This window comes from Actinosynnema sp. NPDC053489, from assembly GCF_044544865.1.
Taxonomy (GTDB): domain Bacteria; phylum Actinomycetota; class Actinomycetes; order Mycobacteriales; family Pseudonocardiaceae; genus Actinosynnema.
The window spans coordinates 1-57,671 of the sequence record NZ_JBITXT010000018.1 but is presented as its reverse complement, the minus strand read 5'-3'; the positions used below and the strand labels follow the sequence as shown (position 1 = coordinate 57,671).

The 57,671-nt window shown below is 70.9% G+C and carries 48 protein-coding genes and 1 pseudogene (1 of these 49 running past the window's edge); 32 read left to right on the top strand and 17 right to left on the bottom strand.

The annotated features are described in order from the left end of the window. The 3 genes in view from ACIGNX_RS30920 to ACIGNX_RS30910 are tightly spaced (each overlapping or abutting the next) and all read left to right on the top strand, a layout consistent with a single transcriptional unit that may run on beyond the window. A protein-coding gene (locus tag ACIGNX_RS30920; RefSeq protein WP_396544400.1) for a type I restriction-modification enzyme R subunit C-terminal domain-containing protein crosses the window boundary here: on the top strand, window positions 1-749 show its 3' end. 1,381 nt of this gene lie to the left of the window's left edge; only the last 749 of its 2,130 coding nucleotides appear in the window; its start codon lies off the left edge, out of view; its stop codon occupies window positions 747-749. Next, entirely contained in the window at window positions 746-2,086 is a 1,341-nt protein-coding gene (locus tag ACIGNX_RS30915; RefSeq protein ID WP_396544398.1) for a restriction endonuclease subunit S, read from the top strand. Before ACIGNX_RS30920 ends, ACIGNX_RS30915 begins: the two co-directional genes overlap by 4 nt. Continuing rightward, the gene (locus ACIGNX_RS30910) at window positions 2,083-3,618 is read left to right on the top strand and encodes an N-6 DNA methylase (protein ID WP_396544396.1); all 1,536 of its coding nucleotides are present in this window, start codon (window positions 2,083-2,085) and stop codon (window positions 3,616-3,618) included. The genes ACIGNX_RS30915 and ACIGNX_RS30910 overlap by 4 nt, the downstream gene beginning before the upstream one ends. A 163-nt stretch (window positions 3,619-3,781) precedes the next feature. Here the strand turns inward: ACIGNX_RS30910 and ACIGNX_RS30905 are convergent, their stop codons facing one another. The 5 genes from ACIGNX_RS30905 to ACIGNX_RS30885 form a co-directional block, all read right to left on the bottom strand. Then, entirely contained in the window at window positions 3,782-4,216 is a 435-nt protein-coding gene (locus ACIGNX_RS30905) for a hypothetical protein (protein WP_396544395.1), read from the bottom strand. After that, window positions 4,144-5,508, bottom strand: a complete 1,365-nt coding sequence (locus ACIGNX_RS30900) for a hypothetical protein (protein WP_396544394.1) — start codon at window positions 5,506-5,508, stop codon at window positions 4,144-4,146. The genes ACIGNX_RS30905 and ACIGNX_RS30900 overlap by 73 nt, the downstream gene beginning before the upstream one ends. A gap of 399 nt (window positions 5,509-5,907) precedes the next feature. Then, entirely contained in the window at window positions 5,908-6,801 is an 894-nt protein-coding gene (locus ACIGNX_RS30895) for a hypothetical protein (protein ID WP_396544392.1), read from the bottom strand. Between the two features lie 256 nt (window positions 6,802-7,057). Beyond that, window positions 7,058-7,672 carry a helix-turn-helix domain-containing protein gene (locus ACIGNX_RS30890; RefSeq protein WP_396544390.1) on the bottom strand — a complete coding sequence of 205 codons (615 nt, stop codon included), beginning with the start codon at window positions 7,670-7,672 and terminating at the stop codon, window positions 7,058-7,060. 145 nt (window positions 7,673-7,817) lie between these two features. Further along, complete coding sequence (locus tag ACIGNX_RS30885) at window positions 7,818-8,495, bottom strand: MBL fold metallo-hydrolase (protein WP_396544389.1); 678 nt, start codon at window positions 8,493-8,495, stop codon at window positions 7,818-7,820. A gap of 117 nt (window positions 8,496-8,612) precedes the next feature. Between ACIGNX_RS30885 and ACIGNX_RS30880 the strand changes: the two are divergent. Beyond that, window positions 8,613-9,554: pseudogene (locus tag ACIGNX_RS30880) on the top strand (acyltransferase family protein); the annotation flags it as partial. A gap of 101 nt (window positions 9,555-9,655) precedes the next feature. On the opposite strand, the gene ACIGNX_RS30875 reads toward ACIGNX_RS30880, so the two are convergent. Next, a complete protein-coding gene (locus tag ACIGNX_RS30875; protein ID WP_396544387.1) occupies window positions 9,656-10,447 on the bottom strand; it encodes a maleylpyruvate isomerase family mycothiol-dependent enzyme in 792 nt (263 codons plus the stop codon). Window positions 10,448-10,678: 231 nt separating this feature from the next. Between ACIGNX_RS30875 and uvrA the strand changes: the two genes are divergently transcribed. The 3 genes from uvrA to ACIGNX_RS30860 are packed head-to-tail and all read left to right on the top strand — an operon-like array spanning window position 10,679 to window position 14,264. Beyond that, window positions 10,679-13,552, top strand: coding sequence for an excinuclease ABC subunit UvrA (gene uvrA / locus ACIGNX_RS30870; RefSeq protein WP_396544385.1), 2,874 nt, complete (start codon window positions 10,679-10,681; stop codon window positions 13,550-13,552). Next, a complete protein-coding gene (locus ACIGNX_RS30865; protein ID WP_396544551.1) occupies window positions 13,549-13,821 on the top strand; it encodes a pentapeptide repeat-containing protein in 273 nt (90 codons plus the stop codon). Before uvrA ends, ACIGNX_RS30865 begins: the two co-directional genes overlap by 4 nt. Further along, window positions 13,812-14,264: an SRPBCC family protein gene (locus ACIGNX_RS30860; RefSeq protein WP_396544383.1), complete on the top strand. Its 453-nt coding sequence runs from the start codon at window positions 13,812-13,814 to the stop codon at window positions 14,262-14,264. The genes ACIGNX_RS30865 and ACIGNX_RS30860 overlap by 10 nt, the downstream gene beginning before the upstream one ends. Window positions 14,265-14,301: 37 nt before the next feature. On the opposite strand, the gene ACIGNX_RS30855 is transcribed toward ACIGNX_RS30860, so the two are convergent. Genes ACIGNX_RS30855 through ACIGNX_RS30845 form a run of 3 tightly spaced genes read right to left on the bottom strand, consistent with a single transcriptional unit; the run spans window position 14,302 to window position 18,563 of the window. After that, window positions 14,302-15,696: a GntP family permease gene (locus tag ACIGNX_RS30855; RefSeq protein WP_396544381.1), complete on the bottom strand. Its 1,395-nt coding sequence runs from the start codon at window positions 15,694-15,696 to the stop codon at window positions 14,302-14,304. Beyond that, window positions 15,693-17,282 carry an amidohydrolase family protein gene (locus ACIGNX_RS30850; RefSeq protein ID WP_396544380.1) on the bottom strand — a complete coding sequence of 530 codons (1,590 nt, stop codon included), beginning with the start codon at window positions 17,280-17,282 and terminating at the stop codon, window positions 15,693-15,695. Before ACIGNX_RS30850 ends, ACIGNX_RS30855 begins: the two co-directional genes overlap by 4 nt. 27 nt (window positions 17,283-17,309) lie before the next feature. Next, window positions 17,310-18,563, bottom strand: coding sequence for an amino acid deaminase (locus ACIGNX_RS30845; protein WP_396544378.1), 1,254 nt, complete (start codon window positions 18,561-18,563; stop codon window positions 17,310-17,312). A gap of 118 nt (window positions 18,564-18,681) precedes the next feature. On the opposite strand from ACIGNX_RS30845, the gene ACIGNX_RS30840 reads away from it, so the two are divergent. The 3 genes from ACIGNX_RS30840 (at window position 18,682) to ACIGNX_RS30830 (ending at window position 20,871) form a co-directional block, all read left to right on the top strand. Next, window positions 18,682-19,650 carry a sugar kinase gene (locus ACIGNX_RS30840; protein WP_396544376.1) on the top strand — a complete coding sequence of 323 codons (969 nt, stop codon included), beginning with the start codon at window positions 18,682-18,684 and terminating at the stop codon, window positions 19,648-19,650. Next, window positions 19,647-20,396: an IclR family transcriptional regulator gene (locus ACIGNX_RS30835; protein ID WP_396544374.1), complete on the top strand. Its 750-nt coding sequence runs from the start codon at window positions 19,647-19,649 to the stop codon at window positions 20,394-20,396. Before ACIGNX_RS30840 ends, ACIGNX_RS30835 begins: the two co-directional genes overlap by 4 nt. A gap of 91 nt (window positions 20,397-20,487) precedes the next feature. Further along, complete coding sequence (locus tag ACIGNX_RS30830) at window positions 20,488-20,871, top strand: RidA family protein (RefSeq protein ID WP_396544372.1); 384 nt, start codon at window positions 20,488-20,490, stop codon at window positions 20,869-20,871. 150 nt (window positions 20,872-21,021) lie between these two features. Here ACIGNX_RS30830 and ACIGNX_RS30825 read toward each other — a convergent pair whose 3' ends face one another. After that, the gene (locus tag ACIGNX_RS30825) at window positions 21,022-23,313 is read right to left on the bottom strand and encodes an ATP-binding protein (protein ID WP_396544550.1); all 2,292 of its coding nucleotides are present in this window, start codon (window positions 23,311-23,313) and stop codon (window positions 21,022-21,024) included. A gap of 97 nt (window positions 23,314-23,410) precedes the next feature. Between ACIGNX_RS30825 and ACIGNX_RS30820 the strand changes: the two genes are divergently transcribed. Continuing rightward, a complete protein-coding gene (locus ACIGNX_RS30820) occupies window positions 23,411-24,007 on the top strand; it encodes a hypothetical protein (RefSeq protein ID WP_396544370.1) in 597 nt (198 codons plus the stop codon). A 57-nt stretch (window positions 24,008-24,064) separates the two neighbouring features. Here ACIGNX_RS30820 and ACIGNX_RS30815 read toward each other — a convergent pair whose 3' ends face one another. After that, the gene (locus ACIGNX_RS30815) at window positions 24,065-25,597 is read right to left on the bottom strand and encodes a S8 family serine peptidase (RefSeq protein WP_396544368.1); all 1,533 of its coding nucleotides are present in this window, start codon (window positions 25,595-25,597) and stop codon (window positions 24,065-24,067) included. A 218-nt stretch (window positions 25,598-25,815) separates the two neighbouring features. Continuing rightward, window positions 25,816-26,166: a DUF1844 domain-containing protein gene (locus tag ACIGNX_RS30810; protein WP_073892008.1), complete on the bottom strand. Its 351-nt coding sequence runs from the start codon at window positions 26,164-26,166 to the stop codon at window positions 25,816-25,818. 267 nt (window positions 26,167-26,433) lie between these two features. Between ACIGNX_RS30810 and infC the strand changes: the two genes are divergently transcribed. From infC to ACIGNX_RS30780, 6 genes are all read left to right on the top strand, one after another. Continuing rightward, window positions 26,434-27,039 carry a translation initiation factor IF-3 gene (infC, locus tag ACIGNX_RS30805; protein ID WP_396544366.1) on the top strand — a complete coding sequence of 202 codons (606 nt, stop codon included), beginning with the start codon at window positions 26,434-26,436 and terminating at the stop codon, window positions 27,037-27,039. 73 nt (window positions 27,040-27,112) lie between these two features. Next, window positions 27,113-27,307: a 50S ribosomal protein L35 gene (rpmI, locus tag ACIGNX_RS30800; protein WP_396544365.1), complete on the top strand. Its 195-nt coding sequence runs from the start codon at window positions 27,113-27,115 to the stop codon at window positions 27,305-27,307. An 89-nt stretch (window positions 27,308-27,396) separates the two neighbouring features. After that, complete coding sequence (gene rplT / locus ACIGNX_RS30795; protein WP_106620312.1) at window positions 27,397-27,786, top strand: 50S ribosomal protein L20; 390 nt, start codon at window positions 27,397-27,399, stop codon at window positions 27,784-27,786. Then, window positions 27,783-28,631: a TrmH family RNA methyltransferase gene (locus ACIGNX_RS30790; RefSeq protein WP_396544548.1), complete on the top strand. Its 849-nt coding sequence runs from the start codon at window positions 27,783-27,785 to the stop codon at window positions 28,629-28,631. The genes rplT and ACIGNX_RS30790 overlap by 4 nt, the downstream gene beginning before the upstream one ends. A 163-nt stretch (window positions 28,632-28,794) precedes the next feature. Further along, window positions 28,795-32,247: a hypothetical protein gene (locus tag ACIGNX_RS30785; RefSeq protein ID WP_396544362.1), complete on the top strand. Its 3,453-nt coding sequence runs from the start codon at window positions 28,795-28,797 to the stop codon at window positions 32,245-32,247. Window positions 32,248-32,250: 3 nt separating this feature from the next. Further along, complete coding sequence (locus ACIGNX_RS30780; protein ID WP_396544360.1) at window positions 32,251-33,246, top strand: hypothetical protein; 996 nt, start codon at window positions 32,251-32,253, stop codon at window positions 33,244-33,246. Here ACIGNX_RS30780 and ACIGNX_RS30775 read toward each other — a convergent pair. Continuing rightward, window positions 33,211-36,033, bottom strand: a complete 2,823-nt coding sequence (locus ACIGNX_RS30775; protein WP_396544359.1) for a hypothetical protein — start codon at window positions 36,031-36,033, stop codon at window positions 33,211-33,213. The two genes, ACIGNX_RS30780 and ACIGNX_RS30775, sit on opposite strands and share 36 nt — an antisense overlap. After that, window positions 36,030-37,802 (bottom strand): HSP90 family protein, encoded by a 1,773-nt coding sequence (locus tag ACIGNX_RS30770; RefSeq protein WP_396544357.1) that lies wholly within the window; start codon window positions 37,800-37,802, stop codon window positions 36,030-36,032. Before ACIGNX_RS30770 ends, ACIGNX_RS30775 begins: the two co-directional genes overlap by 4 nt. 373 nt (window positions 37,803-38,175) lie before the next feature. On the opposite strand from ACIGNX_RS30770, the gene pheS reads away from it, so the two are divergent. From pheS to sthA, 4 genes are all read left to right on the top strand, one after another. Continuing rightward, on the top strand, window positions 38,176-39,243 hold the full coding sequence (gene pheS / locus ACIGNX_RS30765; RefSeq protein WP_396544355.1) for a phenylalanine--tRNA ligase subunit alpha: 1,068 nt from the start codon (window positions 38,176-38,178) through the stop codon (window positions 39,241-39,243). 3 nt (window positions 39,244-39,246) lie between these two features. Further along, entirely contained in the window at window positions 39,247-41,724 is a 2,478-nt protein-coding gene (gene pheT, locus ACIGNX_RS30760) for a phenylalanine--tRNA ligase subunit beta (RefSeq protein ID WP_396544353.1), read from the top strand. A 306-nt stretch (window positions 41,725-42,030) separates the two neighbouring features. Beyond that, complete coding sequence (locus ACIGNX_RS30755) at window positions 42,031-42,522, top strand: hypothetical protein (protein WP_396544351.1); 492 nt, start codon at window positions 42,031-42,033, stop codon at window positions 42,520-42,522. Between the two features lie 89 nt (window positions 42,523-42,611). Beyond that, window positions 42,612-44,039 (top strand): Si-specific NAD(P)(+) transhydrogenase, encoded by a 1,428-nt coding sequence (sthA, locus tag ACIGNX_RS30750; RefSeq protein ID WP_396544349.1) that lies wholly within the window; start codon window positions 42,612-42,614, stop codon window positions 44,037-44,039. Here sthA and ACIGNX_RS30745 read toward each other — a convergent pair whose 3' ends face one another. Next, window positions 44,040-44,663 (bottom strand): HAD family hydrolase, encoded by a 624-nt coding sequence (locus tag ACIGNX_RS30745; RefSeq protein WP_396544347.1) that lies wholly within the window; start codon window positions 44,661-44,663, stop codon window positions 44,040-44,042. It abuts the gene before it with no gap. A 112-nt stretch (window positions 44,664-44,775) separates the two neighbouring features. Between ACIGNX_RS30745 and ACIGNX_RS30740 the strand changes: the two genes are divergently transcribed. The 10 genes from ACIGNX_RS30740 (at window position 44,776) to ACIGNX_RS30695 (ending at window position 54,711) form a co-directional block, all read left to right on the top strand. Continuing rightward, a complete protein-coding gene (locus tag ACIGNX_RS30740) occupies window positions 44,776-45,969 on the top strand; it encodes a cytochrome P450 (protein WP_396544345.1) in 1,194 nt (397 codons plus the stop codon). Between the two features lie 84 nt (window positions 45,970-46,053). Then, window positions 46,054-47,070 carry an N-acetyl-gamma-glutamyl-phosphate reductase gene (gene argC / locus ACIGNX_RS30735; RefSeq protein ID WP_396544343.1) on the top strand — a complete coding sequence of 339 codons (1,017 nt, stop codon included), beginning with the start codon at window positions 46,054-46,056 and terminating at the stop codon, window positions 47,068-47,070. Then, window positions 47,067-48,239 carry a bifunctional glutamate N-acetyltransferase/amino-acid acetyltransferase ArgJ gene (gene argJ / locus ACIGNX_RS30730; protein ID WP_396544341.1) on the top strand — a complete coding sequence of 391 codons (1,173 nt, stop codon included), beginning with the start codon at window positions 47,067-47,069 and terminating at the stop codon, window positions 48,237-48,239. The genes argC and argJ overlap by 4 nt, the downstream gene beginning before the upstream one ends. Next, the gene (gene argB / locus ACIGNX_RS30725; protein WP_396544340.1) at window positions 48,236-49,138 is read left to right on the top strand and encodes an acetylglutamate kinase; all 903 of its coding nucleotides are present in this window, start codon (window positions 48,236-48,238) and stop codon (window positions 49,136-49,138) included. Before argJ ends, argB begins: the two co-directional genes overlap by 4 nt. Further along, window positions 49,135-50,319 (top strand): acetylornithine transaminase, encoded by a 1,185-nt coding sequence (locus ACIGNX_RS30720; protein WP_396544338.1) that lies wholly within the window; start codon window positions 49,135-49,137, stop codon window positions 50,317-50,319. The genes argB and ACIGNX_RS30720 overlap by 4 nt, the downstream gene beginning before the upstream one ends. Further along, window positions 50,319-51,245 (top strand): ornithine carbamoyltransferase, encoded by a 927-nt coding sequence (gene argF / locus ACIGNX_RS30715; RefSeq protein WP_396544336.1) that lies wholly within the window; start codon window positions 50,319-50,321, stop codon window positions 51,243-51,245. Before ACIGNX_RS30720 ends, argF begins: the two co-directional genes overlap by 1 nt. Next, the gene (locus ACIGNX_RS30710; protein WP_396544334.1) at window positions 51,242-51,751 is read left to right on the top strand and encodes an arginine repressor; all 510 of its coding nucleotides are present in this window, start codon (window positions 51,242-51,244) and stop codon (window positions 51,749-51,751) included. Before argF ends, ACIGNX_RS30710 begins: the two co-directional genes overlap by 4 nt. Then, window positions 51,744-52,694: an argininosuccinate synthase domain-containing protein gene (locus tag ACIGNX_RS30705; protein WP_396544333.1), complete on the top strand. Its 951-nt coding sequence runs from the start codon at window positions 51,744-51,746 to the stop codon at window positions 52,692-52,694. Before ACIGNX_RS30710 ends, ACIGNX_RS30705 begins: the two co-directional genes overlap by 8 nt. A 60-nt stretch (window positions 52,695-52,754) precedes the next feature. Continuing rightward, on the top strand, window positions 52,755-54,098 hold the full coding sequence (argH, locus tag ACIGNX_RS30700; protein ID WP_396544546.1) for an argininosuccinate lyase: 1,344 nt from the start codon (window positions 52,755-52,757) through the stop codon (window positions 54,096-54,098). Next, window positions 54,082-54,711 (top strand): DNA-3-methyladenine glycosylase, encoded by a 630-nt coding sequence (locus ACIGNX_RS30695; RefSeq protein WP_396544331.1) that lies wholly within the window; start codon window positions 54,082-54,084, stop codon window positions 54,709-54,711. Before argH ends, ACIGNX_RS30695 begins: the two co-directional genes overlap by 17 nt. Here ACIGNX_RS30695 and ACIGNX_RS30690 read toward each other — a convergent pair. Then, window positions 54,708-55,232 carry an EF-hand domain-containing protein gene (locus ACIGNX_RS30690; RefSeq protein ID WP_396544329.1) on the bottom strand — a complete coding sequence of 175 codons (525 nt, stop codon included), beginning with the start codon at window positions 55,230-55,232 and terminating at the stop codon, window positions 54,708-54,710. The two genes, ACIGNX_RS30695 and ACIGNX_RS30690, sit on opposite strands and share 4 nt — an antisense overlap. A 100-nt stretch (window positions 55,233-55,332) precedes the next feature. Beyond that, a complete protein-coding gene (locus tag ACIGNX_RS30685) occupies window positions 55,333-55,773 on the bottom strand; it encodes a hypothetical protein (RefSeq protein WP_396544328.1) in 441 nt (146 codons plus the stop codon). Between the two features lie 93 nt (window positions 55,774-55,866). On the opposite strand from ACIGNX_RS30685, the gene tyrS reads away from it, so the two are divergent. Beyond that, window positions 55,867-57,141, top strand: coding sequence for a tyrosine--tRNA ligase (tyrS, locus tag ACIGNX_RS30680; RefSeq protein ID WP_396544327.1), 1,275 nt, complete (start codon window positions 55,867-55,869; stop codon window positions 57,139-57,141). Window positions 57,142-57,671: the final 530 nt, after the last annotated feature.

The window sequence follows — 57,671 nt, the reverse complement described above, 5'->3', positions numbered from 1 at the left end:
AGGCCCAGGAGATCGCGCTGCAATTGGGCGGCCCGGAAGCCCAGCAACAACTTGTGCTCGACGCCGTGCGCACCCTTGCCGAGCGACCCGAGCTGCGGGCACGCATCCTCACCATCCGCCGCAAGTACGACCTGCCCTACGACGAACACACCCTCGACCGAGTGGTGTCCGTCGAAGCCCGGCTCATGGGTGAAAACGGGCCGCAGCAGGTGGTCGAGGACTGGCGGCAGTACCTGCAAGACAACGCCGACGAGATCACAGCGCTGCGGGTAGCCTTCAGCGAGCCTCGACGCGACCCCGCCGACGTCTACAGGTCTCTCAAGCGACTGGCCGCGAAGATCGAGTCGCCGCCCTACCGCTGGACGCCGGAAGTTCTCTGGAGGGCCTACCAGAACCTCGGTATCGCCAAGGGCAACGGTGGTCGCAAGGGCGTTCCCGAGCTGATGACCATCCTGCGCTACGAACTCGGTCTTGACTCCGAGCTGCGCACCTACCGTAGTCGGGTCGAAGACACGCTCGCGAACTGGCTTGCCCGCCAAGAGCAGAGCGGCGTGCGCTTCACCGTTGACCAGCGGTGGTGGATCGAGAAGATCGCAGTCACCCTGGCCAACCGCCTCCTCGTGACTCCTGACGATCTCGATGGCGTACCGTTCACTGAACGCGGCGGCGTCGACGGCTTCATCCGCGACTTCGGAGACGACCGCGCGGAACAACTGCTGGACGAGCTGAATAGGACCCTCCCCGCATGAGTGACCTACCCCCAGGCTGGGAATGGGTAGAACTGGGTGAAGTAGCGGAAACAAGTCTGGGTAAAATGCTCGACAAGGGTCGCGCCACCAATCAGCACTTAGTACCGTATCTGCGCAACGTGAACGTGCAATGGGGCAAATTCGATCTATCCGATGTCGCCACGATGGACGTTCCATCCGACATGCGTGCGGCCTATGAACTGAAGGCTGGCGACCTTCTTGTGTGCGAGGGCGGCGAGATCGGCCGGTGCGCAATTTGGCCGGGCTCGACCTCCTACATGGCGTATCAGAAAGCTCTTCATCGCGTACGTCCCGCACGTGGAGTCGAAGTCCGCTATCTGCGATACCTGTTGGAGTACCTCAGCCTGAGTAACAAACTGCTGCCATACTCAAGCGGAAGTACGATTAAACATCTTCCACAGCGGCAGCTTCGGCGGTTGCCGCTTCCGCTTCCGCCTACCGCCGAGCAAAGGCGGATTGTTGCGACCCTGGAAGACCACCTCTCTCGGCTGGATGCTGGTAGGGATCAGGTCAAAGCGGCAAGCTCGCGGCTTCGGGCGCTGACGAAGCGGGTGATCGTGGAAGCCCTTCCGGTGCCCGGTCCGGCTCATTGGCGCTGTGTGACCGTCGGTCAAGCCGGACATGTCGAACTGGGTAGGCAGCGTCATCCGGATTGGCACACAGGTCCTCATATGCGTCCCTACCTTAGGGTTGCCAACGTCTTCGAGAATCGCCTCGACTTCGGAGACGTAAAGGAGATGAGTTTTCCCCCTGAAGTGTTTGAGCGGTTCAAACTCTACCCAGGGGATATCCTACTAAACGAGGGGCAGAGTCCGGAGTATCTGGGCAGGCCGGCTATGTATCGGGGCACCCAAGACGAGTTCGCCTTCACCAACAGCTTGTTGCGGTTCAAGGCCAACTCCGATGTACTTCCCGAATGGGCACTGCTGGTCTTTCGACGACACATGCATGCTCGTCGTTTTGTGCGGGAAGTTCGCATTACGACGAATATCGCACACTTGTCGGCGGCTCGATTCAAGTCGGTGGAGTTTCCAATCCCGCCGCTTGCTGAACAGGAGCGCATCGTCACGGAAACCGGGGAACTGCTGCGAGATATCGCGCGCCTCTCCGAATCTCTCGATATCGCACGCCGCCGTGCTGGACAACTCCGACATGCCCTTCTTGCCGACGCCTTCGCAGGCGCACTGGTGCCGCAAGATCCCACCGAAGAGCCTGCTGGAGTGCTGCTGGAGCGTGTTCGCGCGGAGCGAGCCGCACAGTCGAAACGGGCACGCGCTCGGCAGGCCGGAAATAAGACCCAGGAGGCTCTGCTGTGACAGTGCCGAAGACGGCCGCAGAGGCCAAGCAGCTTGTCGACAAGCTATGGAGCTACTGCCACGTGTTGCGGCACGACGGCGTATCCACGATCGACTATGTCGATCAGTTGACTCTGCTGCTATTCCTCAAAATGGCACAGGAGCGCGCGGGTCGAAAGTCGTTTACCGTCAAGGAAGTCGTGCCCGGCCACCTGGGCTGGCAAACTCTGGTCGACACAGACGCTGACGATCTTAAGACAACCTATGAGAACATTCTCGGCCAGCTTGGCAAGAAGCCGGACACTGCGCTCGGTCTAATCTACCACGGTGCTGAGAACAAAATCCGCAACGCGGCGACGCTGAAGCGTCTTATCGTCGACCTGATCGACAAGGTCAACTGGTCGGGTACCGGCGTCGACATCAAGGGCGATGCATACGAGTCACTACTGGAGAAGGGCGCCGAGGACATCAAGTCCGGTGCCGGGCAGTACTTCACACCGCGCCCGCTTATCGATGCGATGATCCGCTGCGTGCAGCCACGGCCAGACGACACCATCGTCGATCCTGCCTGTGGCACTGGCGGCTTTCTGCTTGCCGCCCATGACTACATCCAACGTAGTCATAGCGAGGAGCTGACAAAGGAGGATGCGCAGAACCTTCGCAACGGTGGCATCTCCGGGATCGAGCTCGTGCACGGGACGGCCCGGCTGGCGCAGATGAACCTCCTGCTGCACGGCATCGGCGAACCAGGCGGTAAGGCTCTCATTAGTGTCCGCGACGCCTTGTCGAGGCCGACCGCGCCGAATGAGCGTGCGACGCTGGTACTGGCCAATCCTCCATTTCGACGTAAGTCTGGTTTCGCCTCTGTCGATGAGTTCGGTAAGGTCACCCGCGAGGATGTAAGCTACGACCGCGCCGACTTCTGGGTGACCACGAGCAACAAGCAGCTAAATTTCGTTCAGCACATCGCGAACATGCTCAAGATCGACGGCAGGGCCGCAGTGGTCGTGCCGGACAACGTACTATTTGAAGGTGGTGCGGGCGAAACGATCCGTCGACGCCTGCTCAATGAGTGCGACGTACATACGCTGCTCCGCCTGCCTACGGGCATCTTCTACGCGGGTGGGGTAAAGGCTAATGTGCTGTTCTTCGACCGCAAGCGCGCCCGCCCGGAGATGCCGTGGACTTCGAAGTTGTGGGTGTATGACCTTCGTACCGGTCAGCATTTCACGTTGCGACAGAACAAGCTTCAGGCGCATCATTTGGACGATTTTGTCAACGCGTACAACGCCAATGACCGGCACGGTCGCAGTGAGTCCGAGCGGTTCAAGTGCTTCACCTACGACGAACTGCTTGCCCGCGATAAAGTCAACCTCGACATCACCTGGATGCGCGATCCTGATCTAGAGGACAGCGACAACCTGCAACGTCCGGAAGTTATCGCGCAGGAAATTGTCGAGGATCTGCAAGCGGCGTTGGATGAGTTCGCCGCAGTCGCGGACGCCCTGCAACTGGCCAAGGCCGAGCGGGAAGGGCGTCTGGCCGACGAATAAGCCGGAAGCTGTAACGCGAGTGGGCTGTGCGGACTGCAGGTAGCGGTCGGCACGTGGGCTCGGATCGCTGTTTTTCGCTCTCGGTGCAGGTCACGACTGCATTTGTGCTTTCTGAGGTAAAGGGGTGGATCGGCACACGCTGTGCCGACCCACCCAGCCCAGCTCAGCGTTCGGTTATCGTCGTCCGGACCGTGTCCAGGTCGGTTACCGACACCGGGTTGGTCGAGCCTTCGATGCGTTGCCTGGGTGGGGTTGGCGGGTTCACGCTGGCGCGACGGAGCGCTTCACCGAACAGTTTCGCTTGCCAACCGATGCGAGCAGCCATCTCGGCGGTCGCGACAAGGCCGTGCTCGTCGTCGGTCAGTTCGCCAGCGAGCAATGCCAAGACCTCCGGTAGTTCCGCTGCCGTCGGGTCTGCGGGTTCGGTCGTGGTGGCGTCCACCGCGCTGGCCAGCCGCGCGGTGGTGATTGTGTCCAGTGTCGCAAGTTCGCGTTGTCCTGTGGCGTCGCTGGTCAGCGTCCCGGCTAGTTCGCGTTGGGCTCGGCCGCGTTTGCAGGCGGCGCGGATGGCGGTGATGTGGAGCAGGTGGGTCCGCACGGTGACGGCCGAGCCCGCGTCCAGTTCCGTCTCGCCGTCCGCGCCGAGCAGCGGGCGATGCCCTTGTGACTGGTGAGCAGGCGTAAGGCGTCCATGCCTGCCTTGTAGGTGCCTGCACCGAGGATGGTTTCGGACGCCTGGTATGTCATGACCTTGAGGGCGAAGCGCGTGCCGAGTTGGCCGCGTAGCCCGTCGGAGATTACCTGGGCGTCAGGCTTCTGGGTGGCGAGGATCAGGGAGTAGCCGGCGGCCGGGCCGGTCTTGGCGATGTAGGTCAGCAGTTCGCAGATCCGTTGGCCGATCTTCTTGCCTTTCGGGTTGTCGGGGTCCAAGGGGATGTCCATGCCGAGGTAGTTCTGCACTTCGTCGATGCCGATCACGCTCAGCGGCATCCTGTGCTTGGGATCACGGGTGATCTCCGGAGTGACCTTGGATTCCGGGCACAGTTCGTCATCCATCTCGGACAGGCGGTCGAACCGGTCGGCGACGTCGGCGGCGCATTCCTCCAGCGCGTGGATCAGCCGCCGGGCGTCGCTCTCGCGTGAGCCGCGGATGAACCGGTGTGCCACTTGTTCGAACGGGCGGTGGTCCTTACCACCCTTGCCATCGGCGACGATTAGCCGCACGTGCGGGTCCAGCGCGGCGGCCGTGAGCGGTAGGCGCATCACGAACGTCTTGCCCTGGCGAGGGATGGCGCCGATGAGCAGTGATGTCCACACCACGGGCAGGGACACGGCCGTGCCGCGGGCGGTGGTGCCGAACGGCGGTGGGCTCCACAGATCCCAGCTCGCGGCCGTACCCAGCGGGCTCGGCACGGGCTCAGCCGCGTACGGGTCGGCGTCACCGACCCACAGGGCCAGCCGTCCGGCGTGGCCGTCGTCGCCGCGTACGCGCTCGACGATGAGCCGAACCTCGTCCACCGCGAGCGCAGAGGCCAGCGCCTCGCGCTTGGCGATCACGTCGGACGCCTTGCGCGACGGCGGCAGGTCGATGGTCAGCGCCCATCCAGTGCCGTCGTGACGCGGCGCCTTGACCAGCATCAGGCTCTCATCCTTGCCGATCAACTTCGCCGCCTTGAACGCGACGACCAGGTGGTCGCCGTTCATCAGCCACGCCAGTGAACGCGAACCAAGTCGGGTGCTGCGTCCGCCCGCGCCGTCCTTGCGTCGCCCTGCGACCGCCAGCCCCGCCGAGACGACACCACCTGTGATCAGGAGCGGCAGGGATCCGGCAATCAGCTCGGTGGCCAGGCCTCCGAGCGCGGTGGTGCCTGTGGCGACGAGCGAGATCACACCCCGCCTGCGGCGGGATGACGGCGATCTCCTGCCACCTCGCGGCCAGGCTGTCAGTGGCCCTCGCGGCGTCATAGAAGTCGGTCACCCGAACCCACCGCCACCACGCACCCGCGGACAGGGCCAGGCCGCGACCGACGGCGGCAAGGAGGCGAACCGGCACGAACACCGCGAGACCGGCCAGCTCGAACCCAGCCTGTCCGGCCGATTGACGGCTTTGCCATTGCGCCAGCAGCCGCGACCTTGCGCTCTCGGCCAGTCGGTGGGTGCGCGAATACTCGGCGTCGGTGATCAGCTCGCCGTCCATCACGTCCGGTTGTCCGAGCGGGGCGGCCGAAGCAGGGGAGGGACTCACGATCAGTTCGCCACCGATGGGCCGGTCCTTCGTCTGTGGCTCGGTTACTCCGTTCCCTTCGTGCGAAGGGCGTCGCGGACTTCACGTGCGGCATCGGTGCCGCATCCCAGGGCCTCGCGCAGGCGGGTGGCCGACGGGTCCGTGGGCAGTTGTCCACCGGTGATCAATTGGCGAGCGCGCCTCACCAGTAGAGCGGTACGCACGTCGGTAGCCCGCCTCGGCTTGGGTTCCTCTCTGGGGACGTTGTGCCTGTACTCCGGGGTGGTAGCGGCTACCGGTAGGCCGTGGTCGAGGTCGGCGAAGGCGGTCCAGATGACCGGCATGACGGCGACAGCGCCGATAGCGACCAGAGGGCCGATCGCGTGGGCGAGTAGCTGCATTGCGTCGAATCGGTCGGCCTGCCACGGGGTGTAGGGCCAGATGTTGAGCGTGAGCGTGACGGCCAGCGCGCCGAACTCCACGACGCTCAGGTGCCGGTGCGTCAGCGTCCGGCCCCGTGTCGCGAGGTAAGCCTTGGCCGCCACTACGACCAGCAGCACGGCGGAGATGACCGGCTCGACCGCCCACGCGCCCCACCACGCCGCGTCCCGCTCGGTCATGCTCCGGGTCAGCGTGTAGTGCACTCCCGTGGTGGACCAGCCGAGCGCGCCGACGAGCGCCGCCAACGCGACGGCGGTCAGCACGAGCCGCACCAGTGTGGCCTGCCACGCCCGCGCCGCCGGGTTCTGTGCGAGGGCGTGCAGCCGAGCGGCCTCAGCGGCGCGCTTGCGGGTCCGCCGGACGCGGTCGGTATCCACGAGCAACGGCGCTGTGTCGGCTTGCAACGCCAGCAGCGCGTGTGCCTCGACGACCTCGGACCGCAGATCGCGAACCCGCTTCGACTCCGCTGGTTCGACGGCCCGCGCGTAGCCGGCTACGTACTTCTCCAGCTCGGTCACGGTGCGCTCCACGTCGTCGTCACTCGGTTCGGGCATCGGAGGTGCCGTATTCATCGCCGCACCCCGCAGTCGTTTCCGGGGCAGTCGGTGATGTGCCAGGTGCGACGTTCGGCGGCACTCCGCCCGGACAAGAAGTTGGTCGCGTAACGCAGCCGCTCTGCGGTGGCCTGGTCATCCAGGCAGTACGGCGCCGAAGTCCACCCATTCGGGTGAAATGTGGTGGCTGGCTCCCGGTAGACGAGGTGGACGCGCCCGCTCATCGCGCGCCTCCCAGCCGCTGCGGCGCGCAGCACGGGCATGGCGTGGACCGAGTGCGGTCTTCGTCGGCCCAGATCACGCGGGCGGAGATCGGGTCACCCGGCCGGGCGTCGCACTGCCCGCACTCCGGCGACACCGCCGAGCGCCCACCGGGCGCGCTCGGCGCTGGACGGTTAAAGGACGGTTCGGGCGTCGTGTTGACGCCCCGCTTGGTCGCTCCTGACACCCCGTTCGTGCGTTGGCGACGCCCCGTGCTGGTCAGCGGGGTGCCATCCTGACGCTCCGTCGGCTGACCTGTGGACAACCGTGCGGACAGGACCAGGTTGTAGACCTGCGGGCGCCGGTCGGCTCGCTCGATCCGGGCATCCCGCACGCGGGTGTTGCCCTTGCGGATCAGGCCCAGCTCCTCCAACGACCGCAGTGAGCGCTGAACGGTCCTGCGGGACAGCCGGGTGTACGTGGTCATCAGGTCGACCGACAGGAAGGCGTCGGTGCCGTCCGGACCGGCGTGGTTGGCGAGCGCGATCAAAGTGATCGCCAGCGTTGACGCGTCCTTGCGGTCGGTGGGGATGGGGGCGTGGTTGAGCGCCCAGTTGATCGCCTCGATGCTCACGACAGCACCGCCTGCGAACCGTGGACCTGGCACGATGTGCGCACGGTCGGACCTCCTGCGTCCGATCGAGGCCCCGTCGCGCTGCGCCAACAGCAGACGGGGCCGCCTGATAAGTCAGGCGGCCCCGTCCGGGAGGTCCATCAGCTCACCAGCCGCGCGAACGCCACTCGCCGAGCTTGGGGCGCTCTGCTCCGAGCGTGGAATCATCCCCATGACCGGGATAGAACCAGGTGTCATCGGGCAGTTCGGCGAAGATGCGGGCCGTCACGTCGTTGATCAGCGAGTTGAAGTCCTCCGGCGACGTGGTCCGCCCCACACCGCCGGGGAACAGCGAGTCGCCCGTGAACAGGTGCGGGTGGCCCGTCGGGTCGCGGTAGAGCAGGGCGATCGAGCCCGGGGTGTGGCCGCGCAGGTGGACGACAGTCAGCGGCACGTCGCCGACGTGCACCGTGTCGCCGTGCTCGACCAGCACGTCCGGCGGGATCGGCAGCACCTCGGCGTCCGCCGCGTGCGCGATCGTGTTCGAGCCGTTCGCGCCCGCGACGGCACCCAGCGCGCCCCAGTGGTCCTGGTGCCGGTGCGTCGTCACGACGGTCTTCAGCCTCGGCCGGTCGACCGTGTGACCGACCACGTCCGACAGCCGCTCCGGGTCGGCGGCCGCGTCGATCAGCAGCCCCTCGTTCGTCGCGCGGCAGACCAGCAGGTACGCGTTGTTGTCCATCGGTCCCACGGAGACCTTCGTGATGGTCAGCGCGTCGAGGGTGCGCCGCGCCGCCGGGCCGCCCGGCGTCACGTGCCCCGTGTAGTCCTCTAGTACGTCCACAATGGCCGACCGTATCCGACCCGGCACCCTTCAGGATCCCCACAGGTCCACCCCTTAGGCTTGATAACGATCCGCCGCCGCTCCACCGATGTCGTCTGATTAGGGTTCCGCCACCTCGTGCCTACCAAGCGTCACATCAACTGGGACGTCCTGCGCATCCTCGCCGTGCTGTGCGTGCTGCTCCAGCACGCGACCCGCGTCGGCCCGGCCAACCACCCCGAGCTGAGCAGGCCCGCGTTCGTCTTCGGCTTCGAGTTCGGCGCCAGCACGCTCGTGGTGATCTCCGCGTTCTTCGCCTGCGCCTCGCTGGCCAAGGGCGAACCCGCCCGCTTCCTGCGCAACCGCCTGTCTCGCCTGCTGCCCGCCTACCTGGTCGCCACCGTGTGCACCTACTTCGTGCTGCGGCACGTCGCACCGGCCGGCTGGAGCGAGCTGACCCCGCGCGACCTGCTCGTCAACGTCCTCATGCTGCACAGCTGGTTCCCCGACGCCCGCCTGGTCGACGTCTCCTACTGGACCCTCCCGATCCAGGTCACCGGGTTCGTCGCGGGCGCGGTGCTGGCGTCACGGGTGCGCGGCCGGTCGGTGAAGGCGCTGTTGTGGGCGTTGATCGTCGTCCCCGTGGTCGTCAAGGACTGGGCGATCCCGCCCGGCCTGTTCAACACCCTCTACAACGGCCTCGGCGCGCACCGCGCGCAGCTGTTCGCCATCGGCATCGCCGTCTGGCTGTGGTCGAAGGGCCGGCTCGGCGACCGGCACCTGTTCGCCCTGCTCACGGCCGCGCTCCTGGCGCAGGCGTGGCACAGCGCGGACCTGCGCTCGACCGTCGGGTTCGGCGTCCTGCTGGTCGGCGTGTGCGCCGCGGCCGGCGGCCGGGACTGGGACTTCGGGCCCGTCCGCCTGCTCGCCCGGCCGATCAGGTGGCTGGCGGGCATCACCTACGGCGTGTACCTGGTGCACCAGGAGCTGGGCTACCTCGTGATGGCCGCCGTCGCGCCCCTCGGCGGCGGTCCGCTGGTCGAGCTGGCGTTCTTCTTCGCCTCGGCCGTCGTCCTGGGCTGGCTGCTGACGAAGTTCGTGGAACGGCCGGCGCACCGCGTGCTGACGGCGGGCCGGCCCGCGCTGGCGGGGCTGCTGCTCACCGCCCGCCTGCACGTCGCTCAGAGCCACCTGGGCAACGTCGGCGCCGTCCCGTTCAGCCGGGCGCCGCTCTGGCGGCCCGTCAGCCACGCCAGCACGTCGGCCGCCGCGCCGCTCACGTCCGGTGAGTCGCCGCTGTCCGCGGTCAGCCCCCAGCTGCGCTGACGACCGTCCGGGAACACCGCCTCGACCCGCGCGGGCGGCACGTCGGGCCGGTCGGCGTACTGGCCGACGACGTCGTCCAGGAAGCCCTCCAGCAGCTCCGGCGGCAGGTCGGCGAACCCGACGCCCCGGTCCAGGTCGACCAGGTGGAACCACACCTCGCGCAGCCGCAGCCACGGCACCCGGTGCGCCGGGAACGGCCCGGACCGCGGGTGCGCGACCTCCGCCTCCCACGCCGAGGGCGGCAGGTCGCGGGCCGCCGCGGCGAACCGCTGGCACGCCGCGTCCAGGTCCGCGCGCAGCAGTTGCGGCAACCGGCCCGCGCCCTCGTCGATGTCGGCGTCGCGGTCGGCGGTGCTGGGGTACATCTGGTGCTCGACGCCCGTCTTCGCCCACGTGAGCAGGTTCACCAGGGCGTCGGCGTTGCGGGCGAGGTGCGTCACCACGTGCGCGCGGCTCCAGCCGGGCAGCAGGCTGGGGCCCCTCAAGGCGCGCAGGTCGAGCTCGGCGACGACCTCGTACAGCGCTCCGGTCGCCCGCTCGACCTCGGTGAGCCCGGTGACCGCGTCCTGGACCGCGGCCGACTGCTCGCGGGGCGCGGGTACGCTCGTCGGGTCGGATCGGACCTGGGCGGCATCAGCGGAGCTCATGGGCACCTCATCCCGGCGTGTGCGGCCGAACGGCCTATCACCCCAGCGTAGGGGCGTTCACTACCGACCGGTAGAGCCGTTGGCGCACGATCGGGCGAGTGTTCCCGTCACGTTTTTGTCGGTGGTCGCACCTAGCATGGTGGGCGCCCTCCCCGACAGGACCGACGCGGTGGTCCGATACGCTTTTCGAACGCCTGTTCGGGGGAAGGTCAAAAACCGAAGGGAACCGTAGTGGCAGACCGGCTTGTCGTTCGCGGGGCGCGCGAGCACAACCTGCGAGGGGTGGACCTCGACCTGCCGAGGGACAGCCTCATCGTGTTCACCGGGCTGTCCGGCTCGGGCAAGTCCAGCCTCGCCTTCGACACGATCTTCGCCGAGGGCCAGCGCCGGTACGTGGAGTCGCTGTCGGCGTACGCGCGGCAGTTCCTCGGGCAGATGGACAAGCCGGACGTCGACTTCATCGAGGGCCTGTCGCCCGCCGTGTCGATCGACCAGAAGTCGACCAGCCGCAACCCGCGGTCGACCGTGGGCACCATCACCGAGGTCTACGACTACCTGCGGCTGCTCTACGCGCGCGCCGGCAAGGCGCACTGCCCGAAGTGCGGCGAGGCGATCAGCAAGCAGACGCCGCAGCAGATCGTGGACCAGGTGCTGGCGATGGAGCCGGGCACCAAGTTCCAGGTGCTCGCGCCGGTCATCCGCGGCCGCAAGGGCGAGTACCTCGACCTGTTCTCCACCCTGCAGTCGCAGGGCTACTCGCGGGCGAAGGTCGACGGCGCGGTGTACGCCCTCGCCGAGGTGCCGAAGCTGAAGAAGCAGGAGAAGCACGACATCGCGGTCGTGATCGACCGGCTGAGCGTGAAGGCGAGCGCCAAGCAGCGGCTCACGGACTCGGTGGAGACGGCGCTGCGGCTGGCCGACGGCCTGGTCGAGCTGGAGTTCGTCGACGTCCCGGAGACCGACCCCGGCCGGGTGCGCGGCTTCTCGGAGAACCTTGCCTGCCCGAACGGCCACCCGCTGGCGATCGAGGACCTGGAGCCGCGGTCGTTCTCGTTCAACTCGCCCTACGGCGCGTGCCCCGCGTGCACCGGCATCGGCGTGCGCAAGGAGGTCGACCCGGAGCTGGTCGTGCCGGACGACGAGCTGTCGCTGGGCGAGGGCGCGATCGCGCCGTGGGCGTCGGGCCAGACCGCCGAGTACTTCACCCGGTTGCTGGAGTCGCTGGGCCTCGCGATCGGGTTCCGGATGGACACGCCGTGGCGGCAGCTGCCCGCCAAGGTGCAGAAGGCCGTGCTGCACGGCGTGGACGAGCAGGTCAACGTCCGCTACAAGAACCGCTACGGCCGCGAGCGCTCCTACTACGCCAACTTCGAGGGCGTGATCCCGTTCCTGGAGCGGCGGCAGGAGCAGACCGAGTCCGAGTACATGCGGGAGAAGTACGAGGGCTACATGCGGGAGGTGCCGTGCCCGACGTGCCAGGGCACGCGCCTCAAGCCGGAGATCCTCGCCGTCACGCTGCACCACGGCCGCAAGGGCGACAAGTCCATCGCCGAGGTGTGCGCGATGTCGGTGGCCGAGTGCTCGGAGTTCCTCGACGGGCTGAAGCTGGGCAAGCGCGAGGCGATGATCGCGGGCGCGGTGCTCAAGGAGATCCAGGCGCGGCTGCACTTCCTGCTCGACGTGGGCCTGAACTACCTGTCGCTGGACCGCGCCTCGGGCACCCTGTCCGGCGGTGAGGCGCAGCGGATCAGGCTGGCCACGCAGATCGGCTCGGGCCTCGTGGGCGTGCTGTACGTGCTGGACGAGCCGTCGATCGGCCTGCACCAGCGCGACAACCACAAGCTGATCGAGACGTTGACGCGGCTGCGCGACCTGGGCAACACGCTGATCGTGGTCGAGCACGACGAGGACACGATCCGCACGTCGGACTGGGTGGTCGACATCGGCCCCGGCGCGGGCGAGCACGGCGGCAAGGTCGTGCACAGCGGCCCGTACCAGGCGCTGCTGAAGAACAAGGAGTCGATCACCGGCGCGTACCTGGCGGGGCGCAAGGAGATCACCATGCCCGCCACCCGCCGCAAGGTGGACAAGAAGCGGCAGCTCACGGTGGTCGGCGCGCGGGAGCACAACCTGCGCGGCATCGACGTGTCGTTCCCGCTCGGCTGCCTGGTGTCGGTCACCGGCGTGTCGGGGTCGGGCAAGTCGACGCTGGTCAACGACATCCTGGCGACGGTGCTGGCGAACAAGCTCAACGGCGCCCGGCAGGTGCCGGGCAGGCACACCAGGGTGCGCGGGCTGGAGCAGGTGGACAAGCTGGTGCAGGTCGACCAGTCGCCGATCGGCCGGACCCCCCGGTCGAACCCGGCCACCTACACGGGCGTGTTCGACCACATCCGCAAGCTCTTCGCCGCGACGACCGAGGCGAAGGTGCGCGGCTACCAGCCGGGGCGGTTCTCGTTCAACGTCAAGGGCGGGCGCTGCGAGGCGTGCGCGGGCGACGGCACGATCAAGATCGAGATGAACTTCCTGCCGGACGTCTACGTGCCGTGCGAGGTGTGCAAGGGCGCCCGCTACAACCGCGAGACGCTGGAAGTGCACTACAAAGGCAAGACGATCTCCGAGGTCCTCGACATGCCGATCGAGGAGGCCGCGACGTTCTTCGAGCCGATCAACGCGATCCACCGGCACCTGCGCACGCTGGTGGACGTGGGCCTGGGGTACGTGCGGCTGGGGCAGCCGGCGCCGACGCTGTCCGGCGGTGAGGCGCAGCGGGTGAAGCTGGCGGCCGAGCTGCAGAAGCGGTCGACCGGCAAGACGGTGTACATCCTCGACGAGCCGACGACGGGCCTGCACTTCGAGGACATCCGCAAGCTGCTGGGCGTGATCAACGGGTTGGTCGACAAGGGCAACACGGTGATCGTGATCGAGCACAACCTCGACGTGATCAAGACCTCGGACTGGCTGGTCGACATGGGCCCGGAGGGTGGTTCGGGCGGCGGCACGGTGGTCGCCGAGGGCACCCCGGAGCAGGTCGCGCAGGTCGCGGACAGCTACACCGGCCAGTTCCTGCGCGAGGTCCTGCCGGCCACGGCCGCGGCCGGCTGATCGACGGCCGGCTGGTCGGTGCCCGGCTGGTCGGTGCCCGGCTGGTCGGTGCCCTGCTGGTCGGTGCCCTGCTGGTCGGTGCCCTGCTGGTCGGTGCCCTGCTGGTCGGTGCCCTGCTGGTCGGCACCTGGTTGGTCCGTGCCCGGCTGGTAGGCGCCCGGCCGAGCGGAGCCGGGCACCGGTGGGCGGAGCCGGGTGACGAGCGAGCGGTCGGCGGTACGAGGTTGGAGTGGCGGCCGTGGTGGATAACCAGGGCGGCATGCCGTTGAACTCGTACCGCTTCCGCAGCGTCTGGTCGGTGGACTGCCCGCCCGAGCGGGTGTTCGAGGTGCTCGCCGACCTCGGCGGCTACCCGCGCTGGTGGCCGGAGGTGCGGCAGGCGCGCCAGGTCGCGGAGGACGCGGCCGAGCTGCGGTGCCGGTCCGTGCTGCCCTACGAGCTGGTGTTCCAGGCGCGCCACAACGCGAAGGAACCCGACACCGGCCTGCTGCGGGCCGACCTGGTGGGCGACCTGGACGGCACGGCGAGCTGGCGCGTCCTGCCCGAGGGCTCGGGCTCCCGGTTGGTGTACGACCAGGAGGTGGTGGTGCGCAAGCCCCTGCTGCGCCGCCTGGCCCTGGTGCTCCGGCCGCTGCTCAAGGCCAACCACGAGCTGATGATGCGCAGCGGCAGGCGGGGCCTGCGCACCTACCTGGCCGCGCCGGTCGGCTGAGCCGTCCCGGTGCGCCGGCCACGCCTGCCGGGCCGTGCTACACCACGAGGCTCAACAGGGCGGCCACCGCGAAGCCGACCACGGACAGGATGGTCTCCAGCACGGTCCACGTCTGGAGGGTCTCCTTGACCGAGAGGCCGAAGTAGCGGGAGACGATCCAGAACCCGCCGTCGTTGACGTGGGAGGCGATGATCGAGCCCGCGGCGATCGACATGACCAGCAGCGCGAGCTGCGGCTGCGAGTAGTGCAGGTCGGCGACGACCGGCGCGACGATGCCGGTGGTGGTCACGATCGCCACCGTGGCCGAGCCCTGCGCGATGCGCATGCCGCAGCTGATCACGTAGGACAGCGCGATCACCGGCAGCCCGAGGTCGGCCAGCGACGTGGCGAGCACCTTGCCGACGCCGGTGGCGGACAGCACCGCGCCGAAGAACCCGCCCGCGCCGACGACGAGCAGGATCATCGCCACGGGCCGCAGGGACGCGGCGGACAGCTCGGTGACCTGCTCGCGGGTCATGCCGCGGCGGAAGCCGAGCAGCCAGAACGCCAGCAGCACGGCGATCGTCAACGCCACGGCGGGCGTGCCGAAGAACGTGAACACGCCGAGCACCCTGGAGCCCTTGGGCAGCAGGATGCTGCCGAACGTGCCCGCCAGGATCAGCACCAGCGGCACCGCGATGATGCCGAGGACCAGCCCCAGCGACGGCTCGCCCTTGGCCTGCTCGCCGCGCATCTTCTCGGCGGCGGCCAGCATCTCCTCCGGCACGGGCACGTCCAGCCGCTTGCCGACCCACGCCGAGAACAGCACGCCGCCGATGAACCAGGCCGGGACCGCCACGGCCAGCGCCATGATGATGATCCACCCGAGTTCCACGCCGAGCAGCCCGGCCGCGGCGACCGGCCCGGGGTGCGGCGGCATGAACGCGTGCATCACCGAGAGGCCCGCCAGCAGCGGCAGCGCGTACAGGATGATCGACCGGCCGCTGCGCTTCGCCGCCACGTAGACCAGGGGGGCGAGGACGAAGATGCCGATGTCGAAGAACACCGGCACGCCGAAGATCAGCCCGGCCAGGCCCATGGCCAGCGGCGCGCGCTTCTCCCCGAACGCCCGCAGCAGCGACCGCGTCAGCACCTCCGCGCCGCCGGAGGCTTCCAGGATGGACCCGAGCAGGGTGCCCAGGCCGATGATCGCGGCCACGTGGCCGAGGATGCCGCCGAACCCCTTCTCCACCAGGGACTCCGACGCCTTCTGCGCGGAGCCGACGAGCGTCTCCACCGGCAGGCCCGCGGCCAGCGCCACGAGCAGGCCGACGATGAGCAGGGCGATGAACGGCTCGACCTTCCACCTGATGATCAGGGCGAGCAGGAGGGCGATGCTGAGCGCGGAGAGCGTCAGCAGGCCCCCGGTGCTGTGCTGCAACCAGTCGATCACGCGCGGCTCCGTGGGTTTCGCAGGGAACGGCCGGGCAGGGCGTCGGTGCGCCTGCCCTCGTCGAGGACGGCGACGCCGTTGACGAGGACGTGGGTGATGCCCGCGGCGGCCTGCCGGGGCTCCTCGAAGGTCGCGGTGTCGGCGACGGTGTCGGGGTCGAACAGCACCAGGTCGGCCGCGTACCCCTCGCGCACCAGGCCGCGATCGGTCAGCCCCAGTCGCCGCGCGGGCCGCCCGGTGAGGTGGGCGACGCACTCCTCCAGCCCCAGCACGCCGAGCTCGCGCACGTACCGGGCCAGGTAGCGGGGGAACGTGCCCCACGCGCGGGGGTGCGGCCGGTCGCCGACCAGCAGGCCGTCGCTGCCACCGGTGTGCGCCGGGTGCCGCATGATCGCGCGGACGTTGTCCTCGTGGCCGACGTGCATGAGGCACGAGGTACCCAGTCGCTCCGAGATCAGAACGTCGAAGTACAGCTCGGCGGGCGGCTGGCCGGCGCGGCGCGCGGACTCGGCGATCGACAGGCCGACCAGGTGCGCGTTCGCGGCCGTGCGGACGCCGTTGACCTCGATGGCCTCCCAGTCGACCGGCACGCCGTGGCAGCCGTCGGAGCCGGTTTCCTCCAGCGCGACCCGGATCCGCTCCCGGGTGCCCACGTCGGACAGCCGGGCCAGGGTGGCGTCCGGGCCGCCCTCGCCCGCCCAGCTCGGCAGCAGCGCCGACAGGTAGGTCGCACCGGGCAGGTAGGGGTAGGTGTCCAGGGTGATGTCCGCGCCGTCGGCGATCGCCCCGTCGAGCAGGTCCAGCAGCTCGCCCGCCCGGCCCCGGTTGACCTCGAAGTTCATCGTGGCGTGCGCGAGGTGCAGCGGGCAGCCCGAGTCGCGCGACACCCGCACCATCTCGGCGTACGCCTCCAGCGCGCCCGCGCCGTAGCTGCGGTGGTGCGGGCTGTAGAACCCGCCCAGCTCGCCGACGACGCGGCACAGCTCGGTCAGCTCGGCGGTGTCGGCGTACATGCCGGGGGTGTAGGTCAGCCCGGACGACAGGCCCACCGCGCCCTCGCGCAACGACCGGGCCAGCAGGTCCCGCATCCGGTCCAGCTCGGCGTCGGTCGCGGGCCGGTCGTCGTAGCCGACGCACAGCATCCGCAGCGTGCCCTGCGGCACGAGGTAGGCGGCGTTGACGGCGATGCCCCGGTCGAGGCGGTCGAGGTACTCGCCGACCGAGCGCCAGTCCCAGTCGAACCCGGGCGGGTCGTCGTTCCACCCGGCGAGCTGGGCGCGCAGCACGGCCAGCACGTCGTCGTCCACGGGCGCGTAGGACAGGCCGTCCTGGCCGAGGACCTCGGTGGTGACGCCCTGGGACACCTTGGCCAGGTGGTCGGGGTTCGCGAGCACCTGGAGGTCGGAGTGGGAGTGCATGTCGACGAACCCCGGCGCGAGGACCCGGCCGTCGGCGTCGACCACGCGCCGGCCGTCGAGCCGCTCACCGATCGCGGCGACGCGCCCGTCGCGCACGCCCACGTCCGCGCGGTACCCGGGCGCGCCGGTGCCGTCGACCACCCGCGCGCCTCGGAAGACGATGTCCACGTTCCGGTCCCCTCTCGGTCGGGTCCGCTAGAAGTAGGTGCGGACCAGGTCGACCACGGTGGTGCCCTCCACCACCGGGATCAGCGGCCACTTGTCGAACACCGTGCAGGGGTGGGACAGGCCGAGGCCGATCCAGTCGCCCACCTCGACGTCGTCGTCGGACAGCCGCACGAACGCGTGCTGGTCGTTGAGCGCGGTGACCTCGGCCCGGAACGGGCGCTCGACGCCGTCGCGGCCGCGCCGAACCTGCGGCTCGGGCAGGCCCTCGTCGAACGAGGCGTCCCGCTTGCCGAGCGTGAGCAGCGCCAGGTCCGGCTGGGGGCGCGAGGTGACCTGCGCCCAGGCGCGCAGCGCGCTGCGGAACGGCTGCGCCCCGGGCGTGCGGCCCAGCGGGGAGATGGCGCGGTAGAAACCGTCGTCGTGGGTGACGTAGGCGCCGCTGCGCAGCACCGGGCGGACCGGGAACGGCCACGGTTCGGTGAGCTTCGCGGCCACCTGGTCGAAGTAGGCGCTGCCGCCCGCGGTGACGATCGGTTCGTCCACTTCGAACAGTTCCGCCAGGGCGGTTCCCAGCTCCCGCAACGAGGTGAGGTAACCGTCCACCACGGACAGACCTTCGGGGGACGCGTCGTGGGCCAGCGCGCCCTCGTAGCCGCCGACGCCGACCAGGCGCAGCGCGGGGCTCGCCGCGGCGGCCCGGGCGACCTCCAGCGCCGCGGCGAGGTCGCGCGCGCCCGTCCGCCCGCCCGGCGCGCCCAGCTCGACCAGCACGTCCACCGGCCGGGCCGGCGCGCCCAGCGCCTCGGTCATCCGCGCCACGCCCGCGACGGAGTCGACCCAGCAGGTGAACTCGAAGCCGTCGTCGGCGGCGAGTTCGGCGGCCAGCCACCGCAGCCCGGCCGGGTCGACGAGCTGGTTGGCCAGCAGCACGCGCGCCACCCCGAACGCCCGGTAGACCCGAAGCTGGCTGGTGTTGGCCGCCGTGATGCCCCAGGCGCCGTGCGCCAACTGGCGGGCGAACAGCTGCGGGGCCATCGTCGTCTTGCCGTGCGGTGCGAGCAGCACGCCCCGGTCGGCGCACCAGCGGGCCATGGTGGCGAGGTTGTGCTCCAGCGCGGCGGCGTCCAGCACGACCAGGGGACCGACGAAGCCGTCGGCGAACAGGTCGAGCCGGCGGTCGGCCACGTCGCCGACCGTCGCGCCGAACACGTCGGCGGGCAGGCCCTTGAACCGCCAGTCGACCCGCTCGTCGCGGAGGGCGGCCACTGCGTCGAGGTCCACGTCTGTCGCTCCTCACGTTGCATATGTCGCAACGGCTATTGCGCGATGTGATGTTGGAGTGTGTAACATTCGGTCGCCCCGCCGTCAATCAGCCGGTGCCGTCACGCGAGGAGTCCCGATGCGGTTCGACCTGCCGGGCGGCGTGGTGTGCCTGGGCGAGACCATGGCGGTCCTGGTCCCCGCCGAACCGGGCCCGGTGCGGGCCGCGCGCACGTGGACCCGCGCGATCGGCGGCGCCGAGTCCAACGTGGCGATCCACCTCGCCCGGCTGGGCGTGCGCAGCCGCTGGGTGGGCGCCGTGGGCGACGACGCGTTCGGCGGCGCGGTCCTCGACGCCGTCGGCGGCGCGGGCGTGGACGTCAGCGGCGTGCTGGTCGACCCGGACCGGCCCACCGGCCTCTACGTCAAGGAGGCCGACGCGGCGGGCAGCCCCGTGCGCTACTACCGGCGCGGCTCGGCGGCGTCGGCGCTGGGGCCGGGCGCGCTCGACCGGATCGACCTGGGCGACGCGGCGCTGCTGCACGTCAGCGGCATCACCGCCGCCCTCTCCGACAGCTGCCTGGACCTGCTGCGCGCGGTGCTGCGCCGACCCCGGGCCGTGCCGGTGTCGTTCGACCTGAACTGGCGGCCCGCGCTGTGGCGCGACCGCGACCCCGCCCCGCTGCGGGAACTCGCCGACGCCGCCGACATCGTGCTCGCCGGCTCGGACGAGGCGCAGGCCGTGTGGGGCACGGGAGACCCGGCGGAGCTGCGCGCGCTGCTCCCGGGCCCGACGACGCTCGTGGTCAAGCACGGCGCGCGCGGCGCGACCGTCGTGGAGGGCGGGGCGTCGACGTTCCAGCCGGGCCTGCGCGTGGAGGTGGTGGAACCCGTCGGCGCGGGCGACGCGTTCGCCGCCGGCTACCTCGCCGCGCACCTCGCGGGCGACCCGCCGGCCCGCCGGCTGCGCGCCGGTCACCTCCAAGCGGCCTCCGCGCTGCTCACCAGGGAGGATGTGGGCGAACCGCTGCCGCCCGCGGTGACCGCGCCGCTGCTGGACGCCGATCCGGGCACGTGGGCCGCCGCACACCTGAGGAGAGGTCGATGAGCCAAAGCCTGGACCGGGCGCTGACCCTGGTGGGGGAACTGGCCACCGGGCCGAAGACGCTGGACGAGCTGTCGGCCGTCATCGAGGTGCACAAGTCGACCGCCATGAGGCTGCTGCGCACCCTGGAGTCGCACCGGTTCGTGCAGCGCGAGGGCGTGCACCACTACCGGCTCGGCACCGCCCTGTTCGACCTCGCCAACCGGGCGCTGGAGGAGCGGGACGTGCGGCGCAGCGCCGAGACCGCCCTGCGCGAGCTGAACGCCCGCACCGGCTACACCGTCCACCTCGCCTCCTACGAGGACGGCGAGGTCATCTACATCGACAAGTACGACAGCACCCATCCGATGCGGATGTACTCCCGCATCGGCAGACGCGCGCCTTTGCACTGCACCGCCGTGGCCAAGGTGCTGCTGTCGGACCTGCCGGAGCCGCGCCGCCGCGAGGTCGCCCGCTCCATCGACTACGTGCCGCTGACCGCCAACACCATCACCACCCCCGACGCCTACCTGGCCGAGCTGGACCGGGTCCGCGCCGCCGGGTACGCCGTCGACAACGCCGAGCACGAGGACTTCATCCACTGCATCGCCGCGCCCGTCCGCGGCGCCCGCGGCGAGGTCGTCGCGGCCGTGTCGATGTCCGTGCCGAAGGTGCTGCTGGACTTCGACGGCCTGCTCGGCCACCTGCCCGACGTGCTCGCCACCGCGCGGGCCGCCTCCGTCGAGTGCGGCTGGACGCCGCGCGACTGACCCACCCACCCAACGGGACCCACCCCAACGGGATTCACCCCGGCAGTACCCACCCCAGCAGTACCCACCCCGGAGAGGACACGCACAACCCATGGCGAAGACCGAGATCAGGACCGCCGACGCGCCCACCCCCGTGGCCGCCTTCTCCCAGGGCGTCCGCAAGGGCCCGATCCTCCAGGTCGCGGGCCAGGTCGCGTTCGACCCCGCCACCGGCGACGTCGTCGGCGACACCGTGGCCGAGCAGACCCGCCAGGCGATGCGCAACGTCCTCGCCGTCCTCGCGGCCGGCGGCGCGTCCCTCGCCGACGTCGTGATGCTGCGCGTCTACCTCACCGACACCGCCCACTTCGCCGAGATGAACGCCGCCTACGGCGAGTTCGTCACCGAGGAGCCGTTCCCCGCCCGCACCACCGTCTACGTCGGGCTGCCCGACCGGCTGCTGGTCGAGATCGACGCGCTCGCCGTGGTGGACTGACCCCGCCCGAGCACCGGCGGAACGACGCGAACGGGTGACAGCGCTAGTTCTGCCGGTTGTTCTGCGTGGTGTCGGGCGCGCGCGGGGGATTGACTGGGCCAAGCCCCCGAGAGCACGTCATGGAAGGACCCGGCGATGGCTAGGAACGCATCACCGATCGGCTGACCCCACGGCCGCGGCCCGGTCGCGGGACACCCCAGCCGCGACCGGGTCGCCCAAGGCGTCGTGCACGTCGGCCAGCACGCCCAGCACCACCGCCAGCCGGTGGTGCCGGTGCTCGTCGGCCAACGCCACCGCCCGCACCAGCTCGGCCCGCGCCCCCTCCTGGTCGCCGAGCCGGTGCAGCGCGAGCCCGCGCAGGTAGTGCGCGTCGCACAGGCTCGGCGGCGCGGTCGTCGTCCGCAGCAGCTCCAACGCCTCGTCCGCCGCCGCCAGCACCTCCGGCCACCGCCCCAACCGGCCCAGCGTGTCCGCCGTGCGCACCAGCAGCGTCGCCGACATCTCCCGCGCCATCACCGGCGCCAGCGCCAACCTCCCCGACCGCACGTTCGCCAGCAGCTCCCCGTTCACCCGCACCGCGTCCTCGTACCGGGCCAACCCGTCGAGCACCAGCGCCAGGCACGACAACGAGATCTGCTCGCCCAACGGGAACCCGGCCCGCCGGAACAGCTCCTGCGCCCGCCCCGCGCTGACCCGCGCCTCCTCCAACCGCCCGGTCCGCAGCTCCGACACCGACCGGTAGTGCACCGCCCACCCCTGCTCCACCACGTCACCCGCGGCCACCGCCGCCCGCCACGCCTCCTCGTGCAGCGTCAACGCCTCGCGGTGGCGGCGCATCAGCACCGACAACGTCCACGTCAGGAAGTTCAGCTGCACGGCCTCGTCCCGCACGCTGCCCACCGCCCGCGCCGCCGCGACACCCGCGGTGAACACCTCGACCCACGTCTCGCCCCGACCCCGCTGGTCGGAGTACCAGTGCATCGCCGTGGCCAGCCGCAGCACCTCCGCGGGCAACCCGTTCGACGCGGCCCACCGCAGCGCGCCCAACCAGTTCCCCGCCTCCGCCCGCAACCACGCGTCCGCGTCCCCCGGGCCGCCGAACGGCCCCGACGGCGCGGTCCGCGCGTCCGGCCCGAAGAACCCCGCCGCCACCACCGCCGTGTCCAGCAGCCAGTCCACCACCCGCCGCCGCGCCTCGGCGACCACCGGCGCCGGTTCCTCGTCGACCAGCCGCTCACCGGCGAACACCCGGATCAGGTCGTGGAACACGTACCGGCCGGGCACCTCCGCGGTGTCCAGCAGGCTCATGTCCACCAGCTCCTCCAACGTGTCCTCGGCGGCGAACCGGTCCACGTCCGCCAGCGCCGCCGCCACGTCCGGCCCGAAGTCCGCGCCGGGGACCAGCGACAGCCTGCGGAACAGCACCGCCGCCTTCTCGCCGAGCTGCCGGTAGGACATCTCGAACGCCGTGCGCACCTGCAGGTCACCCGCCGTCAACGCGGACAACCGCCGCCGTTCGTCCACCAGTTGCCCCGCCAGGTGCCCGATCGTCCACTTCGGACGGCTCGCCAGCCGGTTGCCCGCGATCCGCAGCGCCAGCGGCAGGTGCCCGCACAGCTTCGCCACCCGCGCCGTCGCCACCGGCTCCGCGCCCACCCGCGCCCGCCCGGCGATCGCGCCCAGCAGCTCGAACGACTCGGCCGGCTCCAGCACGTCCAACCCCAGCCGCCGGCTCGCCTCCAACCCGCCCAGCACCAACCGCGACGTCACCACCACCACCGACCCCGAGCCGGTCGCCAGCAACGGCCGCACCTGCGCCTCGTCCGAGGCGTTGTCCAGCACCAGCAGCGTCGACAGCTCCCGCAACCGCGCCCGGTACAGGTCCGACCGCTCCGCCTCGCCGGCCGGGATCAGCTTCTCGTCCACGCCCAGCGCCACCAGCATCCGGTGCACCACCTCCGACGGGTGCACCGGCCGCGCGTCCATCCCGCGCAGGTTGAAGAAGAAGCACCCGTCCGCGAAACGAGACGCCAACCGATACGCGGCCCGCACCGCCAACGCCGTCTTCCCCGCACCCGGCGGACCGTGCACCACGACCACCGAGGTCGTCCGCGCCGCCTCCGCCACCGCCACCAACTCCGCCAGCTCGCCCTCGCGCCCGGTCAGGTCCACCACGTCCGGCGGCAACGCCGACGGCGTCGCGGGCGACGGCACCCGCCGCGCCCGACCCTCCTTGGCCGCGTCCAGCAGCTCGCGGATCTCCTGCTCCGCCAACGACAGCACGCCCGCCAGCGCCTCCACCGTGCGCCGCTGGGGTCCCTTCGCGCGACCGCGCTCCATGTCGCTGATCGCCCGAACGCTGACCCCGGAACCCTCCGCCAACTCCTCCTGCGTCAACCGGACCCGCAGCCGGTGCGCGCGCAGCAGCTCACCGAACGTCATCCCCACGCTTCGACACTAGTGCCACGCACCGCGCCGCCGACCCGCGACGACCGTCACGTCGGCCACCGGTAACGCGGGGGTGGTAAGACCACACCCCATGAAGTGGTACGCGGATCACCCGCCCCGACTGGTGTGGCAAGTGGTCGCCGACCTGCTCGCGGTCGCCTGGACGTGGCTCTGGGTCCGGATCGCCACCGGCGCGGGCGACGCGGTCCGGGCGCTGCGCGCGCCCGGCGACGGGCTCGCCGACGCCGGTCACGGCCTCGCCGACACCTTCGGCGAGGCCGCCGCCAAGGCCCGCGACGTGCCGCTGGTCGGCGGCAGGCTCGCCGAGGCGCTCGAACGCGGCCGCGCGGCGGGCGGCACGCTCACCGACGCGGGCGACGCCCAGGTGCGCGCCGTCGAGACCACCGCCCTGTGGCTCACCATCGCGCTCATCGCCGTCCCCGTCGCGTTCCTGCTGATCACGTGGCTGCCGCCGCGGCTGCGGTTCGCCCGCCGCGCCGGCGTCGCCCGCGGGCTCCGCGACCGGGGTCGCCTGGACCTGCTCGCCCTGCACGCCCTGACCACCCTGTCCCTGCGCGACCTCGCGACCTTCCCCGGCGACCCGGTGGAGGGCTGGCGACGCCAGGACCCCGAGATCATCAGAGCCCTGGCCGCCCGCAGGCTGCGGGCCAGCGGCGTCCGGCCCTGACGCCGTCACCCCGGGGGGCGGGGCCTGCCGCGGCAACCCCCGCCCCCCGGCCGGCCGTCACGCCAGGCGGTGCCAGAAGACCTGGCCGCTCGGACCGTAGAGCACCAGGTTCGAGTCGTTCTGCACGATCAGCCGGTCGGCCGCCGTGCCCCAGGTGTTGGTGTGCCACTTCGCCACACCGGCGGCCGTGTAGACCACCAGGTTGCCGTCCTGCTGGAGGATCGCGTAGGTCGCACCGGTGCCCCAGGTGTCGGTGTGCCACAGCGCCTGACCCGCCGCCGTGTACAGCACCAGGTTGCCGTCACCCTGCATGATCAGCGTGAACCGGCCGTCCTGCGACACCTTGCTCTGCCCCGCCTGCAGGCTCTCGCCCCGCACCAGGGTGTCCGAACCCGGCTGCGGCGGCGGACCGGCGTTGGTGAACAGCAGCGCGTTCGGCGAACCCGAACCCGGGTTGCCCACCTTGTTCGGCGTCGCCGCCGACACCAGCGCGTCCCGCACCTGCTGCGGCGACGCGGCCGGGCTGCCCGCCAGCACCAGCGCCGCGGCGCCCGCCACGTGCGGCGACGCCATCGACGTCCCGCTGATCGAGTTCGTGGCGCTGTCGCCGGTGTTCCACGCCGACGTGATCCCCACGCCGGGCGCGAACACGTCGGTGCACGTGCCCCAGTTCGAGAACGACGCCCGGCCGTCCGCGTTGTCCGTCGCGTTGACCGTGATCGCCTCCGCCACCCGGGCGGGGGAGAAGGCGCACGCGTCGGCGTTGGAGTTGCCCGAGGCGACGGCGTACGTGACGCCCGACCCGATCGACCGGCGCACCGCCGCGTCCAGCGCGTCGTTCGCGCCGCCGCCGAGGCTCATGTTCGCCACGGCGGGCTTCTGCGCGTTCGCCGTGACCCAGTCCACGCCGGCCACGACGCCCGCGATCGTGCCCGAGCCCGCGCACGACAGCACCTTCACCGCGTGCAGCCGGACGCCCTTGGCGACGCCGTGCGCCGCGCCGCCGACCGTGCCCGCCACGTGCGTGCCGTGGCCGTTGCAGTCGGTGTTGTTGCCGTCACCGGTGGTGTTGGCGTCGAAGCTGGCCCGACCGCCGAAGTCGGCGTGCGTGGTCCGGATGCCGGTGTCGATGATGTAGGCGTGCACGTTGCTCGCGGTCGTCGAGTAGCCGTAGCGGGCGTTCAGCGGCAGGTCCCGCTGGTCGACGCGGTCCAGCCCCCACGACGGCGGGTTCACCTGGTCGGCCAGCGCCTGGACCCGCTGGTCCTGGCTCACGTACGCCACCGCCGGGTCGGCCGCCAACCGCCTGGCCGCCCGCTCGGACATCGTCGCGGCGAAACCGTGCAACGCCGCCCGGTAGCGGTGCGTGATCCGGGCGTCCACCTTCGTGGCGACGGCATCCGTGCCGGCGCCATCCTTCAGCACCACGATGTAACTGTCCGTGACGGCCGTCGGGCTGCCGGCGTCACGGATCACCCCCTCCGGGGCGGCCTGGGCGGGCGGCACGGCCAGCGCCGCCGCCAGCACCACCGCCGCGCCGACACCGACCGTTCGGCCTAGTCGAATCCAGGGCGCGCGGAACTCTCCCATGTCGGGTTCTCCTCGTGCAGGGTCGAAGGACCAGGGAGTTCGCGCGAACACCTCCGACCCTGGCACGCCCGCGGGCCGAACGCCCGCACCCCCAACCCCGAACCTTCGGACCCCCGCCGACCCGCGTTCGGCCAAGCCCCGGGAGTCCTGCGCCCAAGCCCGGGAGTCCTACGTCCAAGCCCCGGGAGTCCTGCGTCCAGGACCCCCGAGTTCAACGCTCAGTACACGGGGCCGGTGTACTTCTCGCCCGGGCCCTGGCCCGGCTCGTCCGGGTACGCCGACGCCTCCCGGAACGCCCGCTGCACGGACTGCAGGCCCTCCCGCAGCGGCCCAGCGTGCGGCCCGAGGTACTCGGCCGACGCCGTCACCAGGCCCGCCAGCGCGGTGATCAGGCGGCGCGCCTCGTCCAGGTCGCGGCGCGGGCTGTGCTCGGGGTCGTCGTCGGCCAGCCCGAGGCGTTCGGCGGCGGAGGAGAGCAGCATGATCGCCGCCTTGCTGATCACCTCGACGCTGGGAACATCGGACAGGTCGCGGACGTTGTTCGAAGGCAGGTCGGTCACGGGAGCCATTCTCGCAACCACGCCGGACCGGTCGCCGATTCGGGGGTTGACAAGGCCATCTGCTACTATTCTCCGCGCGACCAGTCCCCGCACCTGTGGGGACGGCAAGTGGAGCCCCGCTCCCACCCGAGTCTGCCGCTTCGAGCAGGTGGCCGGGTCCGGTCCGACGACGGGTGGACTGCGCCCTTCGTCGTGCGATCGGTCGGAAGCGGGCCTCACACCGGGCAGGTGTGGGGCCTCTTGTCTTTGGCGCACAACGAGTCACAAAGGACGTGAATGACAAGTCCCTCGAACCGAGGTGCTCCCGCGAGCACCGAGCCGCGCATCAACGACCGCATCCGCGTGCCCGAGGTTCGTCTGGTCGGGCCGAACGGCGAGCAGGTCGGGATCGTTCGCATCGAGGACGCGCTCCGACTCGCCCAGGAATCGGACCTCGACCTCGTCGAGGTCGCCGCGCAGGCTCGGCCGCCGGTCTGCAAGCTCATGGACTACGGCAAGTTCAAGTACGAGAGCGCGCAGAAGGCCCGCGAGTCACGCCGCAACCAGCAGTTGACGGTCATCAAGGAGCAGAAGCTCCGGCCGAAGATCGACCCGCACGACTACCTGACGAAGAAGGGCCACGTCGCCCGCTTCCTGTCGCACGGGAACAAGGTCAAGGTGACCATCATGTTCCGGGGCCGTGAGCAGTCCCGGCCGGAGCTGGGTTACCGCCTGCTGCAGAGGCTCGCAGAGGACGTCGCGGAGCTGGGGTTCGTCGAGTCCAACCCGAAGCAGGACGGCCGCAACATGATCATGGTGCTGGCCCCGCACAAGACCACGAAGACCCGCCCGGTCAAGCACGACAGCGCCGACGAGGCGCCGGCGGAGTCTGTCGAGGAGTGATCTCCCGGCCTCCGGGCCGGGAGCAAGCATGGCCGCCCCCATCCCCGGTGGCTGCACGAGACTGAGGACGGAAATGCCCAAGAACAAGAGCCACAGCGGGACCTCCAAGCGCGTGAAGGTCACCGGCAGCGGCAAGCTCGTCCGCGAGAAGGCCGGCAAGCGCCACCTGCTGGAGAAGAAGTCCAGCAAGCTGACGCGCCGCCTCTCCGGCACGACCGACGTCGCCAAGAACGACGTGCCGCGGCTGAAGAAGCTGCTCGGCCTCTGAGCCGCTGAGCTCCCGAGGCACCAGACCTCCACCCCCTTGAACACCGGGGTCGGCCCCCACCGGCCCCACGAGATCGACAGGACGGACCCGTGGCACGCGTCAAAAGGGCAGTGAACGCCCAGAAGAAGCGCCGTACCACCCTTGAGCTCGCCAGCGGCTACCGCGGCCAGCGTTCGAGGCTGTACCGCAAGGCCAAGGAGCAGGTGCTCCACTCGCTCAACTACGCCTACCGGGACCGCCGCGCCCGCAAGGGTGACTTCCGGAAGCTGTGGATCCAGCGCATCAACGCCGGTGTCCGGGCCAACGGCATGACGTACAACCGCTTCATCCAGGGCCTGCGGCTCGCCGGCATCGAGGTGGACCGCAAGATCCTCGCCGAGCTGGCCGTCAGCGACGCCGGCGCGTTCACCGCGCTGGTCGAGGCCGCCCGCGCCGCGCTGCCGAGCGACGTCAACGCGCCCGTCGAGGACAAGGCCTGAGCGCGGACGAACGCGCACCACGACCCGGGGAAGCTCCGTTCACCGAACGGACTCCCCGGGTCGTTGCCGCTAGGCGGCTGACCAAGCGCTCCGGCCGCGACCGCGCCGAGCGCTTCCTCGCCGAAGGCGCGCAGGCCGTGCGCGAAGCCCTGACCTGGGCGGCCGCCGGGCGCGGCCGGGTGCACGAGCTGTTCACGACCGACACCGCCACCACCCGCAACCGCGCCCTCGTCGAGGCCGCCGTCGAGGCGGGGGTGCCGGTGAGCACCGTGACCGACAAGGCCGCCGCGTCGCTGTCGGAGACCGTGACGCCGCAGGGGCTTGTCGCCGTGTGCTCGCTGGTGGACGTGCCGGTGGCGCGGGCCCTCGCGCCGGGCGTGCGGCTGGTGGCCGTGCTGCACGGCGTGGCGGACCCCGGCAACGCCGGCACGGTGGTGCGCGTGGCGGACGCGGCGGGTGCCGACGCGGTGATCTTCGCGGGCGACACGGTCGACCCGCACAACGGCAAGTGCGTGCGCGCGTCCACGGGCAGCGTGTTCCACCTGCCGATCGCCCGGGTGCGGGACGCGGACGAGGCGTTCGCGGCGTGCCGCGGGGCGGGGTTGCGGCTGGTCGCGGCGGACGGGTACGCGCCCGAGGACTTGGTGGCGGCCGACCTGCGCGGTGACCTGGCGGTGCCGACGGGGTGGGTGTTCGGCAGCGAGGCGCACGGGCTGCCGGACGAGGTGGTGGCCGGGCTGGACGCGGCGCTGAAGGTGCCGATCTACGGCGCGGCGGAGAGCCTCAACCTGGCGACGGCGGCCGCTGTCTGCCTCTACGCGTCGGCTCGGGCTCAGCGGGTCTGAACACCCCCAACAGTCGGTCAAGTCACAAAGCTCTCACTTCCGCAATATTGCGGAACCAGCGACACGTCGATCCTGCACGATGCGCTGACCACGTCGACCTGGTGACATCCGAAATGGAGTTCTCACGGTCGAGCGTGTGACGTAACTGGGACGGGAGCTGGTAATGGCCGCCGACTATGCAGACCTGATCGAGCGGCTGGAGTTCGGGCCCAGCTTTCTCATGCTGGGCCAGAGGTACTTGCTGATGGACGGTGGGGTGGACCCGCTGTCCGGCCCAGTGTCTCGCGCGGCGGAATTGGCCTCTGACTTCGACAGCCTCTACAAGGTGCTACTTACAGTGCCGCCCGCTCGCAAAGAGCACGCCTTGACCGCTCTTACCGAATCGGCAGCAGCTCTGTCGGTGCCGACATGGGTGGAGGTGGTAGCTGGGCTGCCGTGGAACGGTGTGTTCAGTACTGCGGTCGACTCGCTGTTTGTGCGCGCTCTGCGTAATGAGTGGCGTGCAGTACAACCGGTTTCGTCGTCGCATGTGCGTCCACCCACTCCGCGCAAAGTCAGCCGAGTTCAGGCGGTCCTGATGTACGGCGGCACGGATCAACCCCCAGAGGGGCGTCCGCCGACGAACATGCTTGACCTGGCGGCGCGTCGAGCTGAGGCGAACATGCTGGTAATGCGCCTACCCGATGAGCTGATCACTCCTCGTGGTGTGCTCGTCATCGAGGCGTGGTCGGTAGACGATTGGTTCAGCCCTGCTGACATGTTCGCCATGTTGAGCAGGCTCGGTACGGCGCAAGCGCATCTGTTCTCCGCTACGTCGGCAGAACTAGCCGATCCCTACATTGCAGCCGCAATCAAGCTGGGTGTCCTGGTCACGCACAGTGGTGACTTCGCAACTTACGTCGCTGAAGCGCGACGTCGCGGTCGACTCACCGATCGTGAGCGGTTCCATTCCGGTCGGCACCTTATAAGGCATGACCGTACCCAGCACGAGGTACCGAGAGAGATCTGGAATGCCGTCACTTCATTTGGTCGGCCTATTGACCTCGAGTTGCTGACTAATCCACCTGTGCAGTCCGAAGAGCTGCGGTACCGTAGGTTCCGCGAGTTTCTGGGTGGCGAGTCGAGTGTCCTGTGGTCGGCGATCGGAAGTGGTTTTGCTTACGAACGTGATTACGAGGCTGAACTTCGACGCGAGATTAAGTCTGCACTATCGAGTCGCGGTCTACTGCGGCACCCGTTATTGCTGAGCGGTCAAACCGGAACGGGAAAGTCGGTTGCGCTGGCCTCACTCGCTTACTCGATCGCGCGCGATGGTCAGCACGCGGTTCTGCACATTCCGCGCCGCATCAACCGACCGTCGTTCGATGCTATTGACTCGTTCTGTGAGTGGGCGGAGAACATGTCCATGCCCACCACACTGGTCGTCTGGGACGGCATGCTCGATCCCGACGACTACTTTACCCTGACCAAATTTTTGGACTCCCGCGGGCGTCGGGCTGTGCTAGTGGGTAGCTGTTACCGAGCTGATGATGACGAGCGCGCCCACCACGTCGTACAGGCGCCTGCTGCACTACTGCCTCAGGAGATCAAGCGCTTCGTTGCTCATCTGGCGTCATTTGGAATTGATATCAGCCAGAGAGACGAAGAGATAATCCAGAAGGACAGCAGCTTTCTCTCTGCGCTCTATCGATTTCTACCTGAAACTAGAGGTACGGTCAAGGGAAATTTAGTACTCGAACTGCGGTGGACGGAGTCGGAACTCACTACGGCTGCCCGAGAGGGTGCAGACTACGATCCGCCGACAGCAATGGCGTCTGCTCTGTATCACGCTGGTTTGATTGATAGTTTAGACACGGCGTTGCGTGATATAGGGGACGTCGATGATGCGGCACCTTACCGAGGGCCTTACGATCGATTGATCAACACAGTATTGGTTGCGTCACGGCACGGTCAATCGATTCCTCTCGAATTGGCGCTACGGGTCGTCGGTCGCGATGGCGTGCGGAACCTGCCGCAGTTGCTCGGTAAAGTTGACTTGATACGCTGGCTGGAGAACGGCGAGGGCAATTACACGCTGTCTGCTCGCAACGAATTAGAGGCGCAGATCCTCGTGTCGGCCGAGCACATGTCCCGCGAATCGGAGATCGATGCCATTGCGGGCGCATTCACCGAAGTCAGGCCGGACGGCAGTCCGTCAGGTGGTGCTGAGGTGCAGTTCGTAAGTAATCTTTTGGAGCGCATAGGTCCGCAGGGTGGACAGGAAGAGTACTACGCGCCTTACTTTCTGCAGATCGCTGACGCGATTGAAGATGCAAACAGTGCCAGCCATCAACCCAGTCCGCGGTTGACGCTCGCGCAGGTAAACCTTTCACGTGAATGGGTTAAATTCGCACAGCGCAAGCGGATAAATGATGTTGCGGAACGCATGGAGATTCTCGAGGCTGTGCAAGAGGTGGCTGAGCACACCTTGGCGCACTCTCAGATGAGCCGTGGCCTCCGCGCGAGGTTGATGGTGGAGCACGCGAGTGTTCTCGGGGCGCAGGCATACGAACTGCTACGTAGCGGTGCAGATGGCCATGAGGGATCGCAGAATCGGGGTCGCATCAGGGAGTTGGCGGCGCGTGTCCTTCAGATCACCGCGGAGGCCATCCCGATCTCGGACGACAGGTACTATCCAGTGGACGTGCTGTGCTGGATGACGTTCGAAATTCTTAACCACGCTGAGCTGCCGTCAAATGAGGCTGCCGAATTGCTCGCGGAATGTGTGTCGCGAATGCTACTCACCGATGTGTCCGAGTTGAGTGCGAAACAGGCGGCAAGATACAACGCAAACTTCGCAAAGCTGGCCACCCTTGCCGGGAGTCAGGTGTTAGCGGATCTGAAGTGGCAGGAGTTGGCCGACGGCGACGAGCCGCTTGCGGTCTATTTGTATGCCTTGCAGGTCAGTGGGCTCATTGAGAATCGGCCAAATCTCAAGCGTATAGAGACAGCGTTAAGCCACCTGCGGTCACATCCTGCTGCGATGCGGGATCGGCGCTGTTTGCGGCTGGCCATGGACTTGTTCTGGCTGGCGCGGACCGGTTACAGATTCATGGAGGGCGAAAGGCTCACTCTGCCGTTAAGTCGCGACGACTGGGAGGAGTGCTTGCAACTGGCTGATAACCTTCAAGAGATCGACGACTTGTCGGACTTGCGTCCAGAGTTTATGCGGGCGATCGCGCTGTTTCACCTCGGCCGGATTTCTGCCGCGTTCGACGCATTTCGCAGGACCGAGCAGAAGTCTCACCGGTATCGACGGCGCATCTTGGCCATGTACCTGGCGAGTGATCCGTCGGGGCTGCCTCGCAAGTATCATCCGATCGTTCGCGTTGTGGACCCGGACAATCGTAAGGGGGCTTGCTGGCTGGGCGATCTCGGTCGCGAGGTACCATTCCAGCCGTATGACTTCGGATTGACGGAACCATCGCACGGGCTTGCGTTGCCGGATTCGTATATTACCTTCAACCTACGGGGCCCATTACTGGAGCCAGCGCGGAAACCAGGCGACAAGCGCGGTCCAACGGTGCTGTTGAGATCCGCGTGGGGGTCGACCGACGACTCCGTCGAGGGGGATTGAACGGTGGCCGGTCTCGAATCGATCACAGCTCGTCCGCTCGGCTCGCCGCTGGAGCTGTTGTCAGAGTTGGATGAGTGCAACCGCGAGCTGAGCATGCTATGTGACGCCTTGACGTTGCAGCGCATCGGCAGTGAAGTCAACGCGCCGCGTCCTGTACTTGACGGACCGCAACACGGTTTTTTGACCACCACGATCTGGCTGAGTTCCTGGCTCGGCGAAGCGTGGGGTGCGAGTTTGAAGTTTCTAGTGGATTCTGGCTCACAGGTTGAGGTTGACGTCACCGAAGCGCGTCGCTTCGTTCACGTTTTAGGTCGCTTGCGCACGTTCTTCGCGCATAACCTCGACATCGATGTCGAACGAGACCGTGAGACCAGGGACACCTGCTACAAGTGGTTCAAGGAAGCATGTGGCTCGCAGGTGCCTGCAGCCAGTCAGTGGATCCACTGCGTGGTCGAGCTGCTTCGCGGCGCGGTGCAATACCTTAAGCTCGCCATCGAGGTTGCCAGGGCGATCGAACTGCACCCTGATGCCAATAAGTTGTGCACCGTGTGGCGGAACCGGTTGAACAGGACCGAGGTAGCCGTTGACTACCTTAGTTCATTGCAACGTGCTGCAGGTGATCTGGGGCTGGACAAGGTAGATCTGACTGGCGTGCGGAATCGCTACCGGCGCAGGTGGTCGCAGGCGTTCGAGGTGATGTCCACTGACGTCGACGTGAACGACGCGACAGCGCGCTTCATGGAGCAAGCTTTGCTTGCCGAAACGAGCGCAGTGCTCCCGATCACCGCACGTGAAGTGATGGAAGTGCTCGGACTCCAGCCTGGCGAGAAGGTGGCGACCGCATTGCGCCTTTCGCAGGTAGTGCACTCGTTGAATCGTGATCTGGATCGGACGCAATTGGTCGCCGCGTTGAAAGTCGTGTGGAAGCGCCTCGTGGTAGGTCAAGTCGAGGAATTAGGTACATTATCCGTTCAGACGCGTAGTCAGGGTTCGGAGTAGCGGGTCGCTCGAAGTCGGCTTGGACTGGGCCCTCAGGGCCTCCTCCAAGACCGCGGCGGTGTCGCCCAGGATCTGCGGCGGGGTCTCGTCGTTGATCAGGGTGGCCGCGCGGCGGGCTTCCGCTTCGGCGTTGACCGAATCACCCGAGTCCAGCAGGAACCGCGCGCCGCGCACCACCAGGAACGTCTGCCAGTCCAGGTCGCCCAGCCGGGCGGCCAGCTCCTCGGCGATCCCGTTCTGCTCCACGGCCGCCGCGTGCTCACCGGCCTGCACGTGCAGGAACGCCCGGATCGCGGCGATCCTCGCCGTCAGGTGCGTGCGGTGGTCCGGGTCCTCGACCGCGGGCAGCAGGGCTTCCGCGGCGGCCAGGGTGCCGGCGCACTCGGCGGCCTCGTCGTTCGGCAGCGCGGCGGCGGCCTCGACCAGGGAGCCGGCGGCCTCGGCCGGTTCCGACACCTCCTGCCACGCCGCGGCCGCGCCCTGGTACGCCGACGCGGCCTCCGCACCCAGGTCCAACCGGCGCAGGACGCCGGCCAGGACGTCCAGCACCATGGCGCGCCGCCACGGCTCGTCGGCCGGCACCAGGCCCAGCGCCACCTCCAGGTGGCGGCGGGCGGCTTCGACCTCGTCCAGGCGCGCGCACACCTGACCCAGGCGGTAGCGGACGGGGACGACGATGTCCGGGTCCACGTCGTCCGCCTCGATCACGCGGACCGCTTCCTCCAGCGCTTCGGCGGCCTCCACGAACCGGCCGGCCTTCAGGTAGCCGCCGGCCAGGGCGTAGCACGCCTTGGCCACGTCGTCCGGCACGCCCAGCTCGTGCCCGACGGCCACCGCCTCGCGCAGCTCCGCCAGGTGCTCCGCCTCCAGGCCGAGCCGCTCGACCGACGCCACCCGCTGCCGGTGCGCCTCGGCGGTCCACGGGCCGCGCGGCGCGCTGAACGCGCGGACGTACTCGGCCGCCGTGCTCAACGCCTCCTCCTCGCCCCGCACGGTCTGGATCTTCAGCAGCAGGCGCAGCGCGTCGAACCGCACCGACGCCGACGGCTCCTCGGACAGCACGTCCACCACCTCGGCGTGCGCCTCGTCCAGCGACCCGGTGGCGGCGAGGTACTGGGCCCGGTCGCAGCGCGCCCGCGCCACCAGCTCCGGCACCTCCCGGCGCGCCACCTCCAACGCCTCCGCGGTCAGCGCGCCCTGCTCGTCGGCGGCCTCCCCGCCCTCGTCGGAACCCGAGGCCGAGTCCGCCAGCAGGTCCGCGAGCAGCAACCTGGTCAGCACGCGCGTGTGCGCGGTGCCCGTCACGTCCGCCTCGGCCACGCACGTGCGCGCCACCGCGACGCACTCGGCCACCCCGTCGTCCTCCGCCCGCAACCCCGCGCTGCGCGCCCGGAACCGGTTGGCCAGGTCGTGCTCCCCGCACGCGGCCAGCCGCTCCACCGCCGCGTCCAGCTCGGCCAGCACGTCGGCCTTCGGCCGCGAGTGACCGCCGGCGGTCGCCCGCCGCGCCGCGACCAGCGCGCCCAGCCGCTCGGGCAGCAGCGGGTCCAGGTCCTCCGGCAACGACCGCAGCAGCCGCATGCCGACCAGGAACTCCCCGCCGTCGAACGCGTCGCACAGCCGCTGCGCCAGCTCCACCGGGTCGGCGACCTCCACCGGCTCCTCGTCCACGACGGGCGCGGGCGCGGCGGCGACCGGCACGGCCAGCGGCACGGGGACCGTGTCCGGCGCTTCCAGCGTGCGGCGCAGGCGGGTGCTCACCGCGTCGCTGCCGTTGCGCCGGTCGAACCGGGCCGCCAGCTCCAACGCCTGCGCCTCCAGCAGCCCGCGCAACTCCGCGGCCGACATCACGGTCGTCCGCCCGTCCCGCGGCACGGCGAACTCCTCGTCCGGCGACACCCGGCTGAGCAGCAGCGCCGCGCCCGCCGAGAAGTGCATCGCCCGCGACGGGCTGGTCGAGTGGTGCACCCGGTGCAGGTGGCCGCGCAGCAGCTCCACGCCGCGCCGCACGTTGCCCGACGTGGCGCAGAACTCCAGGTGGTCGTCGAGGTAGCCGCCGACCAGGTCGTCGCGCACCAGCCGGTACGCCACCACGTGCGCCTCCCGGGCCCGGTCCACGTCGCCGAGCGCCACGAACGCGGGCGTCAACGTGGTCAGGATGCCCTGCGGCTGGGTCGCGCACCCCGTGTCCTGCGACAGCTGGTGCTCGGCGTGCGCGACCGCCTCCGCGTGCCTGCCCTGCCGGATGAGGTGGCCGGCCTGCTCCTCGACGACGCACGCCTCGCAGTCGCTCATCGGGCCGCGGTCCACCGCCAGGTAGCGCGCGAAGTGCTCCCGGTACGCCTCGTCGTCACCGATGTGCGCGGCCAGGTCGGCGCGCGCGCCGTGCACCGGCTGCATCGAGTACCCGAGGCGCTGGTAGCGCTCGGCGAGCTGGTCGACGAACGAGCCGATCTGCTCCAGCGTGAACCGCGGGTCCGCGATCAGGCCGCTGACGATCCACTTGTGCGCCCAGTCGTAGCTGTGCAGCTCCCACTCGTCGAACGCCGTGGGGTCGCGCTGCTCGGCCGTGCCGCACCAGGCGAACGGCGCCAGCATCAGGTCGTAGCGGCCCAGGTCGTAGGCGGAGCGCAGCAGCGCGATCCGGCAGCTCACGGCCAGCGGCAGGTGGTCCAGGGCGTCCGCGGCACGGGCGGCGCGCTCCAGCGCCTCGTGCCGCGGCATGCCCTCCGGCATGTGGTACGCCTCGACGAACTGCCGCTCGGCGGCTTCCCTGTCCTCGTTCACGATCGATCCCCCACGGCGCGGTCCAGCAGTTCCAGGAATGAGCGGTTCAGCGCCGCGGTGTCCTTCGGGCGCATCGGACGCCTCGCCTGCAGCAGGGCGTGCACGTACAGCGACTCCACGGTCAGCTCCACCAGCGCCGGGTCGGTCAGCCGCGCCAACCGCCGCACCAGCGGGTTGCGGCAGTTCAGCACGAGCCGCTGCGCCGCGCCGGACGTCGACTCGACCAGGCTGCCCAGCAGCTCGGCCCACAGCGGGTCGGCCCGCTCGCCGACCTGCTGCGCGTCGCGCCTGCGCTCGGCCTCCACGTTCGTCACCAGCAGCGCGGGCAGCGAACCCGGCTCGAAGTCGCGCGGCACGGCCTCGCAGTCGTGCCGCTCCAGCACGTCCCCGGCCAGCGCCAACCGCTCCCGCAACGCCCGTTCCAGCTCCGGGTCGGGGTCGTCCAGCGCGGCCAGCACCTCGCCCGGCGCGACCCGGCGCGCGGCTCCCGGGCCGTCCAGCGCGACGAGCCGCTCCATGATCTCCGCGTCGTAGGCGTAGCCCGCGTTGACCAGGCCCATGCCCTGGGCGTGCGCGACCGGCGCGAGCTGGCGGAACTCGTCCACGTCCGGCACGTGCGCGACGACGCCGTGCTTGCGGCGGAACTGGCGCAGCGACTGCGGGCCGTCGGTCGTCTCGAACGGCAGCCACCGCTCGACCAGCCGCAGCATCTCGTCGTCCACCCTGGCCAGCGACTTGATGCCGAGGTGGTGGGCGTCGAGCAGGGCGCGGGTGCGCTCGGGGTTCGTCGCGTCGAGCCGGACGAGCCAGTCCCGGACCTGGCGGCCCAGCTCCTCGCGCACGGCCAGCAGCGTCTCGTCCTGGTAGAGCGACTCGCGGCTCGCGGTCGGCCGCAGCGACGTCGAGTCGACCACGCAGCGCACGAAGTACGCCCACTCCGGCAGCAGGCCCTCGATGGCGTCGCCGACGAGCATCCGCTTCAGGTAGACGCGGTGCGACTGGCGCGCTCCGGGGTGCACGCCGCGCGGCAGCACGTACGCGACGCCCGTCAGGCCCACCGCCGGCACCTCGACCGGGATCGCGTCGAACGGCTCGACGCCGAGCACCCGCTCGCCGTAGGCCAGGGCGTCCCCGGTCGTCCACGGCAGCTCGTCGTGCGTGAGGATCTCGTCGCCGACGCGGACCGTGACGGGCAGCAGCTCGCCGTACTCGGTGACGAGCGCCTTGACCACGTCGTGCTCCAGCCAGTGCTCGGAGTCGCGGTGGGGTACCAGCTCGATGGTGGTGCCGACCGGGATACCGGGGTCCGCGCCGTCGGCACCGCCGATGACCTCCACGTCGTAGTTGCCCGTCGCGTCGGCCGTCCACCGCACGGCGGGGCCGCCCCGGGCGGACCGGGTGACGAGCCGGATGCGCTCGGCGACCAGGAACGCCGAGAGCAGGCCGACGCCGAACTGGCCGAGGAAGCCCTTGCGGGCGAAGCCGAGGTCGTCGCGCTTGGACGTGCGGCCCAGCGTGGACAGCAGGTCGTGCACCTCGCGCTCGGTGAGGCCGATGCCGGTGTCGGAGATGCGGAAGGTGCCGCCGGAGGACCCGACCGGCTCGATCACGACCTCGCCCGGCGCGTCCGGTTGCAGCGCGCGGCGGGCGGTGATCGCGTCCACCGCGTTCTGGAGCAGCTCGCGCGCGTACACGCGGGGGCTGCTGTAGAGGTGGTGGCTGAGCAGGTCGATGATCCCGCGCAGGTCGACACCGAAGGTGTGTGCCATGGGAGTGGGGTTCACCTCGGGTCGGATCAAGGGGGTGGACGATTCTAAGGGCGTGGCCGCGGCTCGTGACCCGGTTTTCCGCTGATCGCCCACCGGGGTCCTGCTCGCGCGGTAAGACTCCCACGACCCACCGACAATCCCGGGCCGCCGGGGTTCGCGGCAGCGCGCGGAACGCGATCCCGCCGCCTCCCGCGCGCGGCACGCACCCGGTCGGGCGCGCGACCGGGGTCGATCCCACCCGGGGCGGTGGGAGCCCCGATCAGGCGGTGGTCGGAAACCGGGTGGGCCGATCACCTAGGATCGACCCGCCGCTCCGCGTACCCCGCGGAGCGGCTGACCACCTGTTGTCCGTGACGGGAGCTGTCCACCAACCATGTCCGGAGCCAACGACCCGTACGACCCCAAGCAGGTCGCGGCGCTCTCACCCGAGGCGCTCGGCGCGGCGGTCGAGCAGGCTCGGGAGGCGTTCGCGAAGGCGGCCGACCTCGACGAGCTCGCCGCCGCGAAGCCGAGCCACCTGGGTGACCGCTCGCCGGTCCTGCTGGCCCGGCGCGAGATCGGCGCGCTGCCGCCGGCCGCGAAGGCGGAGGCGGGCAAGCGGGTGAACGAGGCGCAGAACGCGGTCAAGGTCGCGTTCGAGGAGCGCCGCGCCCGGTTGCAGGCCGAGCGCGACGAACGGGTGCTCCGCGAGGAGGCGGTCGACGTCACGCTGCCGTGGGACCGGGTGCCCCGCGGCGCCCGCCACCCGATCTCCACGCTCGCCGAGCGCATCGCCGACGTGTTCGTGGCCATGGGCTACGAGGTCGCGGAGGGCCCGGAGCTGGAGACCGAGTGGTTCAACTTCGACGCGTTGAACTTCGGCAAGGACCACCCCGCCCGGACCATGCAGGACACGTTCTACGTGGCGCCCGCCGACTCCGGCCTGGTGCTGCGCACGCACACCAGCCCGGTGCAGGCGCGCACCCTGCTCGACCGCGAGCCGCCCGTGTACGTGGTGTGCCCCGGCCGCACGTTCCGCACCGACGAACTGGACGCCACCCACACCCCCGTCTTCCACCAGGTCGAGGGCCTGGCCGTGGACAAGGGCCTGACCATGGCGCACCTGAAGGGCACGCTCGACGCGTTCGCCCGCGCCATGTTCGGCGAGGACTCCCGCACGCGCCTGCGGCCCAGCTTCTTCCCGTTCACCGAGCCGTCCGCCGAGGTGGACGTGTGGTTCCCGGAGAAGAAGGGCGGCGCCGGCTGGGTCGAGTGGGGCGGCTGCGGCATGGTCAACCCGAACGTGCTGCGCAACTGCGGCGTCGACCCGGACGTCTACTCCGGCTTCGCGTTCGGCATGGGCCTGGAGCGCACGCTCCAGTTCCGCAACGGCCTGCCCGACATGCGCGACATGGTCGAAGGCGATGTCCGCTTCACCCAGCCCTTCGGAACGGAGTCCTGACCGGTGCGCATTCCCGTCACCTGGTTGGTCGAGAACCTCGAGTTCGCCGAGGTGCCCACGGCCGAGCAGCTCGCCGAGGCGTTCGTCCGGATCGGCATCGAGGTCGAGGACGTGCAGGCGCTCGACTCCGTCACCGGCCCGCTCGTCGCGGGTCGCGTGGTCGAGGTCGAGGAGCTGACCGGGTTCAAGAAGCCGATCCGGTTCTGCCGGGTGGAGGTCGGCCCGGACCAGGTCAACGGCATCGTCTGCGGCGCGACGAACTTCCGCGAGGGCGACACGGTCGTGGTGGCGCTGCCCGGCGCGGTGCTGCCCGGCGACTTCGCCATCTCCGCCCGCAAGACCTACGGCCGCACCAGCGAGGGCATGATCTGCTCGGCCCGCGAGCTGGGCCTGGGCGACGACCACTCGGGGATCATGGTGCTGCCCAGCGGCACCGCGCAGCCCGGTGACGACGCCATCGAGCTGCTGGGCCTGGGCGACACGGTGATCGAGGTCGCGCCGACCCCGGACCGGGGTTACGCCTTCTCCGTGCGCGGCCTGGCCCGCGAGATCGCCTGCGCGTTCGACGTGCCCTACCGCGACCCCGGCACGGCCGAGGTGCCCGAGGGCGAGGGCGAGGTCCTGCCGGTCCGCGTCGAGGACCCGGCGGCGTGCCCCCGGTTCGTGGCCCGGCGCGTCAGCGGCGTCGACCCGACCGCGCCGACGCCGTGGTGGATGCGCCGCAGGCTGATGCTGGCGGGCATCCGGTCGATCTCCCTGCCGGTGGACGTCACCAACTACGTGATGCTGGAGCTGGGCCAGCCGCTGCACGCGTTCGACGCGGCGTCGGTCAAGGGCGGCCTGGTGGTGCGGCGCGCGGTGGCCGGCGAGAAGCTGACCACGCTGGACGAGCAGATCCGCGTGCTGGACCCGGACGACATCGTCATCGCCGACGACACCGGCGTGATCTCGCTGGCGGGCGTCATGGGCGGTGCCAGTACCGAGGTGTCGGCCACCAGCTCGGACATCCTGCTGGAGGCGGCGAACTGGGACCCGCCGTCGATCGCCCGCACGGTCCGCAGGCACAAGCTGCCCAGCGAGGCGGCCAAGCGGTTCGAGCGCACGGTGGACCCGGCGCTGGCGCCCGTGGCGCTGGAGCGCGCGGCCCGGCTGCTGGACATGTTCGGCGACGGCAGCATCAAGCCCGGCCGCACGGACGTGGGCGAGCCCGCGCAGCCGCGGCCGGTGTCGATGCCGATCAACCTGCCCGACCGGGTGGCCGGGGTGAACTACGCCCGCGGCGTGACGGCGCGGCGGCTCGGCCAGATCGGCTGCCAGGTCGAGGTCACCACCGGTGACGACGGCACGACCATGGTCACCGCGATCCCGCCGACGTGGCGCGCGGACCTGACCCAGCCCGCGGACCTGGTGGAGGAGGTGCTGCGGCTGGAGGGCTACGACACGATCCCGTCCACGCTGCCGCCCGCGCCCGCCGGTCGCGGGTTGACCGAGCAGCAGCGCCGCCGCCGCACGGTGTCGCGCGCGCTGGCGGAGAACGGGTTCGTCGAGGTAAAGCCGTTCCCGTTCGTGGCGCCGGCGGTGTTCGACGCGCTCGGCCTGCCGCCGGGCGACGTGCGGCGCAACACCGTCAGCGTGCTCAACCCGCTGGAGTCGGACAAGCACGCGCTGGCCACCACGCTGGTGCCCGGCCTGCTGGAGACGGTGCAGCGCAACCTGGCGCGGGGCCAGAAGGACCTGGCGGTCTACACGGTCGCCCAGGTGACGCTGCCGCGCACGCAGCAGGTGCCGGTGCTCGAGGTGGGCGTGGGCGAGCGGCCGTCGGACGCGCAGGTGGCGTCGCTGCTGGCGGCCCTGCCGCAGCAGCCGGTGCACGTGGCGGCCGTGCTGGCGGGCCACCGCGAGCGGGCGGGCTGGTGGGGCAAGGGCCGGCAGGCGGACTGGGCGGACGCGGTGCAGGCCGCGCGGCTGGTCGGCCAGGCGTACGGCGTGGAGCTGACGGTGGTCGCCTCCGACCTCGCGCCGTGGCACCCCGGCCGGTGCGCCGAGCTGCGGGTGGGCGACTGGCCGGTGGGCCACGCGGGCGAGCTGCACCCGAAGGTCGTGGAGGCGCTGGGGCTGCCGAAGCGGACCGCGGCGCTGGAGCTGGACCTCGACGCGCTGCCGTTGAGCGACAACCGGCCCGCGCCGGTCGTGTCGGCCTACCCGCCGGTGCTGCTGGACGTGGCCGTGGTCGTGCCGGCGCGGGTGCCCGCCGAGCAGGTGGCGCGCGTGCTGCGGGGCGGTGGCGGCGCGCTGCTGGAGGACATCCGGCTGTTCGACGTCTACACCGGCGACCAGGTCGGCGAGGGCAAGCGGTCGCTGGCGTACTCGCTGCGGTTCCGCGCGCCGGACCGCACGTTGACCGTGGAGGAGGCGACGGCGGCCCGCGACGCGGCCGTGGCCGCCGCCGCGGAGCGCTTCGGCGCGGTGCTGAGAGGCTGACGCGAGGGCCCGGACCCGCACTGGTGCGGGTCCGGGCTTACGCCGCACGGGTGAATCGCCCGACGGCGGGCATCGGACGAACGTGCAGGTCACGCAGTGTGACGTGCGGTGTCAAGAGGTCCAAAGACCTGTCTTTCCGGGCCGGCCGGGTCCTTGCGCACAGGTTGAACGTTCTCCAAGATTGGCGTCGCGGCCCGCTGGGCCGAGGGGCGAAGCGATGAACCGCCGGGCGAGTCTGGTCGCCGGTCCGACGGGGAGCTAGCGGCGAACCCACCGCCTGGAGCAGCAATCGAGTGGGGTTGCCTCATGCGCAGCTTGGGTCCGCGGGCGGAAGTCGCCGTCGCCATGACCATCCTCGGCGTCGGCGCCGCCGTGGTCGCTGCGATGCACCTGACCTGGCCGGAACCGGAACTGCCCGCGATGGCGTACTCGGTGAGCGGCGGCGAGGTGACCGAGCTGCAGTCGTTCGAGATCACCGACGTCTCCGGCGGCGCGGTGGAGCTGACGCCGGGCAGCGAGGGCGCCCGCCGGGTGCGGCTGTCCAACCCGAACGGCGTGGAGATCGTGGTGCTGACGCTGGAGGCCCAGCCGGGCCAGCCGCTGGACGCGGCGCAGAACCGGGTGCCGGGCTGCCCGTCGAGCGTGCTGACCGTGGTGCCGATGGCCGAGCCGGTGACGATCCCGCCGTCGGGGTCGGTCGAGGTGGACATGGTCGTGCAGATCGCGCACGACGTGCCGAGCGCGTGCACGGACCTGGTGTTCCCGCTGACCTACTCGGGCCGCGCCGCCCGCGTCTGACCCCCGGGGGTGCTCGAGCGCCTCGCGGCGCTCGGCGAGTCCGCTCGCCGCACCACCGCGGGACGCCGCGGTGTGCGACGCTTCGGCGTATGACTGTTTCGGGCGGGAGCGAGTACGACTACGACCTGCTGGTGATCGGCTCGGGTCCCGGTGGGCAGAAGGCCGCGATCGCGGGGGCGAAGCTCGGCAAGCGGGTCGCGATCGTCGACCGCGCCGACATGGTGGGCGGCGTGTGCGTCAACACGGGCACCATCCCGTCGAAGACGCTGCGCGAGGCCGTGATGTACCTGACCGGGATGAACCAGCGCGACCTGTACGGCGCGAGCTACCGGGTCAAGAACGACATCACCATCACCGACCTGCTCTCCCGCACGCGGCACGTGATCGGCCGCGAGGTGCAGGTGGTGCGCGCCCAGCTGCACCGCAACCACATCGACCTGCTCACCGGCACCGCCCGCTTCCTCGACCCGCACACGATCTCGGTCGACGGGGCGCACCGGGGCGAGCACCACTCGGTGACCGCCGAGCACGTCGTGATCGCCACCGGCACCCGTCCCGCCCGGCCGGACCAGGTCGACTTCGACGAGATCCGGGTGCTGGACTCCGACGAGGTGCTGGCGCTGGAGGAGATCCCGGCGTCCCTGGTCGTCGTGGGCGCGGGCGTGATCGGCATCGAGTACGCGTCCATGTTCGCCGCGCTGGGCACCAGGGTGACGGTGGTCGAGCAGCGCGACCGGATGCTGGACTTCTGCGACCCGGAGATCGTGGAGTCGCTGAAGTTCCACCTGCGCGACCTCGCGGTGACGTTCCGCTTCGGCGAGAAGGTCGTCAACGTCGACGTGTCGGAGACCGGCACGGTGACCACGCTGGCCAGCGGCAAGCGCATCCCGGCCGACGCGGTGATGTACTCGGCGGGGCGGCAGGGCAACACCGAGGCGCTGGACCTGGACAAGGCGGGCCTGGAGGCGGACCGGCGCGGCCGGCTGACCGTGGACGAGCACTACCGCACGGCCGTGCCGCACATCTACGCCGTGGGCGACGTGATCGGCTTCCCGGCGCTGGCCGCGACGTCGATGGACCAGGGCCGCCTGGCCGCCTACCACGCGTTCGGCGAGCGGGCGCGCGAGCTGTCGGCGTTGCAGCCGATCGGGATCTACACCATCCCGGAGATCTCCTACTGCGGTGCCACGGAGGCCGAGCTGACCTCCTCGGCCGTGCCCTACGAGGTGGGGCTGGCGCGGTACCGGGAGCTGGCGCGCGGCTCGATCGTCGGCGACGCCTACGGCATGCTCAAGCTGCTGGTGTCCAGTGTGGACCGCAAGCTGCTCGGCGTGCACCTGTTCGGCACCGGCGCGACGGACCTGGTCCACATCGGCCAGGCGGTCATGGCGTGCGGCGGCACGGTGGACTACCTGGTGGACACCGTCTTCAACTACCCGACGCTGTCCGAGGCGTACAAGGTGGCCGCGCTGGACGCCACGAACAAGATGCGCGCCTTGGAGCGCTTCGGCTCCTGATCAGCGGACCAGGTTCGTGACGAGGTGCAGGCGGGCGTCGGTGACGTCGCCCAGCGGCGGGACGAGCAGGGTCGGCAGGCCGACCTCGACGCCCGCCCCGTCGTGCGTCGAGCGGTCGCCGACCATCAGCGTCTCGCGCGGCTCCGTGCCGAGCGCGTCCAGCGCGGTGCGGAAGATCGCCGGGTCGGGCTTGACCACGCCGTGCTCGAACGACAGCACGAACGCGTCCACGGGCAGGTCGCGGAACGCGGGCCGGATGTCGAAGTGGATGTCGCTGAGCACCCCGACGCGCACGCCGGCGTCGTGCAGCGCGCGCAGCGTCGGCCCGGCGTCGACGGCGAACGGGTTGGCCATCGGGTCGGACTCCACCGCGTACAGCGAGTCGGCCAGCTCCTCGTCCAGCCCGGCGGCCTGGAACGCCTGGTAGTACGCCTCGCGGTGCAGCTCCGCGTCGGCGTCCACGCCCGGCGCCTCCATCCGGGCCGGGTCGAGCGCCGCCACCACGTCCGCGGCCCGGTCGGGGTCGCGCCCGATCCGGCGCAGCGCCTCCTCCGCCCAGCCCCGGAACGTGGGCGTCAGCACGAGCGTGCCCCGCCAGTCGAAGATCACGGCCCGCAGGCGCATCGACGCCCTCCCCTGTTCACCGGTAGCCACACGACTCACCCGGGTGAAGGCTGCCGCACGCGGTGGTCGCGTGGCTACGTTCTGGTCAGGATCCCCGACGGTAGGAGGCGGCATGGCCGCGACGCCGACGACACCCCTGCACTTCCGCCGGGTGGGGTTCGACCCCCACCCCGACCTGGTGGCGGTCCGGGACCGGGACGGCGTGCGCCGGGTCGACTCGCCGCTGCTGGGCGGGTCGGTGTGGCTGGTCACCCGCGTCGAGGACGTGCGCCGCGTCTACGGCGACCCGAACGGCTTCGGCATCTCCGCCCACCACCTGGTGCCCGGCGCGCCGCCGTTGGACGACGAGGAGCTGGCGGCCGTGCGGCCGGGCAACCTGCTCGGGTTCGACCCGCCCGAGCACACGCGGCTGCGCAAGCTGCTCGCGCCGGAGTTCACGGTCCGCCGGATGCGCCGGCTCGAACCGCGCGTCCACGGGATCGTGCGCGACCACCTGGACGCGATCGAGCGGCAGGGGCCGCCCTCGGACCTGGTGGCCGCGTTCGCGCTGCCGGTGCCGGCGCTGGTGATCTGCGAGCTGCTCGGCGTGCCGTTCGCCGACCGGGACGCCTTCCAGGCCCGGTACGCGAAGTTCTTCGACGTGTCGCTGACGTTCGAGGAGCGGCTCGCGGTGCAGTACGAGTCGAAGGCGTACCTGACCGAGCTGGTCGCCCGGGCCAGGGTGGAGCCGGGTGACGACCTGCTGGGCGCGCTCGCCGGCGACGACGCCTCGGGCCTGGACGACCGGGAGCTGGTCGGCATCGCGGACCTGCTGCTGCTGGCGGGCCACGAGACGACGGCCAACATGCTCGGCCTGGGCGTGCTGGCCCTGCTGCGCCACCCCGAGCAGCTGCGGCTGCTGCGCGACGAGCCGGAGCGCGCGGACGCCGCCGTGGAGGAGCTGCTGCGCTGGCTGACCGTCGTGCACACGGGCGTGCCGCGGGTGACGAAGACCGAGGTGGAACTCGGCGGCCACACCCTCGGGCCCGGCGAGCTGGTGGTGTGCTCGCTGCCCGCGGCCAACCGCGACCCCGCGCTGGTGCCGGACCCGGACCGGCTGGACCTCACCCGTGACGCGGGCAGCCACGTCGCGTTCGGCCACGGCGTGCACCACTGCCTGGGCGCGCCGCTGGCGCGGCTGGAGATGCGGATCGCGTTCCCGGCCCTGCTGCGCCGGTTCCCTGGGCTGCGCGCGGTCGGGCCGGAGCCGGACTACCGCGCCCAGCAGGTCGTCTACGGTGTCGGGTCGCTGCCGGTGACCTGGTGACGCGCCGCCCGCGCGGCACGGCAGGAGGGGCGGGAACCCGAAACAGATTTGAGTGACTTTGCACGGGCGTGCATACTTATCCGCATGACGGTACGGATCGCGGTCGCCGGTGCCAGCGGGTACGCCGGGGGAGAGCTGCTGCGCCTCCTGCTCGGTCACCCGGACGTGGAGGTCGGCGCGCTCACCGCCGGCGGCAACGCGGGCACGGCGCTGCTCACCCACCAGCCGCACCTGCTGCCCCTCGCCGACCGGGTGCTGGAGGAGACGACGGCCGACACCCTCAAGGGGCACGACGTCGTCTTCCTGGCACTCCCGCACGGCCGCTCGGCCGAGATCGCCGCCCAGCTCGGTGACGACACCGTCGTCGTCGACTGCGGCGCCGACCACCGGCTCACCGACCCCGCCGCCTGGGAGCGCTGGTACGGCGGCGCGCACGCGGGCAGCTGGCCGTACGGCCTGCCCGAGCTGCCCGGCCTGCGCGACGAGCTGCGCGGCGCCCGGCGCGTCGCCGTCCCCGGCTGCTACCCGACCGTGTCCTCGCTCGCCCTCGCGCCCGCGATGGACCTGGTCGAGCCCGAGGTGACGGTGGTGGCGGTGTCCGGCACGTCCGGCGCGGGCAAGTCGCTCAAGCCGAACCTCCTCGGCTCCGAGGTGATGGGCTCGCTGAGCGCCTACGGCGTCGGCGGCACGCACCGGCACACCCCGGAGATCGCCCAGAACCTCGGCCGGGTCGCCGGCGCGCCCGTCCGGGTGTCGTTCACCCCGGTGCTCGCGCCGCTGCCGCGCGGCATCCTGGCCACCTGCACGGCGACCCTCGTCGACGGTGACGCCGACGTCCGCGCCGCCTACGAGAAGGCCTACGCCGACGAGCCGTTCGTGCACCTGCTGCCGGAAGGCCACTGGCCGACCACGGGCGCGGTGCTCGGCTCGAACGCCGTCCAGCTCCAGGTCACCGCCGACCGCGACGCGAACCGGCTCGTCGTGGTCGCCGCGATCGACAACCTGGCGAAGGGCACCGCGGGCGCCGCGGTGCAGTGCATGAACCTGGCACTCGGCCTGCCGGAGACCACCGGCCTGTCCACCGTGGGAGTAGCTCCGTGAACCGCAACAAGGGCGTGACCGGGCCGAAGGGCTTCAAGGCCGCGGGCGTCGCCGCCGGCATCAAGGAGTCCGGCGCGCTGGACCTGGCGCTGGTCGTCAACGAGGGGCCGGGCCAGGCCGCCGCGGGCGTCTTCACCACCAACCAGGTGAAGGCCGCGCCGGTGCTGTGGTCGCAGCAGGTGCTCGAGGAGCGCAGGCTGCGCGCCGTCGTGATCAACTCCGGCGGCGCGAACGCGTGCACCGGGCCGGAGGGCTTCCAGGACACCCACGCCACCGCCGAGAAGGTCGCCGAGGTGCTCGGCGTCGGCGCGATCGAGGTCGCGGTGTGCTCCACGGGCCTGATCGGGGAGCGCCTGCCGATGGACAACCTCAAGGCGGGCGTGGAGAAGGCGGCCCAGGAGCTGGCCGCGGGCGACCGGGCGGGCCTCGACGCCGCCACCGCCGTGATGACCACCGACACCCACCCCAAGCAGAGCTGGCAGGACCACCCGGACGGGTGGTCGGTGGGCGGGTTCGTCAAGGGCGCGGGCATGCTGTCGCCGAACATGGCCACCATGCTCAGCGTCATCACCACCGACGCGGTGGTCGACGGCGACGCCCTCGACGCGGCCCTGCGCGCGGTCACCGCCAAGACCTACGACCGGCTCGACGTGGACGGCGGCACGTCCACCAACGACACCGTGCTGGTCCTGGCCTCCGGCGCGTCCGGGGTCGAGCCGACCGCCGAGCAGTTCGCCGACGTGCTCACCGCCGTGGCGAAGGACCTGGTCAAGCAGCTCCAGGGTGACGCGGAGGGCGTGACCAAGGAGGTGTCGATCACCGTCAACGGCGCGCTCACCGAGGCCGAGGCGGTCGTGGTCGCCAAGACCGTCGCCGAGGACAACCTGGTCAAGACCGCGCTGTTCGGCTCCGACCCGAACTGGGGTCGGGTCGCGATGGCCGTCGGCCGCTCGCGGGCCACCGTGGACCAGCACAAGCTCGGCATCACGATCAACGGCGTGACCCTGTTCCGCGACGGCCACAAGGCCGCCGACCGGAGCGAGGCCGACCTGTCCGGCCGCGACGTCGAGATCGTCGTGGACCTCAACCTCGGCGACGGCACGGCGACCGTGCTGACCACGGACCTGTCGCACGCCTACGTCGAAGAGAACAGCGCGTACAGCTCGTGATCACGCCACAGGTCAAGGCCGGGATCCTGATCGAGGCGCTGCCGTGGCTGCAGCGCTTCCGGGGCGCGATCGTGGTCGTCAAGTACGGCGGCAACGCCATGGTGGACGACGAGCTGAAGCGCGCGTTCGCGCAGGACATGGTGTTCCTCAAGCTCGCGGGACTGCACCCGGTCGTGGTGCACGGCGGCGGGCCGCAGATCGCCGCCATGCTCAAGCGGCTGGGCATCGAGAGCGAGTTCCGCGGCGGCCTGCGCGTGACCACGCCCGAAGCCATGGACGTGGTGCGCATGGTGCTGGTCGGCCAGGTGCAGCGCGAGCTGGTCGGCCTGATCAACTCGCACGGCCCGCTCGCGGTCGGCCTGTCCGGCGAGGACGCCCACCTGCTCACCGCCGCGCGCCGGCCGGCCCTGGTCGACGGCGAGCCGGTCGACATCGGCCTGGTCGGCGACATCGTCGACGTCAACCCGGACGCGGTGCTCGACATCGTGCGCGCCGGCCGCATCCCGGTCGTGTCCACGGTCGCGCCGGACGCCGACGGCGTGGTGCACAACGTCAACGCCGACACGGCGGCGGGCGCGGTGGCGGTGGCCCTGGACGCCGCGAAGCTGGTCGTGCTCACCGACGTCGAGGGCCTGTACGCGGACTGGCCCGACCGCGGCTCCCTGCTGCACCGGGTGACCGCCGAGCGGCTCGAGGAGATGCTGCCGCGCCTGGACAGCGGCATGGTGCCGAAGATGGAGGCGTGCCTGCGCGCGGTCCGCGGCGGCGTCCCCGAGGCGCACGTGATCGACGGCAGGCTGGCGCACTCGGTGTTGTTGGAGGTCTTCACCTCCGAAGGTGTCGGAACGATGGTGACCGCCGGCGGCGCGGTCGACGGGACTGGGGCGGGCGAGGCATGAGCGAGCAGCACAGGCAGCGGTGGCAGGCCGCGATGATGAACAACTACGGCACGCCCGGCCTGACCCTCACCCGCGGCGAGGGCGCCCACGTCTGGGACGCCGACGGCAACCGGTACCTCGACCTGCTGACCGGCATCGCGGTCAACGCGCTCGGCCACGCCCACCCGGCGATCGTCGCCGCGGTGACCGAGCAGATCGGCCGCATCGCCCACACCTCGAACCTCTACATCAACGAGCCCGCGCTCCGGCTCGCCGAACGGCTGCTGGACCTGGCCGGGGTCGACGGCGACGGCCGGGTGCTGTTCTGCAACTCCGGCGCCGAGGCCAACGAGGCCGCGTTCAAGCTCAGCCGCCGCACCGGCCGCACCAAGGTCGTGTCGACCGAGGGCGGGTTCCACGGCCGCACCATGGGCGCGCTGGCGCTGACCGGCCAACCGGCGAAGCGCGAGCCGTTCGAGCCGCTGGTGCCCGGCGTCGTGCACATCCCCTACGGCGACGTCGAGGCGCTGGAGGCCGCGGTCGACGACGAGACCGCCGCGTTCGTCGTGGAGCCCGTCCAGGGCGAGAACGGCGTGGTCGTGCCGCCCGAGGGCTACCTCGAAGCGGCCCGCCGGATCACCGCCGAGCACGGCGCGCTGCTCGTCCTGGACGAGGTGCAGACCGGGGTCGGGCGGCTCGGCACCTGGTTCGCGTTCCAGCGGGTCGGCGTCGTGCCCGACGTGATCACCCTCGCCAAGGGCCTCGGCGGCGGCCTGCCGCTCGGCGCGTGCATCGCGATCGGCCCGGCCAAGGACCTGTTCCAGCCCGGCCAGCACGGCACCACGTTCGGCGGCAACCCGGTGTGCTGCGCCGCCGCGCTCGCGGTGCTGGACACGATCGCCGCCGACGGCCTGCTGGAGCACACCGCCGCGGTCGGCAAGGAGATCGCGGCGGGCGTCGAGGCACTGGACCACCCGCTCATCTCCGGTGTGCGGGGCGCCGGCCTGCTGCTCGGGATCACGCTGCGCGAGGCGGTCTCGGCGAAGGCCGCGGCGGCCGCGCAGCAGGCCGGTTATCTGATCAACCCCGTCCAGCCCGACGTCCTCCGCCTGGCGCCGCCGCTGGTGCTGGACGAGGCCGACGCCCACCGGCTGGTGGCCGACCTGCCGTCGTTCCTCCCGAACCCAGGCCAGGAGCCGTGATGGTGCGCCACTTCCTGCGCGACGACGACCTGACCCCCGACGAGCAGGCCGAGGTCCTCGACCTCGCGGACGACTACAAGGCCGACCGGATGACGGCCAAGCCGCTGGCCGGCCCGAAGTCCGTGGCGGTGATCTTCGAGAAGAACTCCACCCGCACCCGGCTGTCGTTCGAGGTGGGAATCGCCCAGCTCGGCGGCAACCCGGTCATCATCGACGGCCGGTCCATGCAGCTCGGCCGCGAGGAGACCATCGAGGACACCTCGCGCATCCTCTCCGGGTACGTCGAGGCGGTGGTGTGGCGGACGTTCGCGCAGAAGCGCATCGAGGCCATGGCCTCGGTGTCCCGCATCCCGGTGATCAACGCGCTGACCGACGAGTTCCACCCCTGCCAGGTGCTGGCCGACCTGCAGACCATCCGGCGCGTGCACGGCAAGCTCACCGGCCTCACCGCCACCTACCTCGGCGACGGCGCGAACAACATGTCCAACTCGATGCTGCTCGGCGGCGTCACGGCGGGCATGCACGTGCGCATCGCCGCGCCGGAGCTGTTCCAGCCGCCGCAGTGGGTGCTGGACGACGCCCGGCGGCGCGCCGCGGAGACCGGCGGCTCGGTCACCGTGCTGGAGGACCCGCGCGAGGCCGTGGACGGCGCGGACGTGCTGGTCACCGACACGTGGACGTCGATGGGCCAGGAGAACGACGGCCGCGACCGGATGCGCCCGTTCCGGCCCTACCAGCTCAACGCCGACCTGCTCGCCGCGACCGGCGTGAAGACCACCGTGCTGCACTGCCTGCCCGCCCACCGCGGCCAGGAGATCACCGACGACGTGCTCGACGGCCCGGCCAGCGCGGTGTGGGACGAGGCCGAGAACCGGCTGCACGCCCAGAAGGCGCTGCTCGTGTGGTTGCTGGAGCGGTCGCGGTGACCCGGACCGCGCGGCAGGCCCGCATCGTCGAACTGGTCACCCAGCGCGCCATCCGCAGCCAGTCGGAACTGGCGAAGACGCTGGCGGTGGAAGGCATCGAGGTCACCCAGGCCACGCTGTCGCGGGACCTGGACGAGCTGGGCGCGGTCAAGCTGCGCGGTCCCGACGGCGGCGCGCCCGTCTACGTCATCCCCGAGGACGGCAGCCCGGTGCGCGGGGTGCAGGGCGGCACGTCCCGCCTCACCCGCCTGCTCGGCGAGCTGCTGGTGTCGGTGGACCACTCCGGCAACCTCGCGGTCCTGCGCACCCCTCCCGGCGCGGCCCAGTTCCTGGCCAGCGCGCTGGACCGGGCCGCGCTGCACGACATCGTCGGCACCATCGCGGGCGACGACACGATCCTCGCCGTGGCGCGGGAGCCGCTCACCGGCGCGGACCTGGCCGCCCGGGTGACGGCGCTGGCCGCGGGGGAGGAGCAGGCCCAGCAGCAGGAGGAGACCCATGAGTGAGCGGGTGGTGCTGGCCCACCGCGGCGGGCTCGACCCCGCGCCGCTCATCGGCGCGCTCACCGCGGGCGGCGCGCGGGTCGTCACCGTCGCGGTCGACCTGGGCGACAGCGGCGAGGACCCGGCGACCACCCGTGCCCGCGCCCTGGCAGGCGGCGCGGTCGAGGCCGTGGTGGTCGACGCCCGCGACGAGTTCGCCGACCGCTACTGCCTGCCCGCGCTGCGCGCCAACGCCCTGCGACCGGTCGCCGCGCTGACCCGCTCCCTGTTCGCCGAGCACCTGGTGCGGGTCGCCAGGCGGCACGGCGCGACCGCCGTGGCGCACGGCCGCACCGGCGCGGACCGGGCCCGCTTCGAAGCCGCCGTCAACGCGCTCGCACCCGACCTGGATGTCATCGCCCCACCCGTCGGCCCCACCCCGACCGCCCGGCCCGAGCCGCCGGGCGGCGCGCCCGACTGGACCGCCGAACCCCGCGACCCCGAGGAGCTGGTCGTCACGTTCGACCGGGGCAGGCCGGTCGCCGTCGACGGCGAGACGATGACCGTGCGGCAGGCCGTCCAGGAGCTGAACCTGCGCTCCGGTGCGCGGGGCGTGCGCCGCCCCAAGGGCGTCCACGCCTACCAGGCACCGGGCGCCGCCGCCCTGGTCACCGCGCACCGCGAGCTGGAAGACCTCACCCTGGAACCCGACCTGGCCGACTTCAAGCGGCAGGTCGAGCGGCGCTGGGCCGCGCTGGTGCACGGCGGCCAGTGGTTCTCGCCGCTGAGACGCGCGTTGGACGGCTTCATCGACAACACCCAGCTGCACGTGTCCGGCGAGGTCCGGCTCGTGCTGCACGGTGGCCGCACGGTCGTCACCGGCCGGCGCGGCGAGGAGTCGCCGTTCGACTCCACCCCGGGCTGCGCGCCACCGCGCCGCCTGCCGAGCAAGATCGCCGCAACGTAGGGATTCGATCACGTGAGTTCATTGTGGGGTGGCCGGTTCGCCGGCGGACCGGCGGAGGCGATGGCGCGGCTGTCCGCGTCCACGCACTTCGACTGGCGACTCGCCCCGTACGACATCAGGGGTTCCCGCGCGCACGCCCGCGTGCTGCACCGCGCCGGCCTGCTGACCGCCGACGAGCTGGACCGCATGCTGGCGGCGCTGGACGCGCTGCGGGCCGACGTGGAGTCCGGCGCGTTCACCCCGACCGTCGCCGACGAGGACGTGCACACGGCGCTGGAGCGCGGCCTGATCGAGCGCGCCGGGCCGGAGCTGGGCGGCAAGCTGCGCGCCGGCCGGTCCCGCAACGACCAGGTCGCCACGCTGTTCCGGATGTGGCTGCGCGACGCCGCCGGCCGGGTGGCCGCGGGCGTGCTCGACGTGGTCGAGGCGCTGGCCGACCAGGCCTCCGCGCACGCCACCGCCGTCATGCCCGGCCGCACGCACCTGCAGTCCGCCCAGCCCGTGCTGCTGGCCCACCACCTGCTGGCCCACGGCCAGGCGCTGCTGCGCGACGTCGACCGGCTGCGCGACTGGGACAAGCGCGCCGCCCTGTCGCCGTACGGCTCGGGCGCGCTCGCGGGCTCGTCGCTGGGCCTCGACCCGGCCGCGGTCGCCGCCGAGCTGGGCTTCGACGGGCCGGTGGAGAACTCCATCGACGGCACCGCCTCGCGCGACTTCGCCGCCGAGATCGCGTTCGTGCTGGCCATGATCGGCGTCGACCTGTCCCGCATCGCCGAAGAGGTGATCATCTGGACGACCGCCGAGTTCCGCTTCGCCGTGCTGGACGACGCGTGGGCCACCGGCAGCTCGATCATGCCCCAGAAGAAGAACCCCGACGTGGCCGAGCTGACGCGGGGCAAGTCCGGCCGGCTCATCGGCAACCTGGCCGGCCTGCTCGCGACGCTGAAGGCCCAGCCCCTGGCCTACAACCGCGACCTGCAGGAGGACAAGGAACCGCTGTTCGACTCGGTCGAGCAGCTGGAGCTCCTGCTGCCCGCCCTGGCCGGGATGATCGCCACGATGCGGTTCGACACCGACCGCATGGCCGCCCTCGCGCCCGCCGGGTTCACCCTGGCCACCGACATCGCCGAGTGGCTGGTGCGCCAGGGCGTGCCGTTCCGGGTCGCCCACGAGGCCGCGGGGGAGTGCGTCCGCGTGGCCGAGGCCCGCGGGGTCGGCTTGGAGGAGCTCACCGATGAGGAGTTCGCCACGATCTCGCCCGCGCTGACCCCCGAGGTGCGTAGCGTGTTGACCGTGGAAGGCTCCATCGCTTCACGCGACGCGCACGGCGGCACCGCGCCCGACCGCGTCGCCGAGCAGTTGAAGAGGTTGCGCGACAAGGTGTCCGTTGCCCGCAACGCCTAGGCAGCTCACCGAGCGGGAGCTCGCGGTCGACCCGGTCGACGCCGCGCGGCTCCTGCTCGGCGCCGTCGTCGAGTCCACCACCGAGCAGGGCGTGGTCGGTCTGCGCATCGTGGAGGTCGAGGCGTACCGGGGCGGCGACGACCCGGCGTCGCACTGCTACCGGGGCCGCACGCCGCGCAACGACGTGATGTTCGGCCCGGCCGGCCGCCTCTACGTGTACTTCGTCTACGGCATGCACTTCTGCGCGAACGTCGTGTCGCTGACCGACGGCGTGCCCGGCGCGGTGCTGCTGCGCGCGGGCGAGGTCGTGACCGGGGCGGAGCTGGCCCGCCTGCGCCGGCCGACCGCGCGCAGCGACGCCGAGCTGGCCAAGGGCCCCGCCCGGCTGACCAGCGTCCTCGGCCTCGACCGCGGGCACAACGGGGTGAACCTGACCGACCCGGCGGCGAGCGTGCGGCTGCTGGCGGGCGACCCCGTGGACCCCGCCGACATCCGCACCGGCCCGCGCGTCGGCGTCGCCGTGGCGGTCGACGTGCCGTGGCGGTTCTGGGTCGACTCGCCCGCCGTCAGCGCCTACCGCCGCGGCACCCGCCGCACCCGCACCGCGCTCTAGACCTCCCCGAAGACGTGCGTGCCCGGGGCGTCCGGGTCGTCACCCGCCCAGAACTCCACCCAGTGCTGCACGAACTCCGACTTCGACAGCGAGCCGTCGCCGTCGAGGTCCAGGCGGGCGAACACGGCGTCGGTGGACGAGCCGTCGCCCGTCCAGGCGTGGATCATCCGGGCGTACTCGGGCGCGGACACCCGGCCGTCGCCGTCCTCGTCCACCGCCTCGAACATCGACTCGGCCGTGGCCACCACCAGGTCCAGCATGGTGCCGAGGTCGCTCACCACGGACAGCACCTCGTCCACGGTGACCTTGTTGTCGTGGTCGTGGTCCGACGCCACCTGCAGCGTCTCCCACCACCCCATCATGATCTCCCGCAGCCGGCCGTCCTCCTCGGAGCCGCCCCGGATGCGCACCCACCGGTCCGTCAGGGCCTCGAAGTCGGCCCGCTCCAGGAACCCGTCACCGTTCGAGTCCATGGCGGTGAACACGACGGAGGTCTTCTTGCGCTGCAAGTCACTGGCCACGGGAGCAAACATCGTCGCGGAACGCCCCGAGGACAATTGACCAGCCGGGGCAAACCTCCGCGCGCGGGGGTGAACCGGCGGTGACGGTCGGTAGCGCGGGTCAGCGCACCGTCCGCCGGTACCACACGCGCCGCTCGTGCGCCGGCAGCGCCACGCGACTGATCACGCTCGTCAGCACCGCCCCGATCAGCAGCCACAGCAGCGCGGCCAGGCCGTCGTTCAGCAGCGTCCGCAGGCCGGGGCTCTCGGGCGTGAAGAGGTCCCGCAGGCCCAGCGACACCCCCGCCGACCAGGACTCGATCATCCGCGCGAACCCGTTCGCCGGGTTCGCGCCGCCGATCACCAGGAAGATGTGGATCGCCAGCACGATCGCGAACAACCAGCACAGCAGGTCGATCACGGCGCACGCCACGCGCACGGCCCGCACCCGGCTGTCGCCGCGCTCGACCACCTCCTCCTCCGCCGCGTACGGCGGCTCGGCGGGGGTCACGAACTCGGTGGGGCGGTCAGCGGGACGCCGGTCGCGGTTCGGGTAGGTCATCGCTGCGGTTCCTCTCACTCGGCCCACCCGCCGACTACCCGGCCGCGACACCGCCTCAAACTGGCCGGACCAGGTAGAGGAGAATGGCCCACCGTGAACGAGCACATCCTCGACGAGCTGTCCTGGCGCGGCCTGATCGCGCAGTCCACCGACCTCGACGCGCTGCGCGAGGACCTGGACGCCGGCCCGCTCACCCTCTACGCGGGGTTCGACCCGACCGCGCCCAGCCTGCACGCCGGCAACCTCGTCCCGCTGCTCATGCTGCGCCGCTTCCAGCGCGCCGGGCACCGGCCGATCGTGCTCGCGGGCGGCGCGACCGGCATGATCGGCGACCCCCGTGACAGCTCCGAGCGCGCGCTCAACGCGCTGGACACCGTGGCGGAGTGGGCCGGGCGCATCCGCGGCCAGCTGGAGCGCTTCGTCGAGTTCGACGACAGCCCCACCGGCGCGATCGTCGTCAACAACCTCGACTGGACCGGCGACGTGCCGGTGCTGGACTTCCTGCGCGACGTCGGCAAGCACTTCTCGATCAACGTCATGCTCGCCCGCGAGACGGTCAAGCGGCGCCTCGACGGCGATGGCATGTCCTACACCGAGTTCAGCTACCTGCTGCTCCAGTCGCACGACTACCTCCAGCTGCACCGGAAGTACGGCACCCGGCTCCAGGTGGGCGGCTCCGACCAGTGGGGCAACATCATCGGCGGCGTCGACCTGGTCCGGAAGGTCGACGGCGGCTCCGTGCACGCCCTGACCGCGCCGCTGGTCACCGACGCCGAGGGCCGCAAGTTCGGCAAGTCCACCGGTGGCGGCAACGTCTGGCTCGACCCCGCGATGACCTCGCCGTACGCCTGGTACCAGTACTTCGTCAACGTGGGCGACGCCGACGTCCTGCGCTACCTGCGCCTGTTCACCTTCCTGTCCCGGGAGGAGATCGCCGAGCTGGAGCGGCAGACCGCCGAGGCGCCGCACCTGCGCGCCGCGCAGAAGAAGCTGGCCCAGGAGTTCACCGACCTGGTGCACGGGGAGCACGAGACCCGGCAGGTGATCGCGGCCAGCCAGGCCCTGTTCGGCCGCGGCGAGCTGCGCGAGCTGGACCTGTCGACGCTCGAGGCCGCGATGGCCGAGGCGCCGACCGGCGAGGTGCGCCTGGCCGACCGGCCGACGATCGTCGACCTGCTCGTCAGCTCGGGGCTGGCGGAGAGCAAGGGCGCGGCGCGGCGCACCGTCAAGGAGGGTGGCGCGTACGTGAACAACGGCAAGGTCACCGACGAGGAGTGGGTGCCCGCCGAGGAGGACCTCCTCCACGGCGCGTGGCTGGTCGTCCGGCGCGGCAAGCGCAACACCGCCGGGGTGCGGGTGCGGGTCTGACCTGCCGGAGCCCCACCGAGCAGCACGTCGAAGGCCGTCGGTCCCACGCGGACCGGCGGCCTTCGTGCTTCTTTGGTGTGATCGCGGTCACACTGTTGCCGGTGGATCGGGTCGGATAGCGTGGGGTGGACTGCGGCACGGGCTGCTGACCTGCGGTTTCAGCCTGTGGCGTGGTGCTGCGCCCCCGATTTGACCTCCGGTTCGGGTGCGTGTAACTTTCTCCATGTCAGCACGGAACGGGCCGGGAACGCCGGAACGGAGTGCGGCAGGTCACGAACCAAGCTCCCGCTAGCGTGGTAGAGTGGGTGACCGCGGAACGGAAGACCCAGTCCAGGCTCGTCTGAGCCGTTGCGACCAGGGCGTCTGGTTTCCAACACAAGCTCTAGCTGGATCACAAGCCTCGGATCGAGTCGCGCGAGCGACGAGTGATGATGTGCGCGTGTTCTTTGAGAACTCAACAGCGTGCCGAATAGCCAGTAAATTTATGAACCTCGTCAAGAGGTTTCCTTTGAGATTGTTACTGGACAACT

Bases quoted from the DNA above. Each gene is read 5' to 3' on its own strand.
- ACIGNX_RS30915 (WP_396544398.1), top strand. From the start codon at position 746: ATGAGTGACCTACCCCCAGGCTGGGAATGGGTAGAACTGGGTGAAGTA.
- ACIGNX_RS30875 (WP_396544387.1), bottom strand. From the start codon at position 10,447: ATGAGCTCCGCTGATGCCGCCCAGGTCCGATCCGACCCGACGAGCGTA.
- ACIGNX_RS30860 (WP_396544383.1), top strand. From the start codon at position 13,812: ATGCCGTTGAACTCGTACCGCTTCCGCAGCGTCTGGTCGGTGGACTGC.
- ACIGNX_RS30840 (WP_396544376.1), top strand. From the start codon at position 18,682: ATGCGGTTCGACCTGCCGGGCGGCGTGGTGTGCCTGGGCGAGACCATG.
- ACIGNX_RS30835 (WP_396544374.1), top strand. From the start codon at position 19,647: ATGAGCCAAAGCCTGGACCGGGCGCTGACCCTGGTGGGGGAACTGGCC.
- ACIGNX_RS30830 (WP_396544372.1), top strand. From the start codon at position 20,488: ATGGCGAAGACCGAGATCAGGACCGCCGACGCGCCCACCCCCGTGGCC.
- ACIGNX_RS30825 (WP_396544550.1), bottom strand. From the start codon at position 23,313: ATGACGTTCGGTGAGCTGCTGCGCGCGCACCGGCTGCGGGTCCGGTTG.
- ACIGNX_RS30820 (WP_396544370.1), top strand. From the start codon at position 23,411: ATGAAGTGGTACGCGGATCACCCGCCCCGACTGGTGTGGCAAGTGGTC.
- ACIGNX_RS30815 (WP_396544368.1), bottom strand. From the start codon at position 25,597: ATGGGAGAGTTCCGCGCGCCCTGGATTCGACTAGGCCGAACGGTCGGT.
- ACIGNX_RS30810 (WP_073892008.1), bottom strand. From the start codon at position 26,166: ATGGCTCCCGTGACCGACCTGCCTTCGAACAACGTCCGCGACCTGTCC.
- infC (WP_396544366.1), top strand. From the start codon at position 26,434: ATGACAAGTCCCTCGAACCGAGGTGCTCCCGCGAGCACCGAGCCGCGC.
- rpmI (WP_396544365.1), top strand. From the start codon at position 27,113: ATGCCCAAGAACAAGAGCCACAGCGGGACCTCCAAGCGCGTGAAGGTC.
- ACIGNX_RS30785 (WP_396544362.1), top strand. From the start codon at position 28,795: ATGGCCGCCGACTATGCAGACCTGATCGAGCGGCTGGAGTTCGGGCCC.
- ACIGNX_RS30770 (WP_396544357.1), bottom strand. From the start codon at position 37,802: ATGGCACACACCTTCGGTGTCGACCTGCGCGGGATCATCGACCTGCTC.
- pheS (WP_396544355.1), top strand. From the start codon at position 38,176: ATGTCCGGAGCCAACGACCCGTACGACCCCAAGCAGGTCGCGGCGCTC.
- ACIGNX_RS30755 (WP_396544351.1), top strand. From the start codon at position 42,031: ATGCGCAGCTTGGGTCCGCGGGCGGAAGTCGCCGTCGCCATGACCATC.
- sthA (WP_396544349.1), top strand. From the start codon at position 42,612: ATGACTGTTTCGGGCGGGAGCGAGTACGACTACGACCTGCTGGTGATC.
- ACIGNX_RS30745 (WP_396544347.1), bottom strand. From the start codon at position 44,663: ATGCGCCTGCGGGCCGTGATCTTCGACTGGCGGGGCACGCTCGTGCTG.
- ACIGNX_RS30740 (WP_396544345.1), top strand. From the start codon at position 44,776: ATGGCCGCGACGCCGACGACACCCCTGCACTTCCGCCGGGTGGGGTTC.
- argC (WP_396544343.1), top strand. From the start codon at position 46,054: ATGACGGTACGGATCGCGGTCGCCGGTGCCAGCGGGTACGCCGGGGGA.
- ACIGNX_RS30720 (WP_396544338.1), top strand. From the start codon at position 49,135: ATGAGCGAGCAGCACAGGCAGCGGTGGCAGGCCGCGATGATGAACAAC.
- argF (WP_396544336.1), top strand. From the start codon at position 50,319: ATGGTGCGCCACTTCCTGCGCGACGACGACCTGACCCCCGACGAGCAG.
- ACIGNX_RS30705 (WP_396544333.1), top strand. From the start codon at position 51,744: ATGAGTGAGCGGGTGGTGCTGGCCCACCGCGGCGGGCTCGACCCCGCG.
- argH (WP_396544546.1), top strand. From the start codon at position 52,755: ATGGCGCGGCTGTCCGCGTCCACGCACTTCGACTGGCGACTCGCCCCG.
- ACIGNX_RS30685 (WP_396544328.1), bottom strand. From the start codon at position 55,773: ATGACCTACCCGAACCGCGACCGGCGTCCCGCTGACCGCCCCACCGAG.